Origin of the sequence: Halorubrum sp. Atlit-8R (assembly GCF_003666025.1) — an archaeon.
Classification (GTDB): Archaea; Halobacteriota; Halobacteria; order Halobacteriales; family Haloferacaceae; genus Halorubrum; species Halorubrum salinarum.
This window is the reverse complement of sequence record NZ_QPLV01000004.1, coordinates 1-56041: the sequence shown is the minus strand read 5'-3', so window position 1 is coordinate 56041 and position 56041 is coordinate 1. Positions and strand designations below refer to the sequence as shown.

At 71.1% G+C, this 56041-nt stretch carries 52 protein-coding genes, 3 tRNA genes and 1 rRNA gene (1 of these 56 cut by a window edge); 33 read left to right on the top strand and 23 right to left on the bottom strand.

The genetic code is table 11. The annotated features are described in order from the left end of the window. Positions 1-183: the 3' end of a transcription initiation factor IIB family protein gene (locus tag DVK05_RS11320; protein ID WP_121563449.1), read on the top strand. It extends 822 nt beyond the left edge of the window; the window shows 183 of its 1005 coding nt (coding positions 823-1005); its start codon lies beyond the left edge, outside the window; it ends in the stop codon at positions 181-183. A 336-nt stretch (positions 184-519) separates the two neighbouring features. Here the strand turns inward: DVK05_RS11320 and DVK05_RS11315 are convergent, their stop codons facing one another. Beyond that, the gene (locus DVK05_RS11315) at positions 520-1365 is read right to left on the bottom strand and encodes a DUF6293 family protein (RefSeq protein WP_121563448.1); all 846 of its coding nucleotides are present in this window, start codon (positions 1363-1365) and stop codon (positions 520-522) included. Positions 1366-1493: 128 nt separating this feature from the next. Between DVK05_RS11315 and DVK05_RS11310 the strand changes: the two genes are divergently transcribed. The 6 genes from DVK05_RS11310 to DVK05_RS11285 all read left to right on the top strand — a co-directional run bounded on the left by DVK05_RS11310 (position 1494) and on the right by DVK05_RS11285 (position 9690). After that, positions 1494-3143, top strand: a complete 1650-nt coding sequence (locus DVK05_RS11310; protein WP_121563447.1) for a GTPBP1 family GTP-binding protein — start codon at positions 1494-1496, stop codon at positions 3141-3143. Positions 3144-3362: 219 nt separating this feature from the next. Continuing rightward, positions 3363-5018, top strand: coding sequence for an ABC transporter substrate-binding protein (locus DVK05_RS11305; RefSeq protein WP_121563446.1), 1656 nt, complete (start codon positions 3363-3365; stop codon positions 5016-5018). A 206-nt stretch (positions 5019-5224) separates the two neighbouring features. After that, the gene (locus DVK05_RS11300) at positions 5225-6220 is read left to right on the top strand and encodes an ABC transporter permease (protein WP_222595379.1); all 996 of its coding nucleotides are present in this window, start codon (positions 5225-5227) and stop codon (positions 6218-6220) included. Further along, positions 6220-7206: an ABC transporter permease gene (locus DVK05_RS11295; protein ID WP_121563444.1), complete on the top strand. Its 987-nt coding sequence runs from the start codon at positions 6220-6222 to the stop codon at positions 7204-7206. Before DVK05_RS11300 ends, DVK05_RS11295 begins: the two co-directional genes overlap by 1 nt. A gap of 1 nt (position 7207) precedes the next feature. After that, positions 7208-8329, top strand: a complete 1122-nt coding sequence (locus DVK05_RS11290; protein ID WP_121563443.1) for an ABC transporter ATP-binding protein — start codon at positions 7208-7210, stop codon at positions 8327-8329. After that, the gene (locus DVK05_RS11285) at positions 8326-9690 is read left to right on the top strand and encodes an ABC transporter ATP-binding protein (RefSeq protein WP_121563442.1); all 1365 of its coding nucleotides are present in this window, start codon (positions 8326-8328) and stop codon (positions 9688-9690) included. The genes DVK05_RS11290 and DVK05_RS11285 overlap by 4 nt, the downstream gene beginning before the upstream one ends. Before the next feature lie 64 nt (positions 9691-9754). Here DVK05_RS11285 and DVK05_RS11280 read toward each other — a convergent pair whose 3' ends face one another. The 3 genes from DVK05_RS11280 to DVK05_RS11270 all read right to left on the bottom strand — a co-directional run bounded on the left by DVK05_RS11280 (position 9755) and on the right by DVK05_RS11270 (position 12006). Further along, on the bottom strand, positions 9755-10252 hold the full coding sequence (locus DVK05_RS11280) for a hypothetical protein (protein ID WP_053770208.1): 498 nt from the start codon (positions 10250-10252) through the stop codon (positions 9755-9757). Positions 10253-10320: 68 nt separating this feature from the next. Continuing rightward, complete coding sequence (locus DVK05_RS11275) at positions 10321-10698, bottom strand: dihydroneopterin aldolase family protein (protein ID WP_121563441.1); 378 nt, start codon at positions 10696-10698, stop codon at positions 10321-10323. 72 nt (positions 10699-10770) lie between these two features. Then, on the bottom strand, positions 10771-12006 hold the full coding sequence (locus DVK05_RS11270; protein WP_121563440.1) for an LEA type 2 family protein: 1236 nt from the start codon (positions 12004-12006) through the stop codon (positions 10771-10773). A gap of 110 nt (positions 12007-12116) precedes the next feature. Between DVK05_RS11270 and DVK05_RS11265 the strand changes: the two genes are divergently transcribed. From DVK05_RS11265 to DVK05_RS11235, 8 genes are all read left to right on the top strand, one after another. Continuing rightward, positions 12117-13436, top strand: coding sequence for an amidohydrolase (locus tag DVK05_RS11265; RefSeq protein WP_121563439.1), 1320 nt, complete (start codon positions 12117-12119; stop codon positions 13434-13436). A 722-nt stretch (positions 13437-14158) separates the two neighbouring features. Then, positions 14159-15469, top strand: a complete 1311-nt coding sequence (locus DVK05_RS11260) for a DNA primase (RefSeq protein ID WP_121563787.1) — start codon at positions 14159-14161, stop codon at positions 15467-15469. Positions 15470-15617: 148 nt separating this feature from the next. After that, on the top strand, positions 15618-16907 hold the full coding sequence (locus DVK05_RS11255; protein WP_121563438.1) for an adenosylhomocysteinase: 1290 nt from the start codon (positions 15618-15620) through the stop codon (positions 16905-16907). A gap of 73 nt (positions 16908-16980) precedes the next feature. After that, a complete protein-coding gene (locus DVK05_RS17350) occupies positions 16981-17130 on the top strand; it encodes a hypothetical protein (protein ID WP_173229244.1) in 150 nt (49 codons plus the stop codon). Between the two features lie 54 nt (positions 17131-17184). Beyond that, on the top strand, positions 17185-17937 hold the full coding sequence (gene nucS / locus DVK05_RS11250; RefSeq protein WP_121563437.1) for an endonuclease NucS: 753 nt from the start codon (positions 17185-17187) through the stop codon (positions 17935-17937). Between the two features lie 129 nt (positions 17938-18066). Beyond that, entirely contained in the window at positions 18067-18597 is a 531-nt protein-coding gene (locus DVK05_RS11245; protein ID WP_053770214.1) for a 50S ribosomal protein L16, read from the top strand. 117 nt (positions 18598-18714) lie between these two features. After that, positions 18715-20769 carry a DEAD/DEAH box helicase gene (locus tag DVK05_RS11240; RefSeq protein WP_121563436.1) on the top strand — a complete coding sequence of 685 codons (2055 nt, stop codon included), beginning with the start codon at positions 18715-18717 and terminating at the stop codon, positions 20767-20769. Positions 20770-20841: 72 nt separating this feature from the next. Further along, positions 20842-20912, top strand: a tRNA-Pro gene (locus tag DVK05_RS11235). 365 nt (positions 20913-21277) lie between these two features. On the opposite strand, the gene DVK05_RS11230 is transcribed toward DVK05_RS11235, so the two are convergent. Next, positions 21278-22453: a DNA cytosine methyltransferase gene (locus DVK05_RS11230; protein WP_394338859.1), complete on the bottom strand. Its 1176-nt coding sequence runs from the start codon at positions 22451-22453 to the stop codon at positions 21278-21280. Positions 22454-22576: 123 nt separating this feature from the next. Continuing rightward, positions 22577-23191, bottom strand: coding sequence for a carbonic anhydrase (locus tag DVK05_RS11225; RefSeq protein ID WP_121563435.1), 615 nt, complete (start codon positions 23189-23191; stop codon positions 22577-22579). A gap of 210 nt (positions 23192-23401) precedes the next feature. On the opposite strand from DVK05_RS11225, the gene DVK05_RS11220 reads away from it, so the two are divergent. Then, a tRNA-Phe gene (locus DVK05_RS11220) sits at positions 23402-23475 on the top strand. Positions 23476-23548: 73 nt separating this feature from the next. Here the strand turns inward: DVK05_RS11220 and DVK05_RS11215 are convergent. The 3 genes from DVK05_RS11215 to DVK05_RS17345 form a co-directional block, all read right to left on the bottom strand. Beyond that, positions 23549-24850, bottom strand: a complete 1302-nt coding sequence (locus tag DVK05_RS11215; protein WP_121563434.1) for a vWA domain-containing protein — start codon at positions 24848-24850, stop codon at positions 23549-23551. Between the two features lie 296 nt (positions 24851-25146). After that, on the bottom strand, positions 25147-25434 hold the full coding sequence (locus DVK05_RS11210) for a zinc ribbon domain-containing protein (protein ID WP_121563433.1): 288 nt from the start codon (positions 25432-25434) through the stop codon (positions 25147-25149). An 87-nt stretch (positions 25435-25521) separates the two neighbouring features. Next, on the bottom strand, positions 25522-25692 hold the full coding sequence (locus tag DVK05_RS17345) for a hypothetical protein (protein WP_199712319.1): 171 nt from the start codon (positions 25690-25692) through the stop codon (positions 25522-25524). Between the two features lie 59 nt (positions 25693-25751). On the opposite strand from DVK05_RS17345, the gene DVK05_RS11205 reads away from it, so the two are divergent. Both DVK05_RS11205 and DVK05_RS11200 read left to right on the top strand, forming a co-directional pair. Beyond that, positions 25752-26471: an HAD family hydrolase gene (locus DVK05_RS11205; RefSeq protein ID WP_121563432.1), complete on the top strand. Its 720-nt coding sequence runs from the start codon at positions 25752-25754 to the stop codon at positions 26469-26471. After that, positions 26468-27463, top strand: coding sequence for a phosphotransferase family protein (locus DVK05_RS11200; protein ID WP_121563431.1), 996 nt, complete (start codon positions 26468-26470; stop codon positions 27461-27463). The genes DVK05_RS11205 and DVK05_RS11200 overlap by 4 nt, the downstream gene beginning before the upstream one ends. A 63-nt stretch (positions 27464-27526) precedes the next feature. On the opposite strand, the gene DVK05_RS11195 is transcribed toward DVK05_RS11200, so the two are convergent. Further along, positions 27527-28117 (bottom strand): hypothetical protein, encoded by a 591-nt coding sequence (locus DVK05_RS11195; RefSeq protein WP_121563430.1) that lies wholly within the window; start codon positions 28115-28117, stop codon positions 27527-27529. Between the two features lie 185 nt (positions 28118-28302). Between DVK05_RS11195 and DVK05_RS11190 the strand changes: the two genes are divergently transcribed. After that, a complete protein-coding gene (locus DVK05_RS11190; protein WP_004599158.1) occupies positions 28303-28497 on the top strand; it encodes a cold-shock protein in 195 nt (64 codons plus the stop codon). 183 nt (positions 28498-28680) lie between these two features. On the opposite strand, the gene DVK05_RS11185 is transcribed toward DVK05_RS11190, so the two are convergent. Beyond that, positions 28681-28995: a 2Fe-2S iron-sulfur cluster-binding protein gene (locus tag DVK05_RS11185; protein WP_053770221.1), complete on the bottom strand. Its 315-nt coding sequence runs from the start codon at positions 28993-28995 to the stop codon at positions 28681-28683. A 160-nt stretch (positions 28996-29155) separates the two neighbouring features. On the opposite strand from DVK05_RS11185, the gene DVK05_RS11180 reads away from it, so the two are divergent. The 4 genes from DVK05_RS11180 (at position 29156) to DVK05_RS11165 (ending at position 32406) form a co-directional block, all read left to right on the top strand. Then, a complete protein-coding gene (locus DVK05_RS11180) occupies positions 29156-30226 on the top strand; it encodes a hypothetical protein (protein ID WP_121563429.1) in 1071 nt (356 codons plus the stop codon). A 90-nt stretch (positions 30227-30316) separates the two neighbouring features. Further along, positions 30317-30700 (top strand): DUF5611 family protein, encoded by a 384-nt coding sequence (locus DVK05_RS11175; protein WP_121563428.1) that lies wholly within the window; start codon positions 30317-30319, stop codon positions 30698-30700. Between the two features lie 182 nt (positions 30701-30882). Beyond that, a complete protein-coding gene (locus DVK05_RS11170; protein ID WP_121563427.1) occupies positions 30883-31341 on the top strand; it encodes a universal stress protein in 459 nt (152 codons plus the stop codon). Positions 31342-31428: 87 nt separating this feature from the next. Further along, the gene (locus tag DVK05_RS11165) at positions 31429-32406 is read left to right on the top strand and encodes an ROK family protein (RefSeq protein WP_121563426.1); all 978 of its coding nucleotides are present in this window, start codon (positions 31429-31431) and stop codon (positions 32404-32406) included. A 27-nt stretch (positions 32407-32433) separates the two neighbouring features. On the opposite strand, the gene DVK05_RS11160 is transcribed toward DVK05_RS11165, so the two are convergent. Beyond that, positions 32434-33444, bottom strand: coding sequence for a PrsW family intramembrane metalloprotease (locus DVK05_RS11160; protein ID WP_121563425.1), 1011 nt, complete (start codon positions 33442-33444; stop codon positions 32434-32436). A 164-nt stretch (positions 33445-33608) separates the two neighbouring features. Between DVK05_RS11160 and DVK05_RS11155 the strand changes: the two genes are divergently transcribed. From DVK05_RS11155 to DVK05_RS11145, 3 genes are all read left to right on the top strand, one after another. After that, the gene (locus tag DVK05_RS11155) at positions 33609-34001 is read left to right on the top strand and encodes a hypothetical protein (protein WP_121563424.1); all 393 of its coding nucleotides are present in this window, start codon (positions 33609-33611) and stop codon (positions 33999-34001) included. 2 nt (positions 34002-34003) lie between these two features. Continuing rightward, on the top strand, positions 34004-35506 hold the full coding sequence (locus DVK05_RS11150; protein WP_121563423.1) for a DUF402 domain-containing protein: 1503 nt from the start codon (positions 34004-34006) through the stop codon (positions 35504-35506). A 183-nt stretch (positions 35507-35689) separates the two neighbouring features. Further along, on the top strand, positions 35690-39544 hold the full coding sequence (locus DVK05_RS11145) for a glycoside hydrolase family 97 catalytic domain-containing protein (protein WP_121563422.1): 3855 nt from the start codon (positions 35690-35692) through the stop codon (positions 39542-39544). Between the two features lie 36 nt (positions 39545-39580). Here DVK05_RS11145 and DVK05_RS11140 read toward each other — a convergent pair whose 3' ends face one another. The 3 genes from DVK05_RS11140 to DVK05_RS11130 form a co-directional block, all read right to left on the bottom strand. Further along, positions 39581-39916, bottom strand: coding sequence for a NifU family protein (locus tag DVK05_RS11140; RefSeq protein ID WP_053770229.1), 336 nt, complete (start codon positions 39914-39916; stop codon positions 39581-39583). 136 nt (positions 39917-40052) lie between these two features. Continuing rightward, entirely contained in the window at positions 40053-40391 is a 339-nt protein-coding gene (locus DVK05_RS11135; RefSeq protein ID WP_121563421.1) for a hypothetical protein, read from the bottom strand. Positions 40392-40479: 88 nt separating this feature from the next. Further along, complete coding sequence (locus DVK05_RS11130) at positions 40480-41094, bottom strand: 2Fe-2S iron-sulfur cluster-binding protein (protein ID WP_121563420.1); 615 nt, start codon at positions 41092-41094, stop codon at positions 40480-40482. 146 nt (positions 41095-41240) lie between these two features. Here DVK05_RS11130 and DVK05_RS11125 point away from each other — a divergent pair, with 146 nt between their 5' ends. Further along, positions 41241-41723, top strand: a complete 483-nt coding sequence (locus tag DVK05_RS11125; RefSeq protein WP_121563419.1) for an RNA-binding protein — start codon at positions 41241-41243, stop codon at positions 41721-41723. Positions 41724-41751: 28 nt separating this feature from the next. Here DVK05_RS11125 and DVK05_RS11120 read toward each other — a convergent pair whose 3' ends face one another. Then, a complete protein-coding gene (locus DVK05_RS11120; RefSeq protein WP_121563418.1) occupies positions 41752-41970 on the bottom strand; it encodes a YgaP-like transmembrane domain in 219 nt (72 codons plus the stop codon). Positions 41971-42078: 108 nt separating this feature from the next. On the opposite strand from DVK05_RS11120, the gene DVK05_RS11115 reads away from it, so the two are divergent. Beyond that, the gene (locus DVK05_RS11115; protein ID WP_121563417.1) at positions 42079-42924 is read left to right on the top strand and encodes an endonuclease/exonuclease/phosphatase family protein; all 846 of its coding nucleotides are present in this window, start codon (positions 42079-42081) and stop codon (positions 42922-42924) included. 10 nt (positions 42925-42934) lie between these two features. On the opposite strand, the gene DVK05_RS11110 is transcribed toward DVK05_RS11115, so the two are convergent. Then, positions 42935-43678 (bottom strand): DUF1028 domain-containing protein, encoded by a 744-nt coding sequence (locus DVK05_RS11110; protein ID WP_121563416.1) that lies wholly within the window; start codon positions 43676-43678, stop codon positions 42935-42937. A gap of 459 nt (positions 43679-44137) precedes the next feature. Between DVK05_RS11110 and DVK05_RS11105 the strand changes: the two genes are divergently transcribed. The 5 genes from DVK05_RS11105 (at position 44138) to DVK05_RS11085 (ending at position 52820) form a co-directional block, all read left to right on the top strand. Then, positions 44138-46213, top strand: coding sequence for a PrkA family serine protein kinase (locus DVK05_RS11105; RefSeq protein ID WP_121563415.1), 2076 nt, complete (start codon positions 44138-44140; stop codon positions 46211-46213). Position 46214: 1 nt separating this feature from the next. Beyond that, entirely contained in the window at positions 46215-48620 is a 2406-nt protein-coding gene (locus DVK05_RS11100; protein ID WP_121563414.1) for a kinase anchor protein, read from the top strand. Next, the gene (locus DVK05_RS11095; protein ID WP_121563413.1) at positions 48611-49999 is read left to right on the top strand and encodes a DUF444 family protein; all 1389 of its coding nucleotides are present in this window, start codon (positions 48611-48613) and stop codon (positions 49997-49999) included. The genes DVK05_RS11100 and DVK05_RS11095 overlap by 10 nt, the downstream gene beginning before the upstream one ends. Next, the gene (locus tag DVK05_RS11090) at positions 49996-52041 is read left to right on the top strand and encodes a SpoVR family protein (protein ID WP_121563412.1); all 2046 of its coding nucleotides are present in this window, start codon (positions 49996-49998) and stop codon (positions 52039-52041) included. Before DVK05_RS11095 ends, DVK05_RS11090 begins: the two co-directional genes overlap by 4 nt. A 74-nt stretch (positions 52042-52115) precedes the next feature. Beyond that, a complete protein-coding gene (locus DVK05_RS11085) occupies positions 52116-52820 on the top strand; it encodes a hypothetical protein (protein WP_121563411.1) in 705 nt (234 codons plus the stop codon). Positions 52821-52836: 16 nt separating this feature from the next. On the opposite strand, the gene DVK05_RS11080 is transcribed toward DVK05_RS11085, so the two are convergent. The 6 genes from DVK05_RS11080 to rrf all read right to left on the bottom strand — a co-directional run bounded on the left by DVK05_RS11080 (position 52837) and on the right by rrf (position 55831). Next, positions 52837-53535: an alpha/beta hydrolase gene (locus DVK05_RS11080; protein WP_121563410.1), complete on the bottom strand. Its 699-nt coding sequence runs from the start codon at positions 53533-53535 to the stop codon at positions 52837-52839. 1 nt (position 53536) lies between these two features. Then, the gene (locus DVK05_RS11075; RefSeq protein ID WP_121563409.1) at positions 53537-54151 is read right to left on the bottom strand and encodes a VOC family protein; all 615 of its coding nucleotides are present in this window, start codon (positions 54149-54151) and stop codon (positions 53537-53539) included. A 136-nt stretch (positions 54152-54287) separates the two neighbouring features. Continuing rightward, entirely contained in the window at positions 54288-54494 is a 207-nt protein-coding gene (locus DVK05_RS11070) for a hypothetical protein (RefSeq protein WP_121563408.1), read from the bottom strand. A gap of 90 nt (positions 54495-54584) precedes the next feature. Beyond that, positions 54585-55409, bottom strand: a complete 825-nt coding sequence (locus DVK05_RS11065) for a hypothetical protein (protein WP_121563784.1) — start codon at positions 55407-55409, stop codon at positions 54585-54587. A gap of 94 nt (positions 55410-55503) precedes the next feature. Then, positions 55504-55579, bottom strand: a tRNA-Cys gene (locus DVK05_RS11060). Positions 55580-55709: 130 nt separating this feature from the next. Beyond that, a 5S ribosomal RNA gene (gene rrf / locus DVK05_RS11055) occupies positions 55710-55831 on the bottom strand. Positions 55832-56041 lie beyond the last annotated feature (210 nt).

The following is a 56041-nucleotide window of genomic DNA, read 5'->3' as shown; positions in this document are numbered from 1 at the left end:
GCCGAGCGCGCCGTCGAGGAGGGGATCGCGAACGGCCGCAACCCGGTCGGCGTCGCGGCCGCCTGCCTCTACACCGCGGCCCGCGAGCTCGACGCCGAGTGTACCCAGCAGGAGGCCGCCGACGCGGCCGGCGTGACGCCGGTGACCGTCCGGCGGACGTACGTCGACCTGACGGAGGACTGAGGACGCGGCGGAGAACGGCGACGGCGGCGCCGTCGCCTCGTGACGACCCGTCGGACGGCCGCGGCGGCGTCAGCGGGGACCGTCGCCGACCGGAGGCCGGCGGCGACCGGCCGCTGTCGGTTGGGGGCGGCGACCGACCGCTGATAGCGGACAGGCGGTGTGGAGGGCAGGGAGGGCGCCCCGACCGCCCGGCGGGCGTCACGCATCTGTATCGAAGTGCGGGGGATAATTCTACGTTAGCCGTCGACAGTACGGACAGACCGAACAGCGCGTTCGAATCGGACCGGTCGCGTCGTGCGTGTCGAAGTCACCGTTCGGCGAGCGAGCGCGGCCCCGTCAGCCGCCGATCTTGTGTTTGAACGCGAAGAAGACGCGGCGACCGATCTCGGTGAGCCGGACGGTGTCGGACCGGCCGATGTCCTCCAGCTCGACGTAGCCGCGCTCGCGCAGCGGCGAGAGCACGTGCGTCTCCAGCGCGCGGTACTTCGCGGTCCGGCTCTCGCCGGCCTCGCGCAGGAACGTGAGGTCGCGCTCGCGCGCCCACTCGATCAGGTTCCACTTGTCGGTGGTCAGGTTCTCCTCGGCGCGCTCGTGGAGCCGGCCGAGGACGGCCACCTGATCGGTGGTGGGCGCGTCCATCGGGTAGATAGGGAGGTCGACGGTGCGGGCGACCCCCTCGGTGAGCGGCTCCTCGCGCCGGTCGTGCCGGTGGCGCTCGGGCTCGACGCTGTACGGGCGCGCGCCGACGATCATACACGCCAGCGCGACGCCGACCGCGGCGATCCGCGGGCCGGTCGAGACGTTCCCGAAGAGGCGGTCGCCGTCCTCGGCGCCCGCGCGGTGGCGGGCGGCGACCGTCGTCGTCACGCCGAGCACGTCGTACACGTCGGCGAGCGCGACGGGGATCGGTCGGACCTCCGCGAACTCGGCGGCGGCCGTCCACGCCTCGCGCTGGTAGTCGGTGAGTTCGTCGGGGTCGACGCGCGCGTCCGCGGGGTCGGCGGCGCCGGCCGCGTCGAAGTCCACGTCGCCGCGGTCCCCGTCGCGGTCGGGGGCGTCGACGAGGAGGTAGGCGACGTCGGCGCCGTGGCGCCGGAGGGGTTCGACGATCCGGTCGCGCTCGTAGCCGAGCGGGACCACGTGGACGCGGCGTTCGGCGACGCTGGGGACCGAGGTGTCCATACCGTCGTTGTCCGCGGCGGTCGGTTAAATAGCTCGCCGGAGCGCTCCCGACCGATTGGGGCCGATCACGTGTCGTGGGGGCACGTACCACGAAAACCGTTAAGCCCGGCCCTCGCCTACGAGCGGACATGAGCGCTGACCGGTCCGCCCTCAGGCGGGCCATCGAGCGCGGCGAGCGGGACGGCGGCGCGATCGAGTTCAAGGAGCGGCTGACGCGGGAGGTCCACCTCGCGGACGGGCGCATGGAGTCGCTCGTGGCCCAGCTCCGCCACCGCGTCCTCTCCGGGGACGGCGAGGCGACCTACGTCCTCGGCGTGACCGACGACGGGGGGCTCGCCGGGATCTCCCCGGAGGCCTTCTCCGAGACGATGGACGTGCTCTCCCTCCTGGCCGACGAGGCGGACGCCCACATCGCCGACGCCGAGACGTGGAGCGCCGGCGACGGCGGCGACGGCGACGAGGCGGGGCTCGTCGGCCTCGCGACGCTCCGCGACGGCGGCGTGTTCGAGGCCGACGAGGACCACCTCGTGGTCGGCACCGCGGGCCACGTCGACCACGGGAAGTCGACGCTGGTCGGCACGCTCGTCACCGGGCGCGCCGACGACGGCGAGGGCGGGACGCGCGGCTTCCTCGACGTCCAGCCCCACGAGGTCGAGCGCGGCCTCTCGGCGGACCTCTCGTACGCCGTGTACGGGTTCGCCGACGACGCCGACGAGCCGGTGCGGATGGACAACCCCCACCGGAAGGCCGACCGCGCGGGCGTCGTCGAGGCCGCCGACCGGCTCGTCTCCTTCGTCGACACCGTCGGCCACGAGCCGTGGCTGCGGACGACGATCCGCGGGCTGGTGGGGCAGAAGCTCGACTACGGGCTCTTAGTCGTCGCCGCCGACGACGGCCCGACGAAGACGACCCGCGAGCACCTCGGGATCCTCCTCGCCACCGAGCTGCCGACCGTCGTCGCGGTCACGAAGGCGGACGCCGTGAGCGAGGACCGGCTCGCCGAGGTGGAGCGCGAGGTCGAGTCGATGCTGCGCGACGCCGGGCAGACGCCGCTGCTCGTCGGCCGGCACGGGGTCGACACCGCGGTCGCGGAGGTGGGCGACGGCGTCGTCCCACTGCTGCGGACCAGCGCGGTGACGAAGGACGGGATCGAGACGCTCGACCGCCTGTTCGAGCGGCTCCCGAAGCGGGCGACGCCCGACCGCGAGACGTTCCGGATGTACGTCGACCGCAGCTACAAGGTGACGGGCGTGGGCGCGGTGGCGTCGGGCACGGTGAACTCGGGGACCGTCGAGACCGGCGACGAGCTCCTGCTCGGCCCCATGCCGGACGGCTCCTTCCGCGAGGTCGAGGCGCGGTCGATCGAGATGCACTACCACCGGGTCGACAAGGCGACCGCCGGGCGGATCGTCGGCATCGCGCTGAAGGGCGTCGACGAGGACGAGATCGAGCGCGGGATGGCCCTAGTCCCCCGCGACGCCGAGCCGGACCCGGTCCGCGAGTTCGACGCCGAGGTGATGGTGCTCAACCACCCGACCCGGATCCAGGAGGGGTACGAGCCCGTGGTCCACCTCGAGACCGTCTCCGAGGCGGCGGCGTTCTTCCCGGAGGAGGGCCGGCTGCTCCCGGGGGACACGGGCGAGGCGCGCGTCCGCTTCAAGTTCCGCCCGTACCTGATCGAGGAGGGGCAGCGGTTCGTCTTCCGCGAGGGGTCGAGCAAGGGGGTCGGGACCGTGACGGACACCGGCGGCGACGGGCCGTCGTCGGGCGGGCGCTGACCGGTCGCCGGCGCGCTGCGCGCGAGGGTCGAACGCTCCGACCGAGGCGTTCGACCGCGGACAGACCGGTATGGTTCGGATCCCGGCAGTCGTTTTTTCTTGATTCGGACGACGTTCGCGGGGAAGAATACGCACAAAATGATGACGAATCGACCGGAGATGACCGTATGGCCAGGGAGACCCAAAATACTTATTAGAGTGAAACAAGACGACCGCTGTATGCGTCGACAACGCACACAACGAATTTCGCGACGAAAGGTCCTCGCCGGCAGCGCGGCCGGCACCTCGCTCCTGCTCGCCGGGTGTGCCGGCGGCGGCGACGGCGGCGACGGGTCCGACGGCGGCGACGGCGGTGACGGGTCCGACGGCGGCGACGGGTCCGACGGCGGCGACGGCGGCGACGGCGGCAGCGCCCCCACCCTGTACTTCGCGCAGGCGAAGGGCCCGCTCGACATGGACCCCGTGGTCATGAACGACGTGCCGTCCGCGCAGATCGCCGGGCGGATCTTCGACGGCCTCTACGAGTACACCGACGGCGTCAGCCTGGAGCCGAAGATCGCGGCGGACATGCCCACCGTCGAGCGCGACGGCACGCGGTTCATCGTCCCGATCCGCGAGGACGCCCAGTTCCAGAACGGCGATCCGGTCACCGCCGAGGACGTCGTTCACACGATGATGGCGCCCATCGAGGAGGAGACGCAGAACGCCTCCGAGGTGGACATGATCGACACCGGCGAGGTCGTCGACGAGACCACCGCGCAGTTCGACCTCAAGTACCCGTACGGCGCGTTCACGATCGCCATGGCGCGGAGCGTCGTCAACGCCTCCGTGCGCCAGGAGGACACCGAGGCGTACAACATGGACCCGGTCACCTCCGGGCCGTTCAAGCTCACCGAGTGGGAGCCGGAGAGCTACGCGACGCTCGAGCGGTGGGACGACTACTGGGACAGCGAGAACCTGCCCGAGATCGGCGCCGTCGAGTTCGAGCCGATCGTCGAGCAGACGACGCGCGTCACCGAGCTCGAGACCGGGAACGTCGACATCATCGAGTCGATCCCGCCGCAGCTGTACGAGACGGTCGAGGCGAACCAGAGCGCGACGCTGACCGAGGAGCCCGGCATCGGGTACTTCTACCTCGCGTTCAACTGCGGCGAGGGACCGACGAGCGACCCGCTCGTCCGCGAGGCGGTCGACTACTGCGTCTCGATGGACCAGGCGGTCGAGAACTTCGTCGAGCCGGCCGGCGTCCGTCAGAACAGCCCTTTCCCGTCCTCGATCTCCGAGGAGTGGGACTTCCCGACCGACGAGTGGTCCGACATCCAGCACGATCAGGACCTCGAGGAGGCGCAGGCGCTGTTCGAGGAGGCCGGCGTCCCGATGGACTACAACTGGCGGATCATCGTGCCGCCGGACGACAAGCGCGAACAGATCGGCATCTCGATCGGCGACGGGCTCCAGAACGCTGGCTTCCAGAACGTCGAAGTCCAGCGCCTCGACTGGGGCACCTTCCTCGACGCGTACGTCACCGGCAACGAGGACGACTACAACATGTACACCCTCGGTTGGTCCGGCTCGCCGGACCCGGACACGTTCGCGTACAACCTGCTGAGCCAGGAGACGGAGGGCGTGACGAACGGGACGTTCCACGACTACGAGGAGGCCTCGCAGAAGCTGACGCAGGCCCGCGAGTCGGCCGACCGCGAGGAGCGGCGGCAGCTCTACATCGAGGCGACGACCTCGCTGCTCGAGGGGCGCGTCCACCTCCCGGCGTACAACCTGAACAACTCCTACGGCGTGCGCAACGTCGTGGAGGGCTTCAGCTCGCACCCGATCTCGACGGAGATCCAGCTGAACGGCGTCACCGTGACCCGGTAATCGGGCGCGCCGACCGAGAGATCGGGTCCACGGAGCGACCCCGAGCGGTCCGCGCCCGGGTCGGAATCGAGTCGTAAACGCGGCCCTTCCGGGCGGTCGGCGACGGGGCCGGCCGCCCGCTCGCGGCGCCGAATTGGTGCGTCGGCGGGAGCGAAACGGATAAGCGACAGCAAAAACCGAATCGAAGCAACGAGGAATCCACGACAGTGAGTTTACTTCGGTACACACTCCGGCGGTTCGCACAGGCGATACCCGTACTGATAGGTATCGTGACGATAACCTTTTTCCTGGCAAACCAGATCCCCGGCGACCCGGTCGACATCATGCTCGGGCCGACGCCGGCCCAGGAGCAGGTCGAGGCGATCCGCGCCCAGTACGGCCTCGACCGGCCGATACACGTGCGGTACTTCGCATACCTCAGCAGCGTCGCGACGGGGGATCTCGGCCTCAGTATCTACTACGACCGCCCCGTCCTCGAGATGATCATCCTCCGGCTCCCGGTCACGCTGCTGCTCATGCTGTCCGCGTTCGCGTTCGCCATCGTCACCGCCATCCCGCTCGGCGTGATCTCGGCGAAGCGGCGGAACGAGCCGGCCGACCACGTCTCCCGTATCATCTCGCTGATCGGCGTCTCGACCCCGTCGTTCTGGATCGGGCTGGTGTTGATCATCGTCTTCGCGTTCCACCTCGGGTGGTTCCCCGCGCGGGGGCTCGTCCTCCCGTGGGAGAGCCCGGCGAACGTCCGCGGGGCAGCGACGCAGGTGGAGGTGATACGCCAGTCGGCGCACCACCTCTTCCTGCCGATGATCGGGCTCGGAACGCTTCAGATGGCCCAGATCACCAGGATCGAGCGCTCGTCGATGGTCGACTCCCTTCAGGGCGAGTACGTGAAGCTCGCCCGCGCGTACGGCGTGCCCGAGTCGACGATCGTCCGCAAGCACGCGTTCCAGGTGGCGCAGCTGCCGGTGATCACCATCATCGGGCTCGGGCTCTCGACCGCGCTCGGCGGCGCCGTCCTCACGGAGACCGTCTTCGGGATCCAGGGGATGGGGAGACTGATCATCACGGCGATCCAGAACCAGGACTACCAGCTGATCATGGGGACGACGCTCGTGTTCGGGTTCGTCTACGTGGTCGGCGTGATCATCACGGACATCACGTACAGCTACCTCGACCCGCGGGTCACCTACGGTGACGAGTAATGTCTGTTAACAGCGCGACTTCGGACGACGACACGCCGGACGACGGCGACGAGAGCGGCGGGCCCGAGGAGGTCGAGGCCCGCGTCGGCCTGCGGTACACGCTCAAGCAGGTCAGACAGGACACGACGGCGCGGATCGGGACCTACATCGTCGGGTTCATGACCTTCGTCGCGATCTTCGCCGCGTTCGACTACTACGTCCTCGATTACGCGATCGCGGAGGCGGTGCTGTACAACCCCGAGACCGACCCGGGGAACGTCCGGCGGCTCCTCCCGCCGGTCGGCATGGAGAACCAGTTCGGGCAGGGGGTCATCGAACACCCGCTCGGAACCGACCACCGCGGTCGCGACCTGCTCTCCCGGACCATCTACGGGACGCGGATCGCGATGACGGTCGGGTTCCTCGCGACCGCCATCGGCCTCGGCGGCGGCACCGTCATCGGCGCCGTCTCCGGCTACTACGGCGGCTGGATCGACGACGTGCTCCAGCGCGTCACCGAGACCATCTACGCGATCCCGTTCCTCGTGCTGGTCATCGCGTTCATGACCGCGTTCGGGCGGAACCTCACGTTCGCGATGATCGGCGTCGGGATCACGGCGGTCCCGGTGTTCAACCGGCTCATCCGGTCTCGCGTCGTCTCCATCCGCGAGGAGGACTACGTCGAGGCCGCCCGGGCCGCCGGGGTGAAAGACCGGAACATCATCTTCCGGCACATCATCCCCAACAGCTTCGCGCCGGTGCTGGTCCAGGCGACGCTCCAGGTCGGCGTGAGCATCCTCATCGTCGCCGGCCTCTCGTTCCTCGGCTTCGGCGCGCAGCCGCCGACGCCGTCGTGGGGGCAGATGCTGTCCGCCTCGCGCGGCTACATGCTCCCCGCGCCGACGTTCAGCATCTTCCCCGGCATCGCCATTCTGATCACCGTCATCGGCTTCAACATTCTCGGCGACGGCCTCCAGGACGCCCTCGATCCGCGGATCAACAACTGATATGAGCGAACCACTACTCAGCGTACGCGATCTCAAGACACAGTTCTTCACCGAGGACGGGACGGTCCGCGCCGTCGACGGCATCTCCTTCGACGTCAACGAGGGGGAGATCGTCGGGCTCGTCGGCGAGTCGGGCGCGGGCAAGTCCGTCGCGACCTCCAGTATCCTCCGGCTCGTGGACAGCCCCGGCGAGATCGTCGGCGGCGAGATCGAGTTCAAAGGCGAGACGATCTTCGGCCTCGAAGAGGGCGACGACGGCGAGTTGCGCCCGCGCGACGAGATGCTCACCGAAGAGGAGATGCGGAAGCGGATCCGCGGCCGCGAGATCGCGATCATCTTCCAGGACCCGATGGAGTCGCTGAACCCCGTGTTCACGGTCGGGGGACAGCTCCGCGAGTTCATCGAGATCAACCGCGACCTGGGGGCCCAGGAGGCGAAAGAGGAGGCGATCGACATGCTCAGAGAGGTGGGGATCCCGGCGCCGGAGTCCCGGTACGACGAGTACCCCCACCAGTTCTCCGGCGGGATGCGACAGCGCGTGCTGATCGCGATGGCGCTGGCCTGCCAGCCCGACCTGATCATCGCCGACGAGCCGACAACCGCGCTCGACGTGACGGTCGAAGGCGAAATTCTGGAGATGGTCAAGGAGCTCCAGGAGAAGTACGACACCTCGTTCATCTGGGTCACCCACGACATGAGCGTCGTCGCGGAGATCTGCGACCGGGTGAACGTGATGTACCTCGGCGAGATCATCGAGCAGGCGGAGGTGGACGACCTGTTCTACGACACGAAACACCCGTACACCTCGGCGCTGCTCAACTCGATGCCGCGCCCCGATCGGACGGTCGACGAGCTCAGGCCGATCCAGGGGGTGATGCCGGAGGCGATCGATCCGCCCTCCGGCTGTCGGTTCCACTCGCGGTGTCCCGAGGCCAGGGAGGTGTGCCGCGAGGTCCACCCCGAGCCGCGGGACCTGAGCGAGGCGGGCGAGCCGCCCCACACCGCGGCGTGCGTGAAACACGACGCGTTCGAGGTCGGCTACGACGAGAGCCCGGCGATCGAGACGGAGGCCACCGGCGGGTTCTCCGCCGGCCTCACCGAGACCGGGGGTGAGGCGGAATGAGCCGAGTCGGCCCGCCGGAGTCGGACCCCGAGGCGCTGTTACAGGTCCGCGACCTCTGCAAGTACTTCGACAACGAGAGCGGCCTGCTGGCCGGCGTCGAGCTCGACGACGAGTTCCCGTACGTCTCGCGGTCGACCTCCGACGTACGCGCCGTCGACGGCGTGAGCTTCGACATCAAGGAGGGGGAGACGCTCGGGCTCGTCGGCGAGTCCGGCTGCGGGAAGTCGACGCTGGCGCGCACAGTCCTCCGGCTGCTGGAACCGACCAGCGGGAGCGTCTACTTCCAGGGCGAGGACCTCGCCGACCTGTCCGGCGAGCCGCTGCGGCGGATGCGGAAGGACATGCAGATGATCTTCCAGGACCCGCAGTCGTCGCTCGACCCCCGGATGAAGGTCGGTCCCATCGTCGAGGAGCCGATGAAGGCCCACGACATGCTCGACGAGGAGGGGCGGGAGGCCCGCGCCAAGGAGCTGTTAGAGAAGGTCGGGCTCGACCCGCAACACTACAACCGGTACCCGCACGCGTTCTCCGGCGGGCAGCGCCAGCGCGTGAACCTGGCGCGGGCGCTGTCGGTGAATCCGGACTTCATCGTCTGCGACGAGCCCGTGTCGGCGCTCGACGTGTCGATCCAGGCGCAGGTGCTGAACACGATGGAGGAGCTCCAAGAGGAGTTCGACCTGACGTACCTGTTCATCGCGCACGACCTGAGCGTCATCCGCCACATCTCCGACCGCGTGGCGGTGATGTACCTCGGGAACATCGTCGAGCTGGCCGACAAAGAGGAACTGTTCGAGAACCCGAAGCACCCGTACACCCAGGCGCTGCTGGACGCCATCCCCGTCCCGGACCCGCGGAGCGGCGGGCGGACGGCGCTGCTGTCCGGCGACGTGCCGTCGCCGATCGACCCGCCCTCCGGCTGCCGGTTCCGGACGCGGTGCCCGGAGGTGATCCAGCCGGACGAGTACGACATGAGCGACGACGCCTGGCGGAACGTCATGGCGTTCCAGCGGGCGGTCGACCGCCGGGAGTTCGAGGAGACCGACCCCGACGCGCTCCGGTCGCGGTACTTCGCGGACGCGGCGCCGAGCGGCGAGGCCGGCACCCTGCTCGACGAGGCGCTCGGGCACATCGAGCGCGACGAGTTCGACGAGGCCGAGCGGATCCTCGTCGAACGGTTCGCGGACCGAAGCGTCTGCGCGACGACGACGCCGGCCTACGAGGTGCCGTCCGACCTCACCGACGGCCGTCACTACGCGGCGTGTCACCTGCGTCGCGACGAGGCGCTCGCGAGCGACGTGGACGAGGCCGCGGCGGACGCGGCGGCCACCCGCGGCGCGGAAGCGCCCGAAGCGGACGACTGAGCGCCGGCGGTCTTCGCCGGCCGCTCCGGTAGGGAATCTTCTTTCGGGAGCGTGAGTCGCCGGGCTATCGGATCCGGATCTGCGTGGCGTCCTCGTGGCGCTCGTCGGCGCCCGGGACCGGCACGAACACGGAGACCGTGTGGTCCCCGCGCTCGGCCCGGACGGACCGGTCGAGCCCGTCGTCGTCGGTGCGGCGGAACCGGCCGTTCCACGTGGCCGTCGCGCGCTTCGTCTCGCCGGCCCGGAGCGACAGCGACGATCCCTCGCCGCGGACGTAGCGCCGCTCGTCGGTGGCCTCGACGACGCCGTCGACCGCCCACCCCCACAGGCGGCCGGTCGACGTGGGGACCTCGACCGGGACCGGGAGGCGGTTGCGGATCGCGACGGTGATCGCGACCGGCTCGTCGGGCGCGTACTCGGCGGCGTCGGTGCTGACCGTCACCTCGATCGCTCGCCGCGCCACCGACCGCGGCACGACGCGGCCGATGGCCTCGGAGAGGTAGTTCTTCGTCTCGTCGAAGCCGGTTCGGTCCGACTGGCTGTCGTGGCGTCTGTCGACCATGTGCGTCTCTGAGGGCGTGATTCCGGCGATGCCGGCGGCGTTCGGGTCGCGGTAGGCGCGTCGCGGTACTAAGCGTTCGGGTCGGCGGACTCCGGCGACTCGCCGTCGTCAACCACGTCGACCAGCTTCATCAGGGGGTAGCCGTCCTCCATCTCCATCCGGGTGCGGACGCTGACGCCCGCGTACTCGATCCGCATCCGGACGTCCATCAGCGAGCCGGTGAGTTCGGTGTAGCCGTTCTCGTGGTCGATGGCGTCGGCGACGCGGTCGTCGTGGACCGTCACGTCGACCGCCTCGCAGTGCGGCTGGTTCTCGATGGCCTCCGCCATCGCCGCCTCCAGGCTCCGCGTGCTCGACGTGCTGACGGGCGTGCCGGCGAACTGGTGGTACAGCGAGCCGAACTTGATCCCCGCCTCGAAACACGCCTGCTGGGCGTCGGTTGCCATGGCGGAACGCGGCCGCGGGCGGGGAAGAAGGTTCGGACGGCGGCCGGCGCGGGTCGGGACCGCGGACCGCGGCTATCCGCCGGCGCGCAGCGGCAGCAGGCCGTCGTCGTCCCCGGAGCCGTCGTCGCTGGTGTTGTCGCCGCTCGTGCCGTCGCCGGAACCGCCGTCGGTCGTGTCGTCGCTGCTCGTGCCGTCCCCGGATCCGCCGTCAGTCGTGGTTCCCCCGTCGCCTGAGTCGTCGGAGTCGGTCGATCCCCCGGAGTCGGTCGAGCCCTCGGAATCGGTCGAGCCGCCGTCACCGGACGAGCCGTCGGCGGTCGTTCCGTCCCCGCGATGGAGCCCCTCGTCGAAGATGTCCGTCTCGACCGTCTCCTCGTACGTCAGCGCGTCCAGCGGGACGGTGAGCTCCTCGCCGGTCGGCAGCTCGACCACCGCGTAGAACTCGATCCGGAGGTCGCTCACCTGGTGGCCGTTGACGGACTCGTCGAGGTGGGTGACCCACCACTCGTCGAGGCTCTCGTTGCGGAGCGCGGCCGTGAGCTCGATCGTCTCGGAGCCGTACGAGGGGATGACGTACTCCTCCTCGGTCGACCCGGAGCCCATCGCGACGCCGTTCATCGTCACGTCGTAGCCGATCTCGGTGACGACGTACGGTTCGAGGTTGGGGTTGTAGGCGTCGAACTCCATCTCGATCGGCGTCTCGGCCTCGCTCACCGTTCCCCAGCGGCCGCGCGTCTCGTTGACGTAGAGGACCGGGTCGTCCACGAGCGGCGCGTCGGCGTTCACCGGGCGCGTCTCCTCGGACGCGAACGCGCCGATGAGGTCCGTCTCGATCTCGCGGGTGCGGGTGAGGTCCGCGCTCCGGCCGAGGAGGTCGGAGGTGACCGTCGCGTCGATCGCGACCGTCGTCCGCTCGCCGTTCCGGACGTGGCTGGTCCACCACGGCGGGATCGCGTCGTTCGCGAGGGCCGTCTCGAAGGCGATAGAGGAGTTGCCGGACCCGACGCTGACCCCCTCGCGGCCGCCGCGCGCCATCTCGACGTCGTTCATCGAGACGGTGTAGGTTATCGAGACGCCGTCGAGGCCGACGCCGACCGGGTTCGGGTTCGAGACGACGAGGTCGGTCTCGACGACCGTCGTCTCGTTCGTCACGTCGCCGAAGGAGTTGTTCACGGCGGCGACGCCCGGGACGCCGAGGACGCCGAGCGCGAACGCCCCGCCGACGGCGGCGGCGACGACGAGCAGTCCGACGAGCGCGACCCGCAGCTTGCTCGCGGTGAGCGCCGAGACGACGCCGGTCAGAGCCATACGGGTGCGTTTCGATCGGCGGATAAAGGCGTGTCGCTCGGGGGAGGCGAGGGTCGGCGGGCGGGAAGGCGAACCGAAGGCGTTTGGTGCGGCGGGCGGAACGGGCGGACATGAACTACCTCCGCGTGCGCGGCGGGCGAGTGCTCCGGCCCGACGGCCGAGTCGAGCGGGCGGACGTCGCGGTCGACCGCGACGAGGGAACGGTCCGGGCCGTGGGGCCGCCGGACGAGGTGGACGAGGCGCTCGGCGGCGCGGCCGCCGAGACGCTCGACGCGTCGGGGTCGCTGGTGATGCCGGGGCTCGTCAACGCGCACACGCACGTCGCCATGACGCTGCTCCGCGGGTACGCGGACGACAAGCCGCTCGACCCGTGGCTCCGCGAGGACATCTGGCCGGCGGAGGCCGAGCTGACGCCCGACGACATCGAGGCGGGCGCCGAGCTGGGCGTCCTAGAGATGATCCGGTCGGGGACGACCGCGTTCGCGGACATGTACTTCGCGATGGACCGCGTCGCCGACGTCGTCGACCGCGCCGGGCTGCGCGCGCGGCTCGGCCACGGCGTCGTGACCGTGGGGAAAGACGACGCGGACGCACGCGCGGACGTCGCGGAGAGCCTCGCGGTCGCCCGTGACCTCGACGGCGCCGCGGACGGCCGGATCCGCACCGCGTTCATGCCGCACTCGCTGACGACGGTCGGCGAGGAGTTCCTCCGCGAGGGGGTCGCCGAGGCCAGGGCGGCGGGGGTCCCCGTTCACCTCCACGCGAACGAGACGACCGACGAGGTCGACCCCATCGTCGACGAGCGCGGCGAGCGACCGATCGCGTACGCCGACGACCTCGACGCGCTCGGCCCGGACGACTTCTTCGCGCACGGCGTCCACGTCGACGGCTCGGAGATCGACCGGCTCGCCGAGGCGGGGACCGCGGTGGTCCACTGCCCGGCCTCGAACATGAAGCTCGCGAGCGGGATGGCGCCGGTCCGGCGCCTGCGCGAGGCGGGCGTGACGGTCGCGCTCGGCACGGACGGGGCGGCCTCGAACAACGACCTCGACGTGTTCGACGAGATGCGCGACGCCGCGATGCTCGGGAAGCTGGCCGCGGACGACGCGAGCGCGGTCCCCGCGGCGGCTGTCGTGGAGATGGCGACGGCCGGCGGCGCGGACGCCCTCGGGCTCCCGGGCGGTCGGATCGAGGCGGGCGCCGCGGCCGACCTCGCGGTGGTCGACCTCGACGCCCCGCACCTGACGCCGGTCCACGACCCCGTCTCGCACCTCGCGTACGCGGCCCGCGGGAGCGACGTGCGCCACACCGTCTGCGACGGCGAGGTCCTCATGTGCGACCGCGAGGTGCTGACGCTGGACGCCGACGCGGTCCGGGAGCGCGCCGCGGCCGCCGCGAGCGACCTCGTCGAGCGGGTCGAGGGGAACTGAAACGGGCGACACCCGCGCGAGAACGACACAGAGACGGTGGCGCGTGCCTGCGAGCGGCCGCCGACGGCGGCCGCGAGACAGCACGCGCGAGGGACGCGGTGAGCGCTCGAAGAGCGCGAACCGCGAGGCTGGGGAGGCGTGAGGTGCGGTCGCTGTGCGTTCCCGCGAGCGCAGCGAGCGGGAGCACGGAAGTCGCAGCCCGCGCAGCGAACGGAGTGAGCGAGCAGGACCGTCTTCCGGAGGGGCGGGACTCAAAGGGGCAGTCGCCGGCGGCTTCGCCGCCGGCTGCCCGTGGCGCTACGCGCCACGCTGCCGTGAGGGCGGCGCAGGTGACGCAAGGACCGCAGCGAGGGAGCGAACGTAGTGAGCGACCGACTGAGGACCGCAGCGAGCGTGCGCCGCCCTCACGGCTGGGGCTTTGGAGGTGTTTTCCGCCGAACGTCAGTCGGTGACTTATAAATGGGCCGCGAAGGCTCCGTCGGTAGTCACCACGCTGACAGAGGCTGCGCGAACAGACGATACGGAAACGACGTAGTGCGCGCGAGCGGCGACCGACGCGCGTCCGGGCCCGAAACGGGGTCCGATCGCGCCCGAAACCGGTCCCGGCTCGCCGATTCACCAAATCGAACGCCTCAGCGCCGTTAACCCGAATACAAACCGAATTAAACCGCGTTAAGGGAGTTCGCTCTTTATGTGTGAACAGGGGCAGGACCCGAGTGGACATGAGCGAACGCACGACAGCCATCCTACTGATCGCGGTCGTCGCGCTCGGCGCGATGACCGGCGTCGCGGCCGCCGACGGCCACCTCGAAGTGGCGGTCGACGACGCGGACGGCGAACCGACGGTCACGGTGACCGAGAACGGCACCGCGGTCGAGAACGCGACGGTCCTCGTCGAGGTGGTCGACGAGGAGAACGAGTCGTACGCGGGAGCGGGCGAGTACGAGACGGACGCGAACGGCACCGTCGAACTCCCCGCCGCCGAGGAGGACGTGACCGTCGAGGTGACGGCCGCCTCGGGTAACGACACCGCCTCGGCGACGGTCGACCTCGAGGCGCCCGACGGCCTCGAACTCGAGGTCGACGACGAGGACGGCGAGCCCGTCGTGACGGTGACGGACGACGACGAGGCCGTCGCGAACGCCTCGGTGAACGTGACGGTGGCCGACGACGAGAACGCCACCTACGCCGGCGCCGGCGACTACGAGACCGACGCGAACGGCACGGTGACGCTGCCGGCCGCCGAGGAGGACGTGACCGTCGAAGTCACCGCCGAGTACGAGAACGACTCGGTCTCGGAGACCGTCGAACTGGAGGCGCCCGACGGCCTCGAACTCGAGGTCGAGGACACCGACGAGGAGCCCGTCGTCACGGTGACGAACGACGACGAGGCGGTCGCGAACGCGACGGTCGTCGTCGCGCTCGCCGACGACGCGGGCGAGAACGCCTCGTACGCGGGCACGGGCGAGTACGAGACGGACGCCAACGGCACGGTGACGCTGCCCGCCGCCGAGGAGAACGTCACGGTCGACGTGACCGCCGAGTACGAGAACGAGACCGTCTCGGAGACGGTCGAACTGACCGTCGGCGAGGACGACGAGGACGACGAGGCCGACGCGGGCACGCCGTTCGGCCAGCTGGTCCGCGAGTTCATCCAGGGGCTCAAGGACCGGAACGGCGACATCGGCGGCGCCGTCTCGGACTTCGTGACGGAGAACAACCCCGGCAACGCCCCGGACCACGCCGGCGGCCCGGGCGGCCCGGACGAGGCTGACGACGACGAGGCCGACAACGAGACCGACGCGCCCGGCAACGGCAACGCGCCCGAGGGCGTCGGCAACGGCCAGGGCGGCCCGCCGGACCACGCCGGGAACGGCGACGACGATGACGACGACGCGGACGAGGAGGACGACGCCGACGAGGACGAGACCGAAGAAGACGACGCAGAGGAAGACGAGGCCGAGGAAGACGACGAGGACGAGGAGGACGACGGCGGTCCGCCGGACCACGCCGGCGGCCCCGGCGGTAACTGACGGCCCGAACCGAGCAGCGAACTGACGGCCCGACCCGGCCGGCGAACTAACGGCCCGACCCGGCCGCCCTCCGGACGACGCGGGATTCTTTTCGCGGTCTCGGTCCGGTGTCGGCAGGGTTTAGTGCGCCGTGAGCGAACCGAGAGGCATGAGCGAGACCGCGTATCCGCCGGTGTCACAGCACCTCTCGGACGTCGATACGGCCCGGGAGGAGGGGCGCCGGAAGATGGACTGGGCGCTCCAGCACATGCCGATCCTGAACGCCCTCCGCGAGGAGTTCGTCGACGAGCAGCCGCTCGACGGCGAGACGATCGCGATGGCGATGCACGTGGAGGCGAAGACGGCGAACCTCGTCGAACTGCTCGCCGAGGGCGGCGCCGAAGTGGCGATCACCGGCTGTAACCCCCTCTCGACGCACGACGACGTGTCGGCCGCGCTCGACGCCCACGAGTCGATCACCTCCTACGCCGTGCGCGGCGTGGACGACGGCGAGTACTACGACGCGATGCACGCCTGTATCGCCCACGAGCCGACCATCACCGTCGACGACGGGATGGACATGGTGAAGCTCGTCCACGAGGAGTACCCCGACCTGATCGACTCCATCGTCGGCGGCGCCGAGGAGACGACCACCGGCGTCGACCGCCTGCGCGCGATGGACGCCGACGGCGAGCTCCACTACCCCGTCTTCGCCGTGAACGACACGCCGATGAAGCAGCTGTTCGACAACGTCCACGGGACGGGCGAGTCGTCGCTCGCGACCATCGCGATGACGACGAACCTCTCGTGGGCCGGGAAGAACGTCGTCGTCGGCGGCTACGGCCAGTGCGGGAAGGGCGTCGCCAAGAAGGCCTCCGGGCAGAACGCGAACGTCATCGTCTGCGAGGTCGACCCGCGGAAGGCCCTCGAAGCCCACATGGAGGGGTACGAGGTGCTCCCCATGGCGGAGGCCGCGAAGAAGGGCGACGTGTTCATCACGACGACGGGCAACCGCGACGTGATCACCCGCGAGCACTTCGCGGAGATGGACGACGGCGTCCTGCTCGCGAACGCCGGCCACTTCGACGTTGAGGTGAACCTGGAGGACTTAGACGACCTCGCCGTCGACCGCTACGAGGTCCGCGACGGCGTCGAGGGGTTCGAGATGGAGGACGGCCGCGTCCTGAACGTCATCGCGGAGGGGCGGCTCGTCAACCTCGCCGCGCCCATCGCCTTGGGCCACCCGGTCGAGGTGATGGACCAGAGCTTCGGCGTCCAGGCGGTCGTCGTGCGCGAACTGGCCGCCAACGGCGACGCGTACGACGCCGGCGTCCACGACGTGCCCGACGAGCTCGACCGCGAGGTCGCGGACATCAAGCTGGCCGCCGAGGGCGTCGAGTACGACGACCTCACCGACGAGCAGCGCGAGTACATGGGCAGCTGGGAACACGGGACCTGAGACGGCGCGGGACTCCCGGCGGTCGCCCGGCCGCCGTCGACCCGTTTTTGTGCCGCCCGACCGTACCGATCCCATGAACCTCACCGCGGTGTTACACGCCGGATTCGGCGTCTCGGTGCTGGCCGGAATCCTCGTCTCGGACACGACGCTTCGGATCGCCGCCTTCGCGCTCGGCGTCGTCCTCTTCGTCGCCGGCATCGCCGTGTCGCGGCGCGGCGACTGAGGGAGGCGGTCCGGCTCGCGCCCTTTTTCAGCGGCGACCGCCTACGACGCGCCAGTGACAGTCACGAGCGTCCACGACCCGAGCCACCGCGAGGCCCTCTGGGAGCTGGAGGACGCCTTCGGGCGCGGCGACCTCGTCAGCCTCTTCGGCCGCTGTACGGTCACCTACGAGGGGCGCGCGGCCTCGGACCTCGGCGCCGGCGACCGGCTGCTCGTGTTGAAGCCCGACGGCGCCGCCCTGGTCCACACCGACGAGGGGCGCCAGCCGGTCAACTGGCAGCCGCCGGGGTCGGAACACCACGCCGCCGTCCGGGAGGGACGGCTCCGCGTGCGCTCGACCAGGAGCAACCCGGACGAGACCCTGACGGTCCGCTTTTCGGACGTGCACCAGCTCTCCGCGATGGCCGTCACGGGCGGCCGCGACCTCGACCTCCACGGCAGCGAGGAGGACCTCCGAACCCGGATCTTGGAGCGCCCGGAGCTCGTCGAGCCCGGGTTCGAGCCCCGCGAAACCGAGCGTCCCTCCAGCGCCGGCCCGATGGACGTGTTCGGCGTCGACGCCGACGGCGTTCCCGTGGTCGTCGAGCTGAAGCGCCGCCGGGTCGGCCCGGACGCCGTCGGACAGCTGGCGCGGTACGTGCGGGCGCTCCGCGAGGAGCTGGGCGTCGACGACGAAGGCGAGGCCGACGGCGACTCCCCCGCGGTCCGCGGCGTCCTAGTCGCGCCGTCGGTCACCGACCGGGCCGCGGAGCGGCTCGCGGACCGCGGGTTCGACCACGTCGCGCTCGAACCGACGCCCGAGCAGTGAGCCGAGCGGCGTGCCAACGCGGAACGCGATCGGGCCGAACGGCGGGCGCTCAGGGCCGCGAGGCCGGCGAGGACGCCTCGCTATCGAAGGGTTTATCGCCGCAGCGAGGGCTACATCGGACAAGTAGCCATGTCTGACAAACCCGCCTCCATGTATCGGACGATCGACAAGCCGTCGTACACCCGCCGCGAGTACATCACGGGCATCCCCGGCTCGAAGATCGCCCAGCACAACATGGGCGACCTCTCCGCGGAGCCGGACGACTACCCCGTCCAGATCAGCCTCCGCGTCGAGGAGGAGCTTCAGGTCCGACACGGCTCGCTCGAGAGCGCGCGCCTGTCGGCGAACCGCCACCTGATCAAGGAGCTCGGCGAGGGCAACTACAAGATGACCCTCCGCAAGTTCCCCCACCAGGTCATCCGGGAGAACAAGCAGGCGACCGGCGCCGGCGCGGACCGCGTCTCCGACGGCATGCGCCAGGCGTTCGGGAAGCCGGTCGGCACCGCCGCGCGGCTCGACAAGGACGACGTGATCTTCACCGCGTACTGCGACGTCGACCAGGCGCCCGTCGTGAAGGAGGCGTTCCGTCGCGCGTACAACAAGCTCTCGCCGCCGTGCCGGATCACGGTCGACCGCGGCGAGAAGCTGCTCGTCTCGTAACGACCGCCGACCGCCCCGTCCGTGAGGCGGGTTTTCTTCGCGCGTTCGCGTGACGTAGCCGCGGCGCCGCGCGACGAGCCGAACTCCTGAAATACCTCGCTCGCGTACCGCACGGCAGTGTCACAGCAGTTGGCCGAGGTCGAGACGCTGTTCCTCCACGAGTCGCGGAGCGACTACACCGTGGTCGCGAACCGCGACGGCAAGCGCGTGCTCCGGGGGCGGCTCGAACTCAAGGAGACCTCCGCGGGCCCCCGCCCGGGGAAGTTCCGGGTGATCCGCGACGGCGAGGACCACCCCCGCCAGCCGGACGAGTTCGTCGACCTCGCGCGGGCGGCCGGCCGGATCCGCATCTCCGAGCAGACGACGCCCGAGAACCGGGCGCGGCTGAAGGAGATGCTGGACGGCTACCAGCTGGAGGCGACGGCGGTCCGGACCTGCCGGCGCTGCGCGAGCGACGGGCGGTACGGACCGATCACGAGCGAGGACGCGATCGAACACAACGGCGAGCTGATCTGCCGGGACTGCGCCCGCCGGGAGCTAGAGCGGGAGCTGTCGTACAAATGCGAGTTCACGGGCGCGGCCGAGGAGCGCTTGGAGGAGCTGCTGTACGAGTCGGGCGACTTAGACCGGATCGTGAGCCTGCTCCAAGGCGGGCTCGACCCCGACCTCACCAAGTACGACGAGGTATCCGCGAACGTCGACGACATCTCGCCGGTGCGGACCGAGGACCTAAACATTCATCCGGATCTTTCCGCGCACCTCCAGGGCCGGTTCGAGGAGCTGCTTCCGGTCCAGAGCCTCTCGGTGCGGAACGGGCTCTTGGACGGGGACGACCAGCTGGTCGTGAGCGCGACCGCGACGGGGAAGACCCTCGTCGGCGAGCTGACCGGGATCGACCGCGCGCTGAAGGGCGACGGGAAGCTGCTCTTCCTCGTGCCGCTCGTCGCGCTCGCGAACCAGAAGCACGAGGACTTCGAGGACCGCTACGGCGACCTGCTCGACGTGTCGATCCGCGTCGGCTCCTCACGGGTGAACGACGACGGCAACCGCTTCGACCCGAACGCGGACGTGATCGTCGGCACCTACGAGGGGATCGACCACGCGCTCCGAACGGGGAAGGACCTCGGCGACGTGGGCACGGTCGTCATCGACGAGGTCCACACGCTGAAGGAGGGCGAGCGCGGCCACCGGCTCGACGGGCTCATCTCGCGGCTGAAGTACTACAGCGAAGAGCGGATGCGGACGCACTCGGGGTACGACGGCACGCAGTTCGTCTACCTCTCGGCGACCGTCGGGAACCCCGAGTGGCTCGCGGAGAAGCTCCGGGCGACGCTGATCGAGTACGAGGAGCGTCCCGTCCCCATCGAGCGCCACGTCACGTTCGCGGACGGCCGCGAGAAGGCGCAGATCGCCGACAAGCTCGTGAAACGCGAGTTCGACACGAAGTCCTCGAAGGGGTACCGCGGGCAGACGATCATCTTCACGAACTCGCGGCGGCGCTGCCACGAGATCAGCCGGAAGCTGCGGTACGACTCCGCGCCGTACCACGCCGGCCTCGACTACGGGCGCCGGAAGAAGGTCGAGCGCCAGTTCGGGAACCAAGACCTCTCCGCGGTCGTCACCACCGCGGCGCTGGCGGCCGGCGTCGACTTCCCCGCCTCGCAGGTGATCTTCGACTCGCTGGCGATGGGGATCGAGTGGCTCTCCGTCCAGGAGTTCTCGCAGATGCTCGGGCGCGCCGGGCGCCCCGACTACCACGACCGCGGGCGCGTCTACCTCCTCGTCGAGCCCGACGGCGTCTACCACGGCTCGATGGACCGCACCGAGGACGAGGTGGCCTTTACCCTCCTGAAAGGCGAGATGGAGGACGTGGCGACCCACTACGACGAGACCGCCGCGGCCGAGGAGACGCTCGCGAACGTCGTCGTCGCCGGCAAGAAGGCAAAGCGCCTCAACGACCGCATGATCGGCGAGGTCCCCACCAAGCACGCGCTCGGGAAGCTGCTGGAGTGGAACTTCATCGACGGGTTCGAGCCGACGCCGCTCGGCCGCGGCGTCACCAGGCACTTCCTCGCGCCCGACGAGGCGTTCTTCATCCTCGACGCGGTCCGGAAGGGGACCGACCCCTACGACATCGTGGCCGACCTCGAACTGCGCGACGACGAGGAGTGAGGGCGGCCGCGGTCGACCGCGGCGCGGAGCGCAACGAAACCCTTTAGCGGCTCTTCGGGGTAGTACGGGTGAGGGACCGTAGGTTAGTGGTATACTCCGAGCCTTGGGTGCTCGTGACCCCGGTTCGAATCCGGGCGGTCCCACTTCTACTGCGAACAGTCCGTGAGCAGTGGCTATGACAGAGAGACGCCGGCGCGTGCCTGCGAGCGGCCGGAGCGAACGCGGAGGCCGCGAGACAGCACGCGCGAGGGAGTCAGTCGCCGGAGCGAAGCGGAGGCGACTGACGAGGCTGGGGAGGTGAGAGGTGCGGTCGCGGTGCTGTGGGGTGGGACCCAAAGGGGCAGCCGGGAGGACGAAGCACGGCGCAGTAAGCACCGCAGGGAGCGAGTGTAACGAGCGACCGAGGAGCGCAACGAGCCGCGCGAGTCGTCCCGGCTGGGGCTTTGACGGTGGTCACCGTGGAGGTAGCAGCGACCTAAATCGAAGCTCTGTGACCCTGAAAACCGTCTCACGCCAGATCAGTCAGCGACTGCTGCTCGTACACGTCGGGGTCGGCGGGGGGCGCGTCGCGGACCTCGGGGAAATACTCCAAGAGCTGATTCGCCAGCTCCTCGCCGAGCCGGACCGGGACCGCGTTGCCGATCTGTTTCAGCACGTCGGTCTTCGTCCCCTCGAAGGCGAAGTCGTCGGGGAACGTCTGGAGCCGCGCCATCTCGCGGGGCGTGAGGTAGCGGTCCTCGGTCGGGTGGATGAAGACGTTCGTGCTCACCGTCAGCGACGGCTCGTCGGGGTCGAGCCGCCGAAGGTACGTCCCGTAGCGCTTGACGATCTCCGGCTCGTGGGGACAGGTGTCTGTGTCCTCGCAGTCGCAGCGGTACTTCTTCGTCTTCAGGCGGTCGGGGAGGTCGCGGTAGTAGCCGCCCGGGGGGACGTGGCGGATGCGTTCGAGCGTCTTCTCGCCGGTATCCGCGTACGTCATGTTCGGGAGGTCGTCGGTCGCGTCGGCGAGCGCCTCGCCCGCGGTGCGCCAGTGGCCCTCGGGCGTCGTCGGCTCGGGGAAGCGGATCGGCACGTCGCGGTCGGTCCCGATGAAGAAGATCCGGCGGCGCTTCTGGGGGACGCCGTACTGCTCGGCCTCCAGCACCCGGTACTCGCACTTGTAGCCGTGGGCCGCGAACTCCTCGACGATGAGGTCCTTCACGAACCGGTCGTCGCTGGTCTGCCGGTTGATCAGGTCGCGGACGTTCTCCATCAACACCAGCTGCGGTTCGAGGACGGAGACGACCCGGAGGAACTCCTCGAAGAGGGTGTTCCGGCGGTCCTTCTCCATCTCGTCGAGCTCGATCTGCTCGTTGTTGAGCCGGCTGAAGCCCTGACACGGCGGGCCGCCGATCACCACGTCGACGCCGTCGGGGGCGTAGCCGGCGCCGGCGACGGCCTCGCGGATCGCCGGGGCGTCGAGTTCGCGGACGTCGCCGTCGAGGAACTCGGTGTCGTCGAAGTTACGGCGGTACGTCTCCGCGGCCGGCTCCCACTGGTCGCTCCCGAGGGCGACGTCGAAGCCGGCCCGCTCGAAGCCCAGGTCGAGGCCGCCGCAGCCGGAGAAGAAGCCGGCGACGACCGGCGCGTCGGCGTCGTCGCTCGCGGCGTCCGATCCGGAGCCGGCGTCGCCGTCAGCGCCCACCGACACCACCTCGGCCGACCGCGAGCGCGCGTGCTCGGTCCATTCGTGACGGGGTTCGCCGCGGGCGCATAAAAACGTCACACCTCGGGCGAGGGGACGCGGAGCCTCGCCGGAGTCCGGCGGTCAGGCCTGTCGCTCGCTGATCGCTTCGGCGATCCGCTCGTCGGGGCGGCGGAGCTCGCCGGACTCGACCTCGTAGACGTAGCCGGAGACGGTCGTGTCGTCGGGGATGAACTCGGACTCGCGCAGGTACTCGACCTGCGCGGCGCAGGCGGCGTCGATGTCGTCGGTCATCTTCACCCAGTCGAGGAGGTCGGCGTCGCCAATGTCCAGCTCCGGGAGGGAGGGATCGAGGTCGGCGTCGTCGAGGTCGCCGGCCTGCGCTTCGAGCCCCTCGCGGATCGCCTCGTCGGGCGCGCTCATCATCCCGCAGTCGGTGTGGTTGATCACGACGATCTCGTCGGTGTCGAAGAAGTTCGTCGTGAGCGCGGCCGACCGGATCACGTCGTCGGTCACCTTGCCGCCGGCGTTGCGGAAGACCTGCGCGTCGCCGAGGTCGATGCCGAGCGCCTCCTCGATCGGAATGCGTTCGTCCATACAGGCGACGACGAGGAGGTTCTCGTCGGTCGGAATTCCCTTGCGGCGGCGGCGCGCCCAGTCGTCGCGCGCGTCGACCGCGGCGTCGAGCGCCTCGTGGTGAGCGTCGTGGTCGTGACCGTCGTGGTCGTGCGAGGTCATCGATCGATCGAAGGGGCGCGAACAAGGGGGCGATTGCGGAAACCACGATCCGCGCCGTCGCCCCGGATCGGCGGCGATATCGTCCGACGCCTGAGACGCGAAGCGGCCCGGACCGGGCCGGACCCGACTGGGGGAGGCGTGACCGGGAACCGATCGGGGCGCCGCCTTTCGAAATCCTTTTGTCTCGAATCGGCGTTGGTCCGAGTGCGAGCCGCCTTAGCTCAGACTGGGAGAGCACTCGACTGAAGATCGAGCTGTCCCCCGTTCAAATCGGGGAGGCGGCATGGCTTCTTTACACGAATCGCATTCGAGAGTTCCGACTGAAGATCGGGCTGTCACGCGACGGTGCCGACCGGCTTAGCGCCGACCGCGAGAGGATCGCCCGCCGCGAGAAGACTGCCCGCCGCGAGAGGACCGCCCGCCGCCCGGGAAGCGCTCCAGCGCCTCGGTCGCGGCCGCCTCGGTACAGTAGAACGCCACGAAGCTGATCGCGAACTTCTCGCCGTTGGTGGTGCCGACGGTGACGCTCCCGTCGGTGGCTTGGAGGGACTGGACCTCCAGCTCCCGGCCGCTCTTGACCAGGGCGTAGAGGTCGCAGTACTCCGTCTCGAAGGTGGCGCTCATCGGCTCGAACGCCTCGCCCGCCTTGCTCGTGAAGGACCCGGCGGCGTACGCGACGTCGTCGGCGGAGCCCGATTCCAGGACGAAGTCGGCCGCGATACACTCGCCGGTGTCGGGGTCGGTCTCGACGCAGTCGAACTCGTACTTCGCGAGCCGGCCGTCGGCGGTGCAGTCGGTACACTCGGCACAGACCTCGCTGATGAGCGATTCCAGCTCCGCGCCCAGGTTCGACGCCTCCCGGACGGCGACGAAGTCGTCGGGGGTGCTGGCGATCTCGTCCCGGAGGTAGTCGTCGAAGCCGGCGACGTTCTCGCCGATGCCGACGGCGATGACGCGGCGCCCGGCGGCCGTGATCGCGGTCGCGGTGGCGGCGGTCTCGTCCAGCTCGCCGGGTTCGCCGGCGACCCCGTTCTCGCCGCCGCTCGATCCGCCCGTGTACGCGAACGTGCCGTAGGGGAACGTCGTGTCGTCGGCCGGCGGCGAGGCGCCATCGCCGACGACCCCGTTCTCGTAGTTCGGCCCGCCGTCGGTGATCAGGACGACGATCTCTTTCCCGCCGCGACCTTCCTGGTCGAGGATCGCGTTGGAGAAGTCCAAGGCGCCGGGCATGTGCGTCGCGTTCTCTTGCGGCGGGGCGCTCGCGGGCACGCCGCCCCGGACGGCCGAGACGTTGCTCGCGGTCGCGGGGGCGAGGAGGTTCCCCGACCCGTACGCGAACGCTGCGGGCGCGTCGCCGAACGTGACGAGACCCAGCTGAACGTCGTCCGGCACGACACCGAGGAAGCTGTCCACGCCGCTCTGGATGTCGCCCCAGGTGCCGGCGGACCGTATCGAGCCCGAATAGTCGAGCGCGACGACGACGTCGACCTCGCCGCCGCAGGTCTCGATAAGGTGGTCGTCCGCGGCGGCGGATCCGGTGGCGAACGGCAGACCGGCTCCGCCGATCGCGAGCGCGCCGACCGCGCCCGTCGTGCGGAGGACGCTGCGTCGCGAGATGGGAGCGGTCCGGGTCGGTTCGGTTGTGGCTTCGGGTGTCATGGTGCGTGCGTACCGGGTCCCGAATGCGTGATCGGGGCGAACCGCGAGATCGGGCGAAATATCGATTCACAGGCGCGTAACGGTCGATCTCGGTCGCACCGCGGCCGGGAGCCAGGTAGTTGCAGGCACGTACGCCTCGCGACGTCGTAAGTATGGTTCGCCGGCCCGCTTCGGCCGTCCGCCGCCGGTCCGGTCGCGAAACAGCGACACCCGAGCCCGGTAGGAGGGTAATACCGGGTCGCCGCCGGCGCGGTCGGCGCGTGCCGGACGGCGCCGGGACGGCGACGAGAGCGGAGTTACGCCCCGGGACCGAGCGGCGCCGCGCACTCGCGACAGAACGCGAACGACGCGTCGTTCTCGGCGCCGCACTGCGGACAGGTCGACCGCGACGCGGCCTCGGGGTCGGGCGGCTCGCGGTCGTACTCCGGGTCCCTGGTGTACCGGTCGAGCTCCCCCTCGCGTCGCTTGCGGCGGCGCTCGCGCCCCTCGCGGAAGATCCGGACGAGGGCGCGGCCGCCGACGGCGAGCGCGACGAGCAGCAGCGCGCCGGCCGCGACGAGGTAGACCGTCCCGACGTCGAGCATGGGACGGCTACGGACCGGAGACGTAGATATTGTTGGGTGTCACCACGGCGCGTGGCGAGCACCGACCCGGGCGGTTTCGACCGGGGCTCACTCGTCGCCCACGAAGACGGTCGCGAGCCGGTCGCCGCAGTCCGGGCAGTCCAGCGTCTGCCACGTCTCGGGGTCGAGGTCGCCGAACGGTTCGGAGCGGCGGGCGTCCGCGGCGGCGACGCGCGCGCCGCACGTCTCGCAGTCGTACGTGTCCTCGGAGTCGGCCATCGTCGGGGCTACGGGCCGGTCGCCGAAACCGACTTCGCCGCGCGGCGCCACCTCCGCCCATGAGCCGGTTCGCGGCGGTCGCGTTCGACCTCGACGACACGCTGTGCCGCCACGACCACGACGTGGACGCCCTCTACCGACGGGCGTTCGAGCGGGCGGGCGTCGAGCCGTTCGGGGAGCCGTCGGAGCTGTGGCCCCTCCTCGACGGGCCGCCGGACCCCGACGACCGGGTCGGGTACCTCGGCGCGGGGTTCGCGCGGCTGGCGGCCCAGCACGGCCGGGACGTGGACCCCGTCGCGCTCGCGGCGGCGTTCGAGGCGGTCGCGGACGAGTCGCGGGTGGCGTACCTGCCGGGCGCCGCCGACGCGCTGGCCGCCGCGGCGGCCGCGGGCCCCGTGGGCGTGCTCACGAACGGGCCCGAGGCGCGCCAGCGGGCGAAGGTGGAGGCGCTCGGGCTGGCCGACCGCGTCGACGCGATCGTGTACGCCGGGGACCTCCCGCGCCGGAAGCCCCACGCGGAGCCGTTCGAGCGGCTGGCGGCGGCGCTGTCGGTCGACCGGCGAGAGATGCTGTACGTCGGGAACTCGCTGGCGTACGACGTCGCCGGCGCGCACAACGCCGGCCTCCGGTCCGCGTGGCTCCGGCGGGACCCCGACGACGCGGCGGCCCCGTACCGCCCGGACTACGTCGTCGACTCGCTGGACGAGGTGGCCGCGCTGCTGACGGCGGACGGCGGGGCGAGAGACGAGGCGGCGGCCCGGACGGAGGGGGACGAGTGAGCGACGCGGTCCGCGAGCGGGCCCTCGCGGCGACGCGCCCGGGGGCGACGCCCGTCAGCGTCGAGCCGTTGGGGCGGGGGAACCGCAAGCGGACGGAGGTGGTGCGGTTCGCGGCCGAGCCGCCGGTCGTCGTCCAGTGCTCGGAGGCGCCGGGGGCGACGAGGACCGAGGCGGCGCTGCTGGCGGCGATCGACGCGCGGACCGACGTGCCCGTCCCCCGGCCGCTCGGCGACGGCGTCGTCGACGGCACCGGGTGGCTGGTCACGCCGCTGATCGAGGGGCGCGACCTCCACGAGGCGTTCGTCGACCTCGACCCGGCCGACCGGCGCGGGGTCGCGCGCGCCTTCGGGCGGTTCCTCTCGACGCTCCACGAGGCGTTCCGGTTCCCCGGATGCGGGGCGCTGACGGCCGACGAGTCCCCGGCCGACGAAGCGACGAGAGCGGAGTCGACCCCCGGGCGCGACCGGTCGCTGTCCGTCGGCGACCCCGCGGACGCCGCGGAGTGGGTGCGGCGGTTCGGCGAGCGGCACGCGGCGCGGCTGCCGGCCGACTTCGACGACCTCCGGGAGCGGGTCCGGGACGCGCTCCGGGGGCCGATCGGGGCCGACGGCGACCCGCGCCTCTTCCCGTGGGACTTCCGCCCCGGGAACGCCCTCGTCGCGGACGGCGCGGTGACGGCCGTCCTCGACTGGGAGGCGCCGCTCGCGGCCCCGCCCGGCGTGTCCGTCGCCAAGGCGGAGCACCTCGTCGTCGACTGGTACGTGCCGGGGGACGAGACCGGACCGCTCCGCCGGGCCTTCCGCGAGGGGTACGAGTCGGTCGCCCCGCTGCCGGCGGTCGAGCGCGCGCACCGCGCGGCCGCCGTCGCGAGCGCGGTCGTCGACGGCGGGGGCGCGGTGACGAACCCGCGGTACCCGCCGGTCGACCGGGACGCGGCCGTCGAGTTCCACCGCGCGGCGCTCCGTCGGGCGCTCGACGGGAGCGACGGCTGAGCGGGGAGAGGGAGGCGCGGCCGTCGAGATGGGGAGACGGGAGCGGGCTGAGAGGGCGGGGAGTCAGTACAGCGCCGTCGCCGCGAGGATCCCCGCGGTCTGCCCGAGGCCGACGAGCGCGATGCCCGCGACGACGCCCGCCTGAGTGCCCGCGAACGCGGCGGCGGCGGCGCCCGCGACCGAACAGGCGGCGGCGACGCCGTGGACCGCCGACCGCCGCCCGTCCGGGTCGCGCAGGGCCGTGTAGCCGAACGCGGGCGCCGGCAGCAGCATCCAGCCGTAGAAGGCGACGGCGAGGAGCGCGTCGGCCGGGACCGCGGCCGCGAGCGCCGGCGCGACGCCGTCGCGCGCGAGGAACCCAGCGACGCCGGCGACCGTGACCGGCGTCCCGGCGAGGATCACGAGCTTCCACGCGCGGAGGACGCCCGCCGCCATGTCGCGCCACGAGGCGGCGACGAAGGCGACGAGCAGGACGCTCATGACGACGTGCGCGACGAACAGCGCGTGCGCGGAGACGAGGCCGACGACCGCCCCCGCGGCGACCCCCCACGCCGCCGGGACCAGCAGGGCGGGGCCGTTCTCGCGGAGGAGCAGCCCGGGGCCGTCCGCTCGGTGCGCGTGAGACACACGCGCCGCTTTCGCGGCCGGACGCATAAACGTCCGCGTCGGAAGGCCCGTCGGAGAACTCGACGGATCGACCGGCGTCGGAGCGAGAATCCGCCGTGCGGTCAAGATTCGCCCCGGAAAGCGGGGTTTTTCGAAAACGAACGTTCAGCGAGCGTCGTGGTAACTGTACACTCGCAATTCTTATGCCGGGTCGGGGCCTCTCTACATTCGCAATGGCGACCGGAAAGGTTGATTTCTTCAACGACACTGGCGGCTACGGATTTATTGAGACTGACGACGCGGACGACGACGTGTTCTTCCACATGGAAGACGTCGGCGGCCCGGACCTCGAAGAGGGCCAGGAGCTCGAGTTCGACATCGAGTCCTCCGAGAAGGGCCCCCGCGCGACCAACGTCGTTCGGCAGTAAGCCGATCCGAAAGGTGGGTCGGTCCGGCTGACGCCGAACGCGACTCTGACACACGGTACCAAACGTTTTCGTCCGCGTCGCGGGCTCACGTCCGCCGCGGCCGTATTTTAGCCTCGACCAGCGCGGCGCTCGTCGCGCGCCGTCGAGCCTCGAAGAGAGTCCGTGAGAGCGGCGCGTCCGCGCTCAGATGTGCTGTCCGAAGAGCCCGCGGCCCTTCGTCACGGTCACGTCACCCTCGACTTTCGTCTGACAGGCGAGGCGGACGTCGTGGTTCGGGTGGTGCGGCGGGAGCCAGAGGCGGGCGCGCTCCTTCTTGCTCGGCTCGCTGACCTCCCCCTCGACCTGGACCGCGCAGGAGCCGCAGGACCCGGCGCCGCGGCAGTTGAGCTGTTCCATCTTGCCGTTGTAGACGGAGAGACCGGCCTCTTTGAGCACGTCGCGGAGGTTGGCGCCCTCCTCGCACTCGATTTCCTCGCCCTTGTAGGATACAGTAGGCATGTCGAACGAGGGTACGCGAGCGATCCACAAAGAGTCTGTGTCCGCGGGGCGCGGGGCCGGACCCGGACGGGACGCCGGCGTCGAGCGGCGATACCGGTCGTGTGCCGAGCGTCGGACGCCGACGGGGCGTTTTTTACCCTCGGCACCGCAGGGTGGCACAATGGGACTCAGGTGTCTGCTCGGACACGACTTCGGCGAACCCGAACTCCAGCGCGAGCGCGAGGAGGAGGGCGACGAGGTCGTCACGACCGTCAAGGAGGTGAAGACCTGCGCTCGCTGCGGCGAGACGCAGATCGTCAGCGAAAACACCGAGGTGACGACGATGGAGCAACTGGCGGACGAGGCCGCCGCGAACGCGGACGCCGGGAGTGACCCGGGCGCGACCGCGACGCCGGCGGGCGGCCCCGCGCCGGACGCCGACGACGGGGCGGCGCCGGGGACCGTCGACGGGGACGACGCCGCGGCCGGCAGCGGGGGGCTGACGCTCGACGAGGAGCCCGGCGCCGGGAGCGACGACGCCGTGATCCTCGACGACGGCGCGGCGGGCGACGAGGGAGCGGAGGCGCCGCCGCGGGGCGAGGACGGCCCGGCCGACCCGAGCGCCGCGGGCGCGTCGGACGCCGCGACGGAGTCGGATCCGGCGGACGAGGACGCGGAGCTGTTGGACGCCGGCGGGGAGTCGGCGGCCGCGTCCTCGCCCGCGGCCGACGCCGAGCCGGAGGGCCAGCCGACCGAGGAGGCGGACGCCGAGACCGACGACGGCGTGATCCTCGACGAGGAGGCGGCGGACGCCGACGACGACAGGGAGCGCGGCGCGTGGCCGTCCGTCGACGAGGCGGACGCCGAGGCGGGCGGGTCGACCGCCTGGCCCGACCACGGCGGCGAGGACGAGGGGTTCAGCGCGGAGGTCGGCGAGGGCGGCGACGCCGAGGTGGAGTTCGGCGGCGGGCTCACCCCGGAGGCCGCGGATCGGCCGGAAGACGGGGAGCAGACGGAGTACGTCGAGGCCCCGGACGACGGCGAGGCCGTCTCGTTCGACGCCGGCGACGCGGGAGAGACCGGCATCACCCGCGGCGAAAGCCCGGACCTGGAGACGATGGGGGACGACGAGCCGACGGAGTACTACTGCCCCGAGTGCGGGATGGTCCGGGCCGCCGACGGGAGTTCGATGCGCGCGGGCGACATCTGCCCGGAGTGCAAGCGCGGGTACGTCGACGAGCGGCCGCGGTAGTCGGGGGTTAAAAGGGGGCGCGTTCCCGGGCGAACCGGCGGAGCGGCCGTGACGAAACTGGTTTACGCCGGCCTGTCGAACGGTCGCGGCATGAAGGAGTACAAGATGCGACGCGGCGAGCATCTGGACGACCGCATGCCGGACCTGAAGGGCTCGATCGAGGAGTACTTCGGCGAGGTCACGGGCACCGAGGAGTGGGAAGGCCACGAGCTGTACGTCGTCTCGGACCCCGACAACCCGGTGTTCGAACGGATCGTCGCGGGCGCCGCCGAGTACGGGAGCAAGAAGGACAAGCTGGCGGTCCACTTCGAGGAGCGGCCCGCCGAGGACGTCATCGCCGAGGGCAACGCCGACGCCGCCGCCGACGCCGTCGACGCGAAAAACGAGTTCCTCCTGGAGGCGACCGGCCGCGACGCGAAGTCCCGCCGCGACTCGCTGAAGCGCGAAGTCGAGGACGACGCCCCCGACTACTGACCGGACCCCGCCGCCGTTTCTCGTCGACGCCCCGTTCCCGGAGCCGACGGCTTCGCGTTCGATCGGCCGGTAGTCCCGACGGCGCGCGCCGGGGAGAGTGTCAGGATCGATCGATTAAATGTTTATTCAGATTTGAGTTAAAACTCCGCCAATCTTAACTCGGTCGGGGACGAAAGGCCTGTATGAGCATCGAGACGGTCGTGCTGGCGGTCGGGAGCGCAGACGAGAAACGGACCGAGCGGCTCGCGAACGAGCTCATCGCGCTCGCGGGGCCGGCGGACGCCGAGGTCGTGTTGACCCACGTGTTCGACGAGGAGGAGTTCGACGAGACGCGCGCGCGGCTCGGCTTCGACGCGGACGCGGAGAACGCGACGCCCGACGCGGTCGCGGGGCGACACAGGACCACCCGGGAGCTCTCGAACCTCCTCTCGGCGGCCGGCGTGCGACACTCGATCCGCGGCGCGGTCGGCGACCTCGCGACCGAGGTCGTCGAGACCGCAGAGGGGGTCGAGGCCGACCGCGTCGTCGTCGGCGGGCGCCGGCGCTCCCCGACCGGGAAGGCCGTCTTCGGCAGCGCGGCCCAGGAGGTCATGCTCTCGGCGCCGTGTCCGGTGACGTTCGTCCGCGAGACCGCCTCGTAACGCCGTTTCGCGCCGGCGCGCTTCTTTACCCCCGCTCGACCGCCCGAAGCGTCCCGCTTAAGTGAGACGGGGTCGCGCTTACACCCGATGTACTACGTGGGCGTCGATCTCGGGGCGACGAACGTCCGAGCGGTCGTCGGCGACGAGACCGCGGCCGTCCTCGGCGCCGCGTCGCGAGGCACCCCGCGAGGACCGAACGGCATCGCCGTCACCGAGGCCGTTTTGGAGGTGGTCCGGGGGGCCTGTACCGACGCGGGGATCGCGCCGACCGAGGCGGTCGCGGCCGGGATCGGCTCGATCGGCCCGCTCGACCTGGCGGAGGGGGTCGTCCAGGGCCCGGCGAACCTCCCGGACACCGTCGAGCGCATCCCGCTCGTCGGCCCCGTGGGCCGGCTGCTCGACACCGACGAGGTGTACCTCCACAACGACACCATCGCGGGCGTCATCGGCGAGCGGTTCCACTCCGAGCGCAACCCCGACGACATGGTGTACCTCACCATCTCCTCGGGGATCGGCGCCGGGGTGGCCGTCGACGGCAACGTGCTCTCCGGGTGGGACGGCAACGCCGGCGAGGTCGGCCACATGACCGTCGACCCGCACGGGTTCATGACCTGCGGCTGCGGGCTCGACGGCCACTGGGAGGGGTACTGCTCGGGGAACAACATCCCGAACTACGCCCGCGAGCTACACGAGGAGGACCCGATCGAGACGAGCCTCCCGATCGAGGACCCCGACTTCTCCGCGGTCGACGTGTTCGAGGCCGCGGGCGAGGACACCTTCGCCGACCACGTGATCGACCAGGTCGCCCACTGGAACGCCATGGGGATCGCCAACGTCATCCACGCGTACGCCCCGCTCGTCGTGAGCGTCGGCGGCGCGGTCGCGCTCAACAACCCCGACCGCGTCCTCGACCCCATCCGCGAGAAGCTCCCGGAGATGGTGTTCATCAACGTCCCGGAGGTGCGGCTCACCGACCTCGGCGACGACGTCGTGGTGAAGGGGGCGCTCGCGAGCGCGCTGACGGACGGCACCGGCGACCGCTCGCGGGTCGAGACGCCGCCCTGACGGCGGCGAGCGGGTCGGGTCGGCGGACTACTGTTCGAACTCGTCGAGCTCCGGCGCCACGTCCTCGCCCACCGCGTCGCGCGTGTCGAGGTACGCGTCGCGGTACCGCCAGATCTTCCGGAGGAGGACGTACCCGAACGTGCCCTGGAACACGAGGACGAAGCCGAACAGCGCGACGACCTGCGGGAGGCCGAGCAGCCCGGAGGCGACGCCGGTGACCGGGCCGACGAGCGTGTTGTACAGCGCGTGGATCGCCGCCGCGAGGACGAGCCCCTTGACGATGATCGGGCCGCGGTTCTCGGGGTTGAACTTCGCGAGCCCGAGGTAGTAGCCGGCGAACGCCGAGTAGACGACGTGGCCCGGGCCCGCGAGCGCCCGGAGCGCGGCGATGCCGTCGCCCGCGCCGAGCGTCGCGATGCCCACCGACAGCTCCGCCATGTCGACGTTCTGGGCGATGTAGACGAAGTTCTCGATGACGACGAAGCCGAGCCCCGCGAGGGCGCCGTAGACGGCCCCGTCGATGACGGCGTCGAAGCGGTCGTCGGTGTACGCGTACAGCCGCACCGCGAGCAGCTTCACCGTCTCCTCTATCGGGCCGACGACGACGAAGAAGAACACGACGAGCCCGAGGAAGCCGAACGGCCGGAAGTACGGCTGGAGCACGCTGTTCAGTATCGCCGCGAAGGTGGCGGTGAGGATGGAGAGCAGGAACGTCGCGACGAGCAGCGACAGCGGCTCGGCGGTCGTCACGTCGGACCGGTACACGTACGCGGCCAGGCCGAGGGCAGGGACGGCGGAGAGCCCGAGGAGGATGGCGATGGCGGGGTCGAAGATGAGCCCCAGCCCGAACGAGCCGAGGATCGCCAGCAGCCCGACGAAGGCGACGAAGACAATCCCGGCCTTCGCCGACCGCGTCAGCAGCCAGTAGAGGGCGACCGACAGCCCGTCGAGGGAGGTCCGCTCCTCCCAGGTCGCGACGTCGTAGAGGTCGCGGTCGTCGTCGGCCCGGGACGCGATCGGGTCCTGCTCGGATGGCATGCGAGCGGATTACCCCCGCGGTGACTTAATCGTCGGTGTCGGCGGAAGACTCGCGGGGAGGCGAAGGCGGCGCCGGCCCGGACCGCGCGGCGGCGGTGGATCGGAACTGGGGCGCGGGGCGACGCGGCCGACAGGATTGAAACGGCGGCGCCCGAAGGCGGGGTATGCACTTCGATCCTCGGGTCCAGCGCGCCCTCCGCGAGGCCGGGCTGGACGCGGACGCCGTCGCGAACGCCTCGGACCGCGTCGCCGAACTCGTCGCGCGGGACGCCGACCGCCTCCGGTCGTTCTTCGGCGCGGGGGGCCCCTACTACTCGGACATGGAGATGGCCCACAGCGCGGACGCGATCCAGGAGCACCCGACCGCCGAGGTCGACCTCTTCACCCACGGGAGCGACCTCCGCGGCTACCTCTCGCTCGACGGCTGGGGCGTTCCGGTCGAGGACGGGCGGGTCCTCCGGGAGGACGACGGCGGCGCCCCGGTCGTCGTCGAGCTCTCGCTCGGCGACACGGTGAACGACCGGGTGCGGTTCGCGCGCGAGCGCGGGGAGCTGTGACGATGGCGCGGGCCCGCGTCCGCGGCATCTACGCGACGGCGCTCACCGCGCGCCTCCTCGACGCCGGCCACGAGGTGGTCGACGCCTCGCCCCCGATCCGTCGGCGGTTCGACGCCGCGTTCGGGACCGACCCGCCGGACGTTCGGATCGAGACGAGCGGCGACCGGCAGGGCGTCGGCGCGCACGGTGACCCGGACGCGCTCGGCGCGGTCCGCGACCTCCTGACCGACGCCGGCCGCGACGCGCTCGCGTGGGCGGACCCGGCGCCGCCCGGCGCGGTCCTCGACGGCGAGGTGACGGAGACGCTCGGCGGCGGCGCCGTCGTCGACCTCCGGGTCGGCGGCGAGGGCGGAGAGAGCGGCGAGGGCGAGGAGGCGGCCAGCGCGCCCGCTACCGCCGCCGAGGGGTACCTCCCGTACAGCGCGGTCGACGCCCGGGTGGAGACGGGGGACGCGGTCCGCGTCCAGGTGCGCGAGTACGCGGCGCCGTGGACCGACCGGCGACCGGAGCTCGCCGGGGAGCTGCGGGTCGGCGGCGACCTCGTCGCGCTCGAACCGGGCTCCGGGACGCGGGTCGACGTCCGGGACGACGAGGCCGCCCGCGAGCTGTCGGGGATGCTCGACCTGCTCGACCTCGACCCGCCGGACGGGTGGCGCGCGGTGTGGCGACCCCCCGCGGTCGACGCCGACACCGAGGCGCTGAGCGCGGGCCTCGACGCGGCGGTCGACGCGGCCGAGGAACTGCGCGCCGCGGTCGCCTCGGGAGACGGGAGCGAATCCGGGCTCGGCGTCCTCGACGACCGGGGACGGCTCCGGGACGCGCCGGTCGCCGCACCGAACGCGGGCGTCTGGGTCTGGTTCGGCCGCGAGAGCCGGTCCGGACTCGACGACGCGCGCCGGACCGCGACCGCGACGATGCCGGGCCACCACCGCGTGAAGGCGGGGTCGGCGGACGCCTCGGCCGGGGTCGACCTCGCGGAGGCGCTCTGCGAGCCCGCCCCCGACGCCGAGTTCCCGTTCGCGGTCGTGACCGACGCGTTCGGCCCGCGCGAGGGCGACGCGCTCCGGATCGACCACGGGAAGCCGGACGGGCGGCTGATCACCCTCGGCGAGGCGACCGTCACCGGGGTCGACCCGGACGGGACCGTCACCGTCGAGCGGGAGATGAGCGGCGGCGGCACCTACGACGGGCTCGGGGTCGACCGCGTCGCCGGCGACGTCGCCGAGACGAGCCTGAAGGAGGGGCGCTGGTGGTACCCGACGACGTACCGCGGCCGCGACGGGAGCGTCCGCGGGACGTACGTCAACGTCTGTACGCCCGTCGAGGTGTTCCCCGACGCGGCCCGCTACGTGGACCTCCACGTCGACGTGGTGAAGCGGCCGGACGGGACGGTCGAGCGCGTCGACGACGACGAGCTCGACGAGTCGGTCGCGGCGGGGACTGTCCCCGAGCCGCTGGCCGAGAAGGCGCGGCGCGTCGCGTCGGCGCTGGAGAACGCGCTGTAACGACCGGCCCGCGGACCGCGCGGCGATCGACGGGAGGCGTCGACTCGGTCGTTTCGAAATCCAATCACTTCGATTCGTTACAATAGCATTATTATTCATCGTATACACGGTGCTGACGGAATGCGTGAGAAACGATCACAGCAAACGTTGAGCGGGACGACACGCCGCGGCTTCCTCGGGAGCGTGGGGGCGCTGGTGGCGGCGGCCGCCTACTCGCGGGACGTGTCGGCCGACGACGCCGCGCCGGTGGCCAACGACGCCGACGACCCGGTTCAGACGATCGAGTCGCCGGACGGGTCGATCGCGGTGACGGTCGACGTCTCGGACGGCGTCCCGACCTACGAGGTCGCGCGGAACGGGACGACCTACGTCGGCCCGTCGCGGCTCGGGTTCGACTTCCGGAACCAGCCGGCGTTCGGCGCGAGCGCCGAGGGCTCGGACGGGCCGGTCGCGGTCACCGGGACGCTCCGCGCTGTCTCGACCGAGGAGTGGGAGCCGGTGTGGGGCGCCTACGACGAGGTCGAGGCCGAGTACAACGCCATCAGCGTCGGCCTTGCGGACGCGGCCGCCGACGGCTCCCCCGCCGAGGACGGCCGCACCGCCACCCTCCAGGTCCGCGTGTTCGACGACGGGATCGGGTTCCGGACGGTGCTGCGCGAGGAGTTCGCGAGCAACTCGGAGAAGGCGGTGATCGACGCGGAGAACACCGGGGTCGACTTCGCGGACGACTACGACGCCTGGTGGATCGCGAACGCGGTGACGAACCCGCGGTTCGAACAGGAGTACGCCGAGACGCCGCTGTCTGAGATCCCGAGTGGTACCCGGTCCACGCGACCGACGAACACGACGATCCGAGAGGGCGCGCACACGCCGCTCACCGTCGACGCGGGCGACGCCTACCTCAGCGTCCACGAGGCGAACCTCGACGACTACGCGGCCGCGACGCTCGCGCCGCGGAGCGACGGCGGCGGGACGGCGTTCGCGACCGAGCTCACCCCGCTGCCCGACGGGTCGCGGGCCTCGCTCGACCTCCCGGCGGCGACGCCGTGGCGGACGATCCAGGTCGTCGACCGGCCGGGGGAGCTGATCGAGTCGCAGCTGGTGCCGCTGCTCTCCGACCCGCTCGACGAGGAGGCGCTGCCGACCGCCGGCGGCGCGCCCGACACCGACTGGATCGAGCCCCGCAAGTACGTCGGCATCTGGTGGACGATGATCGCGGGGCAGGCGAACTGGGAGTACAAGACCGACGACGAGGTCGCGAACGACGGCGGGAACCCGGCCGCGTACGTCCACGGCGCGCGCACCGAGCGCATGAAGCGGTACATGCGGTTCGCCAGCGAGAACGGCATCGACAGCGTGCTCGTCGAGGGGTGGAACCGGGGCTGGGACACCTACCCCGGCGACGGCACCGGGTTCGGCTTCGGCGTCGGCGACTCCTATCCCGACTTCGACGTGCCGGAGGTGACCGGATACGGCGCGGACCTCCCCGACCCCGTGGAGATGACGATCCACAACGAGACGGCGGGCAACATCCCGCAGTACGAGTCGGCCGTCCTCGACGAGGACGTGTTCGCGGGCTACGAGGCCGAGGGGATCAACTCGATCAAGAACGGGTACGTCTCGGACCCCGGGCTCGGCATCGACGGCGACGGCGCCGCCGCGACCCACAACCAGCACAACCAGCTCGCGGTGAACCACCACCGGCTCGTGATCCGCGAGGCGGCCGCGAACCGCCAGCTGTTGGAGATCCACGAGGGGATCAAGCCGACCGGCGAGATCCGCACCTACCCGAACGTGGCGAACCGCGAGGTCGTCAAGGCCCAGGAGTACGACGGGTTCGGCCAGCTCGGCTCGAACGTCGGCCGCGACCACCACGTCACGCTGCCGTTCACGCGGAACCTCGCCGGCCCGGTGAGCTACCAGCCGGGCATCTTCGATATCACCTTCGGCGACGACCGCGGCGACCAGATCCAGACGACGCGGGCGAAGCAGCTCGCGATGTACCCGACGTACCTCAGCGGCCTCCAGATGGCCGCCGACCGGATCGAGGGCTACGTCGACGAGACGTTCGGGGTCGGCGAGGCGCTCCAAGCCGCGGCCGGCGACCTCGACGGCCTCGTCACCGACGACTCCTGGCGGAACGCGTTCGGCACCAACTTCGTCGCCGTCGACCCCAACCGCGCGCCCAGCGGGTCGTCGGTCTCGTTCGCGGTCGAGGACGTGCCGAGCGGCGGGACGTACGACCTCCACCTGCGCTACGCGAGCGACGCCGAGGAGAACGCGGGCCGCGTGATCGACGCCGGCACGCCCCGGGCGACGCTGCGCGTCAACGACGCGCGCGAGACCATCGAGCCCGACTTCACCGACTACTGGGACGACTGGCAGGTGTTCACGACCGAGGTCGAGCTCGACGCGGGCGACAACGAGGTCGCGATCGAGCTCGACTACGAGAGCGGCGACGACGGCTTCAGCGGCGACGTGGGCGGGTTCAACCTCAACGCCGTCGCCGTCACCGAGTCCGGCGAGCCGTCGCCGGTCCCGGCCGAGTACGAGGGGTACGTCCCCGAGAACGAGAACTTCGACGCCGAGCCCGAGTTCGGCTTCATCGAGTCGGTTCCGGCCGCCGGCTGGGACGAGACGCGCGTCGTCGGCGCCGCGATCGGCGACTACCTCGCGATCGCCCGCCGGCACGGCGACGAGTGGTACGTCGGCGCCATGACCGACGGCGACGGCCGCGCGGTCGACGTGCCGCTCGACTTCCTCGCGCCGGGGAACTCCGGCGACGCCCCCGGCAACTCCGGCGACGCGCCGGGGCGCGGCAAGGGGAAGGGCAAGGGCCGCGGCAGCGGCAAGGGCAACGGAAACGGCCGCGGGAGGGGCCGGAACGGGCCGAAGTACGTCGCGGAGATCTACTCGGACGCGGTCGGCACCGGCGTCGACCGCGACCCGACCGGAGTCCGCATCGACGAGGCGGTGGTCGACCCGTCGACCACGCTGCTCGCGTCGCTCGCGCCGAGCGGCGGGACGGCGGTGAAACTGCGCCCGGCGCGGGGCCGCGAAGTCAAGCGGCTCCCGGAGTACGAGCGGCCGGAGCAGGAGTTGACGGTCGACATCGCCGACGAGGCCGACCTCAACGAGTCGTTCATCACGGCGACCGGTTCCAACGACACCGATTTCGTCGGGGGTACCACGGTAGAGATCGTCCTCGATGGCGAGGTCGCGGCGGTCGGTAACGTCAGACTCCCGCCGAACACGACGGACGAGACGGTGGATGTCGGCTTCAGCACCGCACGGATCGGGACTTTCGACGTTGTCGTCCGCGAAGCCGACAGCGGCGACGAACTGGCCTCGGAGAGCGTTACGATCGCTCCCGGCGACCTCGTCGCCGAGTTCACCGACCCGCAGGGCGACGACGACGGGCCGGGAGGGTACACCTACCCCACGGGCGGCGACTTCCAAGACGGCGCGTTCGACCTGCGCTCGTTCCGGGTTCTGGAGACGGACGAAGAGTACCGGTTCGCCTTCGAGGTGGAGAACCTGTACGACACGTTCGGCGGGACGTTCTCGCCACACTACTTCCTCGTCTACCTCCGCGATCCCGACGCGAGCGGCGGGCGGACGACCGCGCTCGACGACCTCGGGCTCACCGCTGAGTTCGCACAGCCGTGGCAGTACCGGCTCGACGCCAGCGGGTTCGGTACGGGCTTCGTCGACGCGAACGGAGAGAGCGTCGCCACGCCGGAGGTGTTCGCTAGCTTCGAGTCGAACACGGCCGTAGTCTCGATCCCGAAGTCGGCGGTCGGCGACGCCGATATTGCGGACTGGGAGGTGGTCCCGATCGTCGGGTCGGAGGACCGAGGGAGCCTGCGCGGAATCGCGGTCGAGGCGAGCACGTTCGTCTTCGGCGGCGCCAAGCAGGACGCCGTCGGGAACACGCCCCGCGTGATCGACATGATCACGCCGGAGGGCGTCTCGCAGTCCGACGCGCTCGCCTACGACGCCAATACGCTCGCGTCGCTGCCGTTCACGCCGCTGTAGGGGAGAAGAGAGACGCGACGGGAGCGCCCGTCGCGTTCAGAAGTGGTTCGCGGACTCGGTCTCGTGTTTGAGTTCGCCGCCGCGGCCGCCCTCGACGGTGGAGGCACCGTTGTCGCCGGAGGAGGCGGTCCGGACGGTCACGTCGTCGACCTCCTCGAAGTCCATGATGAGGTCGCGGCGGATGTTGTCGGCGGTGATGTTCGAGATGCCGCACCCGGAGCAGGTGCCGCCGAGTTCGACGACGACCTCGCCGGTCTCGGGGTCCGCCTCGCGCACGACGCTCGTGCCGCCGTGCATCTGGATGATCGGCATCTGTCCGACCATCCACTGCTCTACCCGGTCCGCGAGGCTCTCGTCGCTCTCGTCGCTCATTACCCCTCGTACATCGCCGACGGTATGGAAAGTTGCGGTTTACGAGCGGCCCGACGCGCCGAAAGGAACTGTGTCATCGTCGATGAGACGGAACGGCGCCGAGAGGGACCGCGACGGGGCGCGTCCGCGTCGCCCGCTATCGCTCCGGGTCGTCGCCCGAGTCCGCCGACTCCCCGGACTGGCTGGGGAGTTGCGTGGGGTCGGCGGCGGCGTCGCCGTTCATCGAGTCGTCGCGTTCGAGCAGGTAGAGGAGCGGGCCGAGCGCGGTCAACACGAGGACGCCGGGGAGCGGGGCGTCGGGCACGAGGACGAACGTGACGAGGCTCGCGCCGCCGGTGAGGACGACGAGCGCGGCCCAGGTCGCCGGCGAGCCGAGGTCGACGCCGACGCGGGCGGCGTCGCGGTAGACGGCCGCGGCGATCAGCGCGACGGCGACGGCCCCGCCGCCGCCGACGAGCGCCGTGGTGACGGTCATGCGAATGGTTGGAGCGAGACGCGAAAAAGGGTGTCGCGAGCGGACGCGGTGAGAGAAGACGGAAGGGGGAGCGGGAGAGAGCGCGGCGCTACGGCGCCTCGCCGGTCTCGATGCTGAAGGAGTCGCGGGGGTAGGCGACGCAGGTGAGCGTGTAGCCGTCGTCGATCTCGGCCTCTTCGAGCATCTGCTGGTTGTCGTGCTCGACGAAGTCCTCGCTCGGCCCGTCGGCGATCCGGCCGGCACAGGAGACGCACTGGCCCTGCCGGCAGGCGTACGGGAGGTCCCAGCCCTCGTCTTCGCCCTGTTCGAGGATGGGCTCGTCGTTGGAGAGCTCGACCGTCTCCCCCTGCTTGACGAACTCGACCTCGAAGTACTCCACCTCGTCTTCGGGGATGTCGCCGGGACCGGAGCTGACGGTGCCGCCCTCTTCGAGCTCGCCCTCCTCTCCTTCGGCGCCGCCGGCCGGGATGGCGCCGCCGCCGCCACCGCCGCCGACCGCGCGGTTACCCGGCTCCGGGAACTCCGTCTCGGGGACCGCGGACGCGCGGTGTTCGAGGACTTCTTCCGAGATGTCGGTCGTGGGTTCCCACCCCGTCCCCTTCACCGAGGTGACGAGGACCACGAGCAGCGTCGCGACCGCCGCGAGCACGATCGCTGGGGGATTCACGATCGCCACGAGCACGATCGCCAGTGGGTTGAGCATACGAAGGGATATGGAGAGGTGGTTTAAGGCCGTTTTGATCGGTCCAACGAGTCGAGACCGGCCTCAGGGGCGACAGCGCGGAGCGATCGCCGACCGCCACGGCGGGGAGCGGTCCATTTATCGGCCGAGCGGTCGACGGGACGCGCATGGAAGTGAAATCCCGGCACCACCTCCGAAGCGACGAGATCACGGCGATCCGCGAGGCGGTCGCCGACCACCTCGGGGTCGACATCGAGGGGGACACCTTCGAGTTCGTGGAGTTCGTCGACGCCGGCTACGAACTCGTCTTGGTGGACGGCGACCCCGCCGTCTTCTACGTCGACGACGACGAGCCGTTCCTCACCGTTCGGGGCGCGAACGACTTCGACCCGGAGACCGGCGTCGTCACCGTCGACGCCGGCGCGATCTCGTTCGTCTCCGACGGGGCCGACGTGATGCGCCCGGGCATCGTCGAGGCCGACGAGACGATCCGGGAGGGAGACCTAGTCGTGATCGCCGAGGAGACCCACGGGAAGGTGCTGGCCGTGGGCCGCGCCCTGGCCGACGGCGACGAAATGGTCGGCGACAGCGGGAAGGTGGTCCAGTCGATCCACCACGTCGGCGACGACCTCTACGAGTTCTCGGTCTGACCTGACCGCCCCGCGGTCGGTCGGAGCGTCAGTCGACCGGACAGCGGTCGATCCCGAGCGCCCGGTACAGCAGACACCGGCGGGTGGCGCCCTCGACGACCAAGACGACGCCGATCACGCCGAGGCCGACCGCGGAGAAGACCGGGACGCTGATCGCTCCGAGGGCGACGGCGACCGCGAGGACCGCGACGGCGACCCCCGCGACGACGCGGACGAGGGCGTCGATCCGACCGACGTTGCGCTTCATACGCGTCCCCCGGGCCTCGGCGGCGATAAATCCCCCGCGCCGGTCGGGCCGCCCGCCGGGCGGGGCGCTCCCCGCCTTTTAATCGCCTCGCCCGCGAGGCCCGATGTAATGACCGCGATCCGGGTGTTAAGCTACAACGTCCGCTACGCCAACCGGGGCGACCACCACGACGCCTGGCACGACCGCCGGGACGCGGTGGGGCGGCTCGTTCGGTTTCACCGGCCCGACGTCGCCGCCTTCCAGGAGCCGCTGCCCGAGCAGCGGCGCGACCTGCGCGAGCGGCTCCCGGAGTACGAGTTCGTCGGCCGCGGGCGCGAGGCGGACGGCGAGGGCGAGGGGTGCCCCGTCGCGGTGCGGAGCGACCGCTGGGAGGTCGTCGACGACGGGACGTCCTGGCTCTCCGAGACCCCCGACGAGCCGTCGACCGGCTGGGACGCCTCTCACCCGCGGATCGCGACGTGGGCCCGGGTGCGCGCCGTCGACGGGGAGGCGGCGCTCCGCGTCGTCAACACGCACTTCGACCACGTGAGCGCCCGCGCGCGGCGCGAGTCCGCGTGCCTGCTCCGCGAGCGGCTGCCGACGGTAGCGACGGCGGACGAGGGCGGCGCCGACGCGAGGGCGCCGCTCGTCCTCGTCGGCGACCTCAACTGTACGCCGGGCTCCGACCCGCACGGGATCCTCCTCGGTGATGACTCCGAGTCCGACGGCGAGGCGCCCGGGGCGCCGGCCGGCGACGCCCCCTCGCTCCGGGACGCCGCGGCCGAGGCCGACCTCCGGCACGGGCCGGAGACGAGCCTCACCGACTTCGCGCGCCTCATCGACGGCCGTCGGATCGACCACGCGCTCGTCTCGCCCGCGGTGTCGGTCGAGGCGTTCGCGACGCTCGCGGACCGGGACGACCGCGGCCGGTACCCCTCCGACCACCTGCCGATCCTCGCGCGGCTGTCGGTGTAGCGAGGGCTCGCTACTCGTCGCCCGCGTCGTCGGCTGCGCCCCCGTCGTCGTCGCTCTCGTCGTCCGGCCCGTCCTCCTCCTCGGCGTACTTCTCCAGGATGGTCTCGTAGCCGCGCTTGGCGGTCTCGTACGTCTCGCGGAGGTCCGCGACCGGCGTCTCGCTCGCGTCGACCCGGAGGTCGTTGTAGTAGGGGTCGTCGGCCTCCCCCTCGGTGTTCCGCACGAGCAGCGCCGCGGACTGGACCTCGAGGTCCTCGCGCTTGTCGCCGCCGGCGGCGTGGCCCGCCGCGAGGGCGTCGATCAGCCGCTCGGCGAGCGGCGCGTCGCCGTGCGCGTCCGACTCGTAGGCGGCCGCGGTGTCCTCGATCACGTCCTCGCCCGTCAGGAGGTTGCCCGCGACGGTGTAGTTCTCGCCCTCGCGGTGGCCGTACCAGTCGTTACACTCGTCGCCGGAGAACGCGAACGTCCCGTCGGCGTCGACGCCGTGGAGCTGGCGCTGGGCGCTCCCCTCGTCGGCGTTCAGGAGCGCCTGGAGGGCGTCGTCGACGGCGAGCCCGTCGCCGAGGTACTCGACTCCCTTCCGCCCCAGTTCGACGTTGACGAGCGACTGGGTCGCCACCGCGCCGTCGGACGACGCGAAGGGGCACAGCGTGCCGACGCCCGGCAGCCGGGTGGTCACCGCCACGCCGTACCGGATCTGGTCGTCGCCGCCCTCGTCGGTGTACCGCTCGCGAACGCAGATGCTGAACGTCACACCGGGTCTGCGGCGGCGACTCGCAAAAGGGTGCCCACCGGGGCCGATGGTTCCGGTTCTCGGCCGGCGCTCGCGAGCGGCGACCGCGGCCGCGACGCGCCGCGCCCCGGACCGCGCGCGAGGGCTTCGCGGGGGGTCGCGACGCGCCCCCGCCGTCGATCTCACGAGCCGCTGATAAGACCGACTGACGGACCGTCGGCGAACCGGCCGGATCCGACGAGGGCGAGGAGGCCGAACGGATCGTGGCGGGTGTCAACTGGCGACATACTTATCCGTGCCAATCCCTCCCACATATATAGCCTCGGATACGGGCGAGGCGTCCACCGGCACCGACGCGCACTCCGACGACGCGCCGCTCGCGGCTCGACGAGTTGCCGACACGCGCACGGAGAGCGACGGCTCCGGCCGTCGCGTCGCACGCCGGCGACACCGCCTCGCGGTCCGAGCGAACGTGATACGATGGCAGACCGACACACGCTCGAACGGCTCAGCGAGGAGTACCGGACGGAGGTCCCCGACGACCTCAGAGCGGCGCGCTCGTTCGACTGGTACCTCGACGCGCTGTACGACGACCCCGAGATCGCACGGAACGCACACCAGCGCGTCGCGGACATGTTCGACCACTACGGGACGCACTACGACGAGGAACACGGCGTCGTCGAGTACGCGCTCGCCGCCGAGGACCCGCTCCACGACGGCGAGAACGTCTTCTACGGTCGGGAGGTCCACGAGGCGATCCACGAGTTCGTCAACAAGGTGAAGTCGGGGGCCCGCGGGCTCGGCCCCGAGAAGCGGATCAAGCTCCTCTTGGGCCCGGTCGGCTCCGGCAAGTCGCACTTCGACTGGCTGGTGCGCCGCTACTTCGAGGCGTACACCCGCGAGGACGCCGGGCGGATGTACACCTTCCGCTGGGTCGACCTCTGTTCGGTGATCGACGACCAGGACCCGGACGACGACGTGGTCCGCTCGCCGATGAGCCAGGACCCGCTCGTCCTCCTCCCGAAGCCGCAGCGCCAGGCGGTGATCGACGACCTCAACGAGCGGCTCGACGCGCCCTACACGCTGCGGAACGACCAGCACCCCGACCCGGCCTCGGAGTTCTACCTGAACGAGCTGCTCGCGCACTACGACGACGACCTCCAGCGCGTCCTCGACGAGCACGTCGAGGTCGTCCGGCTAGTCGCCGACGAGAACCGCCGGCAGTCAATCGAGACGTTCGAGCCGAAGGACAAAAAGAACCAAGACGAGACCGAGCTCACCGGCGACGTCAACTACGCGAAGCTCGCCGTCTACGGCGAGTCCGACCCGCGCGCGTTCGACTACGCCGGCGCGTTCTGTAACGCGAACCGCGGGCTGTTCTCCGGCGAGGAGCTGTTGAAGCTCCAGCGGGAGTTCCTCTACGACTTCCTCCACGCCTCCCAGGAGTCGACGATCAAGCCGAAGAACAACCCGCGGATCGACATCGACCAGGTGATCGTCGGTCGGACGAACATGCCGGAGTACCGCGAGAAGACCGGCGACGAGAAGATGGAGGCGTTCAACGACCGGACCAAGCGGATCGACTACCCGTACGTGTTAGAGTACGAAAGCGAGGCGAAGATATACGAGAAGATGCTCGCCAACGCCGACGTGCCCAACGTCCACGTCGAGCCGCACGCCTTGGAGATGGCCGGGCTCTTCGGCGTGCTCACCCGCTTGGAGGAGCCGACCGACGAAACGGTGACGCTCGTCGAGAAGGCGAAGGCGTACAACGGCGAGCTAGAAGACGAGGAGATCGACCGGCGGAAGCTCCGCGAGGACGCCGCCGAGTCCGCCGACATCGGCGAGGGGATGGACGGCATCTCCGCGCGGTTCGTCGGCGACGAGATCGCCGAGGCGATCATGGACGCCACCCACCGCGACCGCAGCCACCTCTCGCCGCTGTCCGTCTTCGACCACTTCGAGGCGAACCTCGGCGGCCACGGGTCGATCGCGGCCGAGGACCTCGACCGCTACGAGCGCCTGCTCGACCTGGTCCGCGAGGAGTACCGCGAGCGCGCCATCGAGGACGTGCGCCACGCGCTGGCGTACGACGTCGACGAGCTCCGCCGGCAGGGCGAGAAGTACATGGACCACGTGATGGCGTACATCGACGACGACACCGTCGACGACGAGCTGACGGGCCGGGAGACGGAGCCGGACGAGACGTTCCTGCGCGCCGTCGAAGAGCAGCTCGACGTCCCCTCCGACCGGAAGGACGACTTCCGGCAGGAGGTGTCGAACTGGGTGTCGCGGCGGGCCCGCGAGGGGCGCGGGTTCGACCCGCAGGAGAACGACCGGCTCCGCCGGGCCCTCGAACGCAAGCTGTGGGAGGACAAGAAGCACAACATCAACTTCTCGGCGCTGGTGTCCGCGACCGACCTCGACGACGAGGACCGGAGCGCGTGGGTCGACGCCTTGGTCGACCGGGGCTACTCCGAGGACGGCGCCGCGGAGGTGCTGGAGTACGCGGGCGCGGCGGTCGCGCGCTCGGAGATGGCGGACGACGGGGACTGAGATGAGCGACCGCACCAGATCCGGCGGCGAGCGGTTTCGGAGCGCGGCCGACGAGGCCCTCCGGGGAGCGTACGACCCGCCGATGGACCTCGCGTCCTACGTCGACCGCGTGTTGGAGCACCCGACCGCGGCCGCGTCCGGTGCGGGGTACGTCCTCGCGGCCGTCGAGTCGTACGGCACCCGCGAGGTCCGCGAGCGCGGCGAGACGCTCGACCGGTACCGGTTCTTCGACGACCCGGCGAACGACGGCGAACACGCCGTCCTCGGCAACACCCGCGCGCTCAACGGGTTCGTCGACGACCTGCGCGCGGCCGCGACCGGGCGGGGGAACGACGAGACGATAGTCTGGATCGACGGCCCCACCGCGACGGGGAAGTCGGAGTTCAAGCGGTGCCTGGTCAACGGGCTCCGCGCGTTCTCGAAGACGGACGCCGGCCGGCGGTACACCGTCGAGTGGAACGTCTCGGGCGCCGGCGGGGTCGGCGGCGGCGGCGCCGCGTCGCTCTCGTACGGCGACGGCGGCGACGCCGGGGAGTGGTACCGCAGCCCGGTCCAGTCGCACCCGCTGTCTGTGTTCCCCGAGACGGTCCGGGAGTCGATCGCCGACGCGGTCGACGACGACGCCTACCCCGTCGCGGCCGACGTGGAGCTCGACCCGTTCAGCCGCGAGGCGTACGACCACCTGGAGTCGGCCTACCGCGAGCGCGGGCGCCGCGACCTCTTCTCGGCGATCACCGACCGCGACCACCTCCGCGTGACCAGTTACGTGGTCGACGTGGGCCGCGGGATCGGCGTCCTCCACGCCGAGGACGACGGGACGGCGAAAGAGCGGCTCGTCGGCTCGTGGATGGGCGGCATGCTCCGCGAGCTCGACTCCCGCGGGCGGAAGAACCCGCAGGCGTTCAGCTACGACGGCGTCCTCTCGCAGGGGAACGGCGTCGCCACCGTCGTCGAGGACGCGAGCCAGCACGCCGACCTGCTCCGGCGGCTGCTCAACGTCCCCGACGAGCGGCGCGTGAAGCTCGACAAGGGGATCGGGATGGACTTGGACACCCAGCTCATCGTCATCTCGAACCCCGACCTCGACGCGGAACTGGACCGACACGCCGAACGCGGCGACGCCGACCCGCTGAAGGCCCTGAAGCGCCGGCTCTCGAAACACGAGTTCCGGTACCTCACGAACCGCCGGCTGGAGGCGCGGCTGCTCCGCCGCGAGATCGCCGGCGCGACCGCGGTCGAGGAGGCGACCGGCGCCGCCGCCGACCCGTCCGGCGTCGGTCGCGGGGGCACCCCCGACGAGGGGGACAGAGACCCCGGGGCGGCGCCGCTGTCGATCGAGGTCCGGGAGGCAGACGGGAGCGCGGTCGAGCGCGAGATCGCGCCGCACGCGATCGGGGCCGCGGCGCTGTACGCGGTCGTCACGCGACTCGACGGCGACGACCTCCCCGGCGACCTCGACCTGGTCGAGACCGCGACGCTGTACGAGACCGGCGAGGTCCGGCGCGGCGACGACGCGGTGACCGTCGGCGACGTCGACCTGGCCGCGGGCGACGGCCGGAACGGGATCCCGGTCACCTACGCCCGCGACGCCGTCGCCGACCTGCTCGCGACGACCGCCGACCGGAGCCACCCCGACCTGCCGGTCGAGCGCGTCGTCACCCCGACGGACGTGCTCGACGCGATGGCGGACGGGTTCGATGACGCCCCGGTCTTCTCTCGGGCCGAGGCCGCGGAGTTCGAGGGGCGCCGCGGGCCGGTCGCGGCGCGGATCCGCGAGCGGCAGCGCGAGGACGTGATCGACGCGATGCTCGCCGAGGAGACCGTCCCAACCGAGACCGTCGCGGAGTACGTCGAGCACGTGTACGCGTGGGACGAGGCGGACCCGACGGCGCGCGACCGCGAGGACGCGGCGCCGGACCCCCTCGCGATGAAGGTGTTCGAGACGGAGACGCTCGGGCGGTTCGACGAGGACGATTACCGCGGGACCGAGCCCGGCCGCGACGTCGAGCGCTTCCGCCGCGAGCGGGTGATCCGCGGGCTCACGCGGTACGCGTGGCGCAACCGCGGCGAGGAGTTCAGCGTCGACGAGGTCGACCTCGGGGAGGTCCCCGAGCTGAAGGCGGTGATCGACGCGAACGACCTCGCGGACGTGAAGCGGCGGTTCCCGGACCTCGACCCCGCGGCGTGGCCCGACCCGCCCGCCGACACCGAGACCGAGCGGGTGAAGGCCGAGACGATCGACCGCCTGTGCGAGCGCGGGTACAGCCGCGCGTCCGCGGAGCTGACGAGCCGCGCCGTGATGGCGGACGTGCGCGACGAGTGGCCCGACGTCGACGGCGGGGACGCCGACGGCGAGGCGCCGGACGGCGGCGCCGGCTCCAACGGGGGTGGCGACCCGTGGGACTGACGGAGGACCGCGAGCGGTTCCGCGAGGTCGGCGAGACGCGCCGGGAGGACCTCGCGGAGTTCATCGGCCACGGCGACCTCGGCGGCTCCGACGCCGACCGGATTCGGATCCCGATCAAGGTGGTCGACCTCCCGTCGTTCGAGTACGACCAGCGCTCCGCCGGCGGGGTCGGGCAGGGCGGCGACGGCCAGCCGCAGCCCGGGCAGCCGGTCGACCCCGAGCCGGGCGACGGCGACGAGGAGGGCGACCCGGGCGAGGAGGGCGGCGACCACGAGTACTACGAGATGGACCCCGAGGAGTTCGCCCGCGAGCTGGACGAGGCGCTCGGGCTCGACCTCGAACCGAAGGGGAAGCGGGTGGTCGAGGAGGTGGAGGGCGACTTCACCGACACCGCGCGCTCGGGGCCGCGCGGCACCCTCGACGTCGACGAGTTCTTCAAGCGCGGGCTGAAGCGGCACCTCGCGACCGACTTCGACGGCGACTACGTCCGCGAGGGACTGTTCGTCGACGGCGCCGACGTGGACGACGTGTTCGCGTGGGCGCGCGGCGAGGGGATCCCCGTCTCCCGGGCCTGGATCGCCGACGCGGCCGCGACGCTCGCCGAGGAGCGTGGCGAGCCGGTCGCGGCGCTCGACCGCTGGGAGAGCTTCGACGCGCTCGACGAGGCGGTCGACCGCGAGCCGGTCAGCCAGCGGATCCGGCGCGAGGGGCTCGACAGCGTCCCGTTCCGCCGGGAGGACGAGCGGTTCCGCCACCCGGAGGTGATCGAGAAGCGCGAGCGCAACGTCGTCGTGATCAACGTCCGCGACGCGTCCGGCTCGATGCGCGAGACGAAACGCGAGCTCGTCGAGCGGGTGTTCACCCCGATGGACTGGTACCTGACCGGGAAGTACGACGCCGCGGAGTTCCGCTACGTCGTCCACGACGCGGAGGCGTGGGAGGTCGACCGCGAGGAGTTCTTCGGGATCCAGTCCGGGGGCGGCACCCGCATCTCCAGCGCGTACGACCTCGTCGAGGAGATCTTAGAAGAGTACCCGTACAGCGAGTGGAACCGGTACGTGTTCGCCGCGGGCGACTCGGAGAACGCCGGCAGCGACACGACGGACAACGTGATCCCGGCGATGGAGTCGATCGACGCCAACCTCCAGGCGTACGTCGAGACCCAGCCCGGCGACGGCGCCGCGAACGCCCGTCACGCCGACGAGGTCGAGGCCGCGTTCGCCGACGCCGACGACGTGGCCGTCGCGCGCGTCTCGGAGCCGGACGACGTGACGGACGCCATCTACGAGATCCTCAGCACCGAGTCGTCGGGCGACGGCGGCGCGGGCCGCGGCGGGCCCGCCGCCCGCGGGCGGACCGACGGGGGTGATCGGCGATGAGAGACGACCGCGTCGAGGCGAAACGCGAGGCCGCGGCCCTCGACGAGCCGGCCCGGGAGGCCCGCGAGCTGGCGGAGCGGCTCGGGCTGAAGCCGTACCCGGTTCGGTACTGGATCGTCGACCACGACCAGATGAACGAGCTGATCGCCTACGGCGGGTTCCAGCGGCGCTACCCGCACTGGCGGTGGGGGATGAACTACGAGCGGCAGCGGAAGAAGGACCGCCACGGGCTGGGGAAGGCGTTCGAGATCGTCAACAACGACGACCCGGCGCACGCCTTCCTCCAGGAGTCGAACTCGGCGGCCGACCAGAAGGCCGTCATCACCCACGTGGAGGCGCACGCCGACTTCTTCGCGAACAACGAGTGGTTCGGGCTCTACGCCGACCGCGGCGACGACGGCCCGAACGCGGCGGCGCGGCTGGAGCGCAACGCCGACCGGATCGCGGCGATCGCGAGGCGGACGGACGTCGACCGCGACGAGGTCGAGCGGCTGATCGACGCCGTGAGCGCCCTGGAGGACACGATCGACCAGCACAGCCCGGTCGACGCCGCCCGCTCCGTGGCGGAGCCGGGGATCGCCGCGGACGTGAGCGACGGCGACGAGGACCCGCTCGCGGCGATCGAGGCCCGGATCGACGACCTCGACCTCTCCGAGGAGGTGCGCCGCGACGTGTTCGACGACGAGTGGCTCGAAGCGCGGGGCGAGGGGGTCGAGCCGGAGGCGCCGCGCCCGGACGTGCTCGCGTTCCTGCGCGACCACGGGAAGCGGTACGACCCCGAGAGCGGGAAGGCGGTCGACCGGGAGCCGTGGGAGACGACCGTCATCGACGCGATCCGCGAGGAGGCGTACTACTTCGCCGGACAGAAGCAGACGAAGGTGATGAACGAGGGGTGGGCGACGTACTGGGAGTCGGTGATGATGGGCGGCGAGGGGTTCGCCGGGCCCGACGAGTTCCTGACGTACGCCGACCACATGGCCCGCGTGCTCGGCTCGCCCGGCCTCAACCCCTACAAGCTCGGGTTCGAGCTGTGGACGCACGTCGAGCTGCGGGCCGCACGCCGCGAGGTGCTCGACAAGCTGCTCCGCGTCGAGGGCGTGACGCCGGAGAACTTCCACTCCCGGATCGACCTCGACGAGGTCGCCGACCTGCTCGAACCCCACCCGGCGATCGCGGGCGCCGGCCCGGCGACGCTAGACGAGCTCGCCGAGATGGCCGCCGACGGCGACCCGCGGGTCGACGCCGAGGCGGTCGACCGGGCGCTCTCCGCCGGAGACGGGCCCGAGGGGATCGACGTCGAGCGGTACCCGTGGAAGCTGCTCACGCGCGAGGGGCTCGCGGAGCGCCACTACGTCCTCTCGCGGCCGGAACACCGGGGCGCGCTCCGCAACGTCTCCCGGGAGGCGCTCGAAGAGCAGGCCCGGTACCTGTTCGACGTCGACCGGTACGAGACGGTGGCCGCCGCGATCGACGACGTCGACCGCGGGGCGGGCTGGGAGCGCATGTTCGAGGTGCGCGAGAGCCACAACGACGTGACGTTCATCGACGCGTTCCTCACCGACGAGTTCGTCCGCGAGGGGAACTACTTCACCTACGAGTACAGCCGGGCCGCCGGGGAGCACCGCGTCGCCAGCGTCGACGCCGACGACGTGCGCAAGAAGCTGCTCCTCCGGTTCACGAACTTCGGGAAGCCGACGATCGTCGTGCTGGACGGGAACTTCCGGAACCGGGGCGAACTGCTCTTGGGCCACCGGTACAACGGCGTCGCGCTCGACGAGGAGCGCGCGAGGGCGACGCTGAAGCGCGTCTTCGAGCTGTGGGGGCGCCCGGTGAACCTCGCGACGATCCGCGTCGAGTACGACGACGGCGAGGTCCGACGCGCCAAGCGGCGCGGCGAGGAGCCCGAGGGCACCGAGGTCGGCGTCCGCTTCCAGTACGACGGCGGCGAGGTGACCGAACACGACCTCGACGACGCGATCGAGGCGCGCATCGCCGCCGACGAGGCGGACTACGACACGAAGCCCGACGACTGGCTGGCGTGAGGCGGCGCGGCCTCCCCGTGACGCCCGCGCCCCGCCGGACCGACACTTATCCCCGACGAGCGACAACGAGACCCATGGACGCGTCGGAGACGGGGGCGAGCGGGTACGGGGTCGAGCGCGCGGAGCCGGCCCCCGAGGGACCGGCGCTCGCCTTCGCGGAGCGGGACCCGACCGCCCTCGACGACGCGACCGAGCTGTACCTGCTGGACCGGCACGCCGCCGCGGACGGCACCGTCCGGGTCCAGCTGCTCGGCTGGGAGCGCGACGGCGACGTCGTCCGGGTCGCGTACGCGCTCCCCACCGGCGAGCGGCGGCGCGACCGCTACCGGTGGCCGACGGCGGGGCGGTACGACGAGAGCGACTTCCTCGCGCTGGTCCGCGGGCTCGGCTACGCCCCCGCGGCCGCCGACCTCGTCGCCGGGGAGTTCGCCCGCGCCCGGAACGAGAACGGCCGCTGGCGGATCGTGACCGGACGCCGGGCGGAAGCGGGAGCGGACACCGACGCGCCGGACGAGGAGACCGCCGCCCGGACGGTCAGTGACCGGGCGCCCGCGTCGGAAGGGGCGTCGGCCGACGGGGATCTCCGGCGGCGCGTGCGGCGGATCGACCCGATGGGGGCGGGGAGCGCGTCGGTCGGCCTCTTCGTCCTCGCGGTCGGCGTCCCCGCGGTGCTGGCGACGCTGACCGGCGGGCTCACGGCGACCGCGACCGCGGTCGGGGGCGCGCTGTTCGGCGCGGCGGTGACGGCGCTGTGGCTGGCGGTCGCGGCGGCGGCATGACGGAACCCCCGGGAGCCTACGCCAGCGACGCGACCAGCTCCGAGACGGCCGCGACCTCCTCGTCGTTGATCCCGTGGCCCATCCCCTCGTAGATCCGCTCGTCGACGTCGGCGCCGAGCGCCTCCAGCACGTCGGTCGTCTCGTGGACCCGCTCCTCGGGGATGTGCGGGTCGACGTCGCTACACCCGACGAACGCCGGCGTGCCGGCGAGGGGTCCGTCGCCGTCGGCCGACGTCTCGCCGTCCGGGAGGTAGTCCTCGACGGCGACCGTCTCGCCGATCAGCCCGCCGCTGAAGACGGCGAGCCCGCCGTAGCGGGTCGGGTTGCGGGCGACGAACTCGCTCGCGAGGCAGGCCCCCTGCGAGAAGCCGCCGACGAGGACGCGGTCGCGGGCGATCCCGGCGTCGACCGCCCGGTCGACCGCGGCGCCGACCGCCCGGAGTCCGGAGCTCCGCCCGGGCTCGTTGTCGGCGACCGGCGCGAGGAAGGAGTTCGGGTACCAGGTGTTGCCGGCGGCCGCGGGCGCGAGGATCGCCACCTCTCGGTCCCCCGCCAGCTGCTCGCCCAAGTCGACGACGCTGCGGGCGGTCGCGCCGCGGCCGTGGACGAGCACGAGCGCCGCGGCCGCGTCGTCGAGCGACGCGCCGGCCGTGACCAGCGGCTCGTCGCCGTGCGGGTCGTCGCCGGCGTGCGGACTCGGGCCGCGCCCCGACATCTCAGACCCCCACGCCGGCGTCGGCGTCCGGCAGGTCGTGCTTGTTCACCGGGAGGCCGAGCTCCTCTAAGGCCCCCTCCATGTGGCGGTCCTGCGCGAAGTCGGCGCCGTCCTCCTCGCGGAGGCGCTGCGCGGTCGCCAGTACCTCGCCCTTCCGGTCGGCCGGGATCTCGTACTTGTCAGCCGACAGCTCGATGACGAGCCCGTTGTTGTCCTGGGTGTAAATCGAGTGGAAGATGCCGCGGTCGAACACGTTGTACCCCTTGCCGGCCTCCTCGAGCGCCGCCATGATGTCCTCGTACTCGTCGGGTTCGACGCTGAAACACAGGTGGTGGACGGCGCCCGTGCTGACGCGCTGGCCGCGCGCGGACGCGCGCTCGTCGCTCACGAACACCGTGAGGATCCGTCCGTCGCCGGTGTCGAAGAAGAGGTGCGTCTGCGAGGGGTCGTCGAGGTTCGGCTGCCGCAACACGAGCGGCATCCCGAGCAGGTCGCGGTAGAAGGCGAGGGTGTCCTCCTCGTTGCTGCCCCAGATCGTGATGTGGTCGGTGCCGCTGGTGTGGAACGGTGCGTCCGGGAGCTCCGACGTGACCGCCGCCGGGTTCTCGTCGCTCATACCGATCGGAAGGCGGCCGAGCCGTATAAAAACGAAAGGGACGGGACGGTGACCGGCTGACACCGGTGTTATCCGTCGACCGCCGCGGCGTCAGTCGGCAGACGCGCACCCGGCGGGGCGGGACCGCGGACCGCCGTCACCGCTGCCAGACGGGCGGCGCGACGCCGAGCGCCCGGACCGCGACGGGATACGCGACGGCGATGACGAAGACGATCATCAGCGACGCCACGAGCCCGACCCCGCCGGCGACGCGCTCGACGCCCGCCAGCGCGACGAACATGACGATGAACATCACCGCCCAGTGGGGGGCGAGCTGTCGTACCTTCTCCGCTGTCGAAGTCATAGGGACCGTAGCGGTCCCGCCGAGTAGTGGTTGTCGGTGAAACGCCGGTCGGCAGAACGCGGCCGGACGAAATCGCCCGTTCGGCGTCGATCAGTACCGCGACGGGATGAAGGCCATCCCGGCGAGCATGATCGACGAGAGCACGGAGAGAACGAGGACGCGCGTGAGACCGCTGTTGTACTGGTTGAACCGCTCAATCTCGGTGACCTGCGCCTGGTACGACTCGACATCGGTCGTCATCCGGAGCGTCGAGGCGTCGGGGAAGTGCGCGGCGTAGTCCGTGTCGCCGATGGTCACCGTCGACTCCTGGGCGATCTCGACCGTCTCCGTCTCGGTGGTCTCCCACACGAGGACGGCGCCGCCGGCCGTCACCTCGTCGACCGTAACCGTCTGTCCGTCGTATTCGAGCGTGTCGCCCGACGCGTGCGTCCGCTCCTCGGGCGCCGGGAAGTACTCGTCGGCGGGCACGAGCGTCCGCTCGCCGCTCTCGTCGGTCACCGCGACGTACTCGCCGTCGTCGAGCGTGACCGTCTCGTTTTCGGCGTCGTCGTCGGCCCCGAGGATCGCCTGTCGGTCGAGCACCTCGACGAGCGTGAACTCGGTGGCGTTCTCCCCGTCGATCTCGACGCGCCACTCGCGGTCGTCGACCGAGACCGTCGACCCGTTCGCCCAGGTTTCGGAGGTCTGCGTCGTGAACTCGCGTTCGAGCGTCCCCGAGATGACCATCTGTCCCGCGTCGTTCTCGCTTTCCGAGATGTCGGCCACCACGTACGACTGGCCGCCGACCTCGATCGTCTCGTTTTGCGAGGCGTCAATCTCCGGGTTCTCGAAGGCGATTTCGGGACTCTCAGCCGTCGCAGTCAGCGCGCCCGCCACGCCCGCGACACCGAGGAAGAGCGCGACGAACACGGCCACAGCGCGTCGTTGCATAGTTGACGCATGGGTCACCCGGTGTTTAACGGTTACTAAGCGGGGCAGTTTGCGGGAACGACGGAAGCGAAGAAACGGAAGCCAAGGGCCGGATTTGAACCGGCGTTGGGCGGCTCTGCAGGCCGCTGCGTCTGACCGGACTCTGCCACCTTGGCGCCGTCCGAACGTACCGCTGTCGAGCGTTTAAGTTTAGCGGTCGGCTACGAGCCTGCGGCTCGTTAGATATGAAGAAAGCCCACGGACGCGCTGTCCGTGGGCTGTCGTGGGAATGCTCCCGTATGAGTGGGTAGGCGGCGACTCGTGGTTCCCAGAGGATCGCTCACTCCAGTACTTCACGATACGCTGGTAGGCTTAACTTCCGTGTTCGGAATGGGTACGGGTGTTTCCCTACCGCTCTGGCCGCCTTCATGCCGACTCTCGGACTCGAACCGAGACGCTCTCATTATAGAGAGCGACGCCTGTGTCGGTCGTGGTTCGTAACAACCGTGTATACGTGCGATCCAGATACCGCCTGAACTCATGCGAGTTCGTGGCGCGTCAGCGCCAATGAATGTGGCTCGGTCTGTTAGTTCTCGTGGGCTTAACACCTCGTTGCCTCGGTGCGTACACCCCGAGTC

Bases quoted from the DNA above. Each gene is read 5' to 3' on its own strand.
- DVK05_RS11315 (WP_121563448.1), bottom strand. From the start codon at position 1,365: ATGGACACCTCGGTCCCCAGCGTCGCCGAACGCCGCGTCCACGTGGTC.
- DVK05_RS11310 (WP_121563447.1), top strand. From the start codon at position 1,494: ATGAGCGCTGACCGGTCCGCCCTCAGGCGGGCCATCGAGCGCGGCGAG.
- DVK05_RS11305 (WP_121563446.1), top strand. From the start codon at position 3,363: ATGCGTCGACAACGCACACAACGAATTTCGCGACGAAAGGTCCTCGCC.
- DVK05_RS11295 (WP_121563444.1), top strand. From the start codon at position 6,220: ATGTCTGTTAACAGCGCGACTTCGGACGACGACACGCCGGACGACGGC.
- DVK05_RS11290 (WP_121563443.1), top strand. From the start codon at position 7,208: ATGAGCGAACCACTACTCAGCGTACGCGATCTCAAGACACAGTTCTTC.
- DVK05_RS11285 (WP_121563442.1), top strand. From the start codon at position 8,326: ATGAGCCGAGTCGGCCCGCCGGAGTCGGACCCCGAGGCGCTGTTACAG.
- DVK05_RS11280 (WP_053770208.1), bottom strand. From the start codon at position 10,252: ATGGTCGACAGACGCCACGACAGCCAGTCGGACCGAACCGGCTTCGAC.
- DVK05_RS11275 (WP_121563441.1), bottom strand. From the start codon at position 10,698: ATGGCAACCGACGCCCAGCAGGCGTGTTTCGAGGCGGGGATCAAGTTC.
- DVK05_RS11270 (WP_121563440.1), bottom strand. From the start codon at position 12,006: ATGGCTCTGACCGGCGTCGTCTCGGCGCTCACCGCGAGCAAGCTGCGG.
- DVK05_RS11265 (WP_121563439.1), top strand. From the start codon at position 12,117: ATGAACTACCTCCGCGTGCGCGGCGGGCGAGTGCTCCGGCCCGACGGC.
- DVK05_RS11260 (WP_121563787.1), top strand. From the start codon at position 14,159: ATGAGCGAACGCACGACAGCCATCCTACTGATCGCGGTCGTCGCGCTC.
- DVK05_RS11255 (WP_121563438.1), top strand. From the start codon at position 15,618: ATGAGCGAGACCGCGTATCCGCCGGTGTCACAGCACCTCTCGGACGTC.
- DVK05_RS17350 (WP_173229244.1), top strand. From the start codon at position 16,981: ATGAACCTCACCGCGGTGTTACACGCCGGATTCGGCGTCTCGGTGCTG.
- DVK05_RS11245 (WP_053770214.1), top strand. From the start codon at position 18,067: ATGTCTGACAAACCCGCCTCCATGTATCGGACGATCGACAAGCCGTCG.
- DVK05_RS11225 (WP_121563435.1), bottom strand. From the start codon at position 23,191: ATGACCTCGCACGACCACGACGGTCACGACCACGACGCTCACCACGAG.
- DVK05_RS11215 (WP_121563434.1), bottom strand. From the start codon at position 24,850: ATGACACCCGAAGCCACAACCGAACCGACCCGGACCGCTCCCATCTCG.
- DVK05_RS11210 (WP_121563433.1), bottom strand. From the start codon at position 25,434: ATGCTCGACGTCGGGACGGTCTACCTCGTCGCGGCCGGCGCGCTGCTG.
- DVK05_RS17345 (WP_199712319.1), bottom strand. From the start codon at position 25,692: ATGGCCGACTCCGAGGACACGTACGACTGCGAGACGTGCGGCGCGCGC.
- DVK05_RS11205 (WP_121563432.1), top strand. From the start codon at position 25,752: ATGAGCCGGTTCGCGGCGGTCGCGTTCGACCTCGACGACACGCTGTGC.
- DVK05_RS11195 (WP_121563430.1), bottom strand. From the start codon at position 28,117: ATGCGTCCGGCCGCGAAAGCGGCGCGTGTGTCTCACGCGCACCGAGCG.
- DVK05_RS11190 (WP_004599158.1), top strand. From the start codon at position 28,303: ATGGCGACCGGAAAGGTTGATTTCTTCAACGACACTGGCGGCTACGGA.
- DVK05_RS11185 (WP_053770221.1), bottom strand. From the start codon at position 28,995: ATGCCTACTGTATCCTACAAGGGCGAGGAAATCGAGTGCGAGGAGGGC.
- DVK05_RS11180 (WP_121563429.1), top strand. From the start codon at position 29,156: ATGGGACTCAGGTGTCTGCTCGGACACGACTTCGGCGAACCCGAACTC.
- DVK05_RS11175 (WP_121563428.1), top strand. From the start codon at position 30,317: ATGAAGGAGTACAAGATGCGACGCGGCGAGCATCTGGACGACCGCATG.
- DVK05_RS11170 (WP_121563427.1), top strand. From the start codon at position 30,883: ATGAGCATCGAGACGGTCGTGCTGGCGGTCGGGAGCGCAGACGAGAAA.
- DVK05_RS11165 (WP_121563426.1), top strand. From the start codon at position 31,429: ATGTACTACGTGGGCGTCGATCTCGGGGCGACGAACGTCCGAGCGGTC.
- DVK05_RS11160 (WP_121563425.1), bottom strand. From the start codon at position 33,444: ATGCCATCCGAGCAGGACCCGATCGCGTCCCGGGCCGACGACGACCGC.
- DVK05_RS11155 (WP_121563424.1), top strand. From the start codon at position 33,609: ATGCACTTCGATCCTCGGGTCCAGCGCGCCCTCCGCGAGGCCGGGCTG.
- DVK05_RS11150 (WP_121563423.1), top strand. From the start codon at position 34,004: ATGGCGCGGGCCCGCGTCCGCGGCATCTACGCGACGGCGCTCACCGCG.
- DVK05_RS11140 (WP_053770229.1), bottom strand. From the start codon at position 39,916: ATGAGCGACGAGAGCGACGAGAGCCTCGCGGACCGGGTAGAGCAGTGG.
- DVK05_RS11135 (WP_121563421.1), bottom strand. From the start codon at position 40,391: ATGACCGTCACCACGGCGCTCGTCGGCGGCGGCGGGGCCGTCGCCGTC.
- DVK05_RS11130 (WP_121563420.1), bottom strand. From the start codon at position 41,094: ATGCTCAACCCACTGGCGATCGTGCTCGTGGCGATCGTGAATCCCCCA.
- DVK05_RS11125 (WP_121563419.1), top strand. From the start codon at position 41,241: ATGGAAGTGAAATCCCGGCACCACCTCCGAAGCGACGAGATCACGGCG.
- DVK05_RS11120 (WP_121563418.1), bottom strand. From the start codon at position 41,970: ATGAAGCGCAACGTCGGTCGGATCGACGCCCTCGTCCGCGTCGTCGCG.
- DVK05_RS11115 (WP_121563417.1), top strand. From the start codon at position 42,079: ATGACCGCGATCCGGGTGTTAAGCTACAACGTCCGCTACGCCAACCGG.
- DVK05_RS11105 (WP_121563415.1), top strand. From the start codon at position 44,138: ATGGCAGACCGACACACGCTCGAACGGCTCAGCGAGGAGTACCGGACG.
- DVK05_RS11100 (WP_121563414.1), top strand. From the start codon at position 46,215: ATGAGCGACCGCACCAGATCCGGCGGCGAGCGGTTTCGGAGCGCGGCC.
- DVK05_RS11090 (WP_121563412.1), top strand. From the start codon at position 49,996: ATGAGAGACGACCGCGTCGAGGCGAAACGCGAGGCCGCGGCCCTCGAC.
- DVK05_RS11085 (WP_121563411.1), top strand. From the start codon at position 52,116: ATGGACGCGTCGGAGACGGGGGCGAGCGGGTACGGGGTCGAGCGCGCG.
- DVK05_RS11080 (WP_121563410.1), bottom strand. From the start codon at position 53,535: ATGTCGGGGCGCGGCCCGAGTCCGCACGCCGGCGACGACCCGCACGGC.
- DVK05_RS11075 (WP_121563409.1), bottom strand. From the start codon at position 54,151: ATGAGCGACGAGAACCCGGCGGCGGTCACGTCGGAGCTCCCGGACGCA.
- DVK05_RS11070 (WP_121563408.1), bottom strand. From the start codon at position 54,494: ATGACTTCGACAGCGGAGAAGGTACGACAGCTCGCCCCCCACTGGGCG.